Source organism: Luteimonas rhizosphaericola (assembly GCF_029888045.1).
GTDB lineage: Bacteria > Pseudomonadota > Gammaproteobacteria > Xanthomonadales > Xanthomonadaceae > Luteimonas > Luteimonas rhizosphaericola.
Map to the genome: position 1 here is coordinate 499,217 of NZ_JARXRN010000016.1, position 56,857 is coordinate 556,073.

Below are 56,857 nucleotides of genomic sequence, written 5' to 3' on the forward strand. Positions count from 1 at the left end.
GATCCGGGATCCCGCGCTCGCCGGGATCGTGCAACGGGATGGCGCGGACATCCCCACGCTGACGCAGTTGCTGCCACCTGCGGTGCAGCAGTTGCTGGCCGCGCAGCCGTTCCATCACCTGCGGGTGTCTACCACCACGTTGTCGATGCACGCAGCTCCGGACACGCTCGCCCTTCGCGCCTGTGCGCACATCCGGGAGCGCATGGGGTTGGCGAGGCGCTGGCTCGCGGGGCCCGCGGCACCTGAAGGCTTCATCGGTCGCCGCTACCGGCACGCCGCCCTCGAAAGGGGCATCGTTCCCCCGGGATCGCTGCTGTCCGAGCAGTTCCGCGACGGATTCGATCATGAAGACCTCTTCGCGCTGGAGATCCGTGACCACTTGCCTTCGACGCCAGCACGGGCGATGCTCGAGGATGTCCTCGAGGGATTCCTGTCCAACCGGCCGGTCGGCGTGTCGCTCCTGATGCGGGTACGCAACCTGCTGGTGAAACCATTGCGCCTGCGCACGTCCCCGCTGGGGTGCCCCGTATCGTCGCTGCTGTCGAGCGATCGCGACCGGCTCTTCGCCGGACGCTATCCGGTGCTGGGCGAGCGGCACTCGACGGACGGTCGCCGGATCGAAGTGCTGCTCGGCGCGGACGACCACCACCTCGCGTTCCGGTCGAGCGTCGCTGTCGAGCAGACGGATCGCGGGCTGCTGGTCACCCTGGGCACTCGAGTCCGCTGCCGGAATGGCTTCGGACGCGTCTACATGTCGCTCATCGAGCGTGCGCACCGCCGATACATCGCGCCCACGATGCTCGAGATGGCGGTCGCGTTCGCCCTGCGCAGTCGCGAGGCGCTTTCCCCGCACCGTGCCGTCGCCAACGCGTGAGGCGAACCGGGGGCAGCGCGACGCACGCCGCCGCACGCTCCCTTCCAGAGGTCGTCAACCCGTGCGGCGCCGGCGCCTGCGCCGCAGGACCGCGACCACGATCGCCACCAGCGCCAGCACGGGCAGCAGGAACGCGAGCGCGCGGATGGTCCAGGCCACGCCCTGCGACAGGGTTTCGCCCGAGTCGCGCAGGGCGATCAGGATCTCGCTGCGGCTCGCCTGCGCGTCGGTCGGCCGAAACTCCAACGTCAGCAGCTGGGTGTCGATGCGGCGGCGATGCCCGGCAGCCGCCTGTTCCGCCGCTTCCAGCGCGGCCTCGGTCTCTGCCAGCTGCTTGGACAGCGCGATCATGTCCGCGACGGAGAGGTCGCGGCGCGACTGGAACTCCAGCAGCCGCTCGCGCTCCTTGCGCAGGCGTTGCTGCGCCAGGGCCGTGTCGCGGACCACCACGGCGAGGTCTTCCGCACGCGTGCCCCGGCTGCCGAGCTGCGCCGATTCGCTGGCCAGCGCGATCATCGGTTCCACGCCCGCCGGAACGATGCGCACGCCGAGCGTGGCCGATGGCCAATCCCCGCCCTGCTGGCGCACGGTCAGCACCACGCACTCGCCGAACGTACCGTGGATGCAGGCCTGCTGCGCCTCGCGCAAACGCGGCTGGATGCGTTCGGCGGGCAGCGTCACGGTGGCATCGTGCTCGTAGGCGAGGAACGAGGCCTCGCCCTGCGTCGCGACCACGGCGCCCGTATCCGCTGCGGGCGGCGGCGCTGCTGCGCCGTAGGCGACAGCCTCCTCCGATCCGGGGCGGCTGCAGGCCGCAAGCAGCATCGCAACCGCAAGCGCGGTCCCGATCCGCGTTCCCGCACCCGCACGCGGGGAGGCCAGACGCGAACGCTCGTGCAAGCGATCCATGCTCAATAGCTTGCGCCGTCGACCTGGGTGATCTTGAGCGTGGCCAGGTCGACATCGGGCAGGCAGCGCACGTTGACCATGGCCATCGCCTCTCCGGTCCCGGCCTTGCCCTCGCTGAAGGGCGCGATGCCGCAGCGGCTGCAGAAGTAGTGGGCGACGGCCTCGCGGTTGAAGCGGTAGGTGGACAGGTCGGCCTCCGGGGTCGCCAGTCGCAGGGCCGAGCGCGGGAACGCGGCCAGCAATCCGCCGCGACGCCGGCACATCGAACAGTTGCAGTCGAAGACCTCGGTGACCTCGCCTTCGACCTCGAACGCGATGCGGCCGCAATGGCAGCTGCCCTGGTGGATCGTCATGCTCCGGCTCCGCGGATGGAGGATGGGGTCGAGTCTAGCCCGCCCGGGCCGACGGATCCCGCTGCGGCACCGCAGCGGCCAGTCCCAGTCGCGAGCGTTCGAACCACCAGGCCAGGCCCGCGAACAGCAGCCAGGCGAGGAACCAGGGCCAAGCCGGGCCGGCCACGGTCGTTCCCGCTGCGGCGGGTGGTCGGCTGCCGGGTGCGGTCGCGTGGGCCGAAGCCAGCTGACCGGTCGCCTCGCGCAGTTCCGCGCGCCGGAGCGCGGGATCGGCGTCGATCGCGGCCACGTGGAAGGCGCGCGTCGCGTCGCCATGCTGCATGCGGTGCCACCCGGGCACGCGCGGCCAGACCCCGGCGCAGCGCTGCGGCCCGGAGGCCGGATCGACGACCGGCCGGAGGCGCGCGCCATCCGGCGCCGTGATCTGCGCCCCTTCGGGCCAGCCGCAGACCACCGTGCGCTCGCCGACGCGGGCGCCGGGCGCGATCCGCGGGGCCGCGTCCGCGCGCGCGCGCGCCAGGGTCGCCACCGCCGGACTCCAGAGATCGGCATAGAGATCGGGACGTCCGTGGAGCGGCAGCAGGTAGCTGTCGGACACCGTCCACACGCCGATGCGGCCGCGGCCTTCCGCGCGCCACCAACCCGCGGGCGCGTCCGACGGCTGGCCGGTCTCCGCGTGCAGCGCCGCCGCGTCGGTGCCCGCGACCTGCCACGAACGCCGGGACAGCGGCGGCACCGGTCCGGCCGCGAGTTCGAGGTCTGGCGCCGCGTCGCGGCTGCCGCTGCCCAGGCGCGCGCGCAGTGCGGTCTCGTCGGACAGCCGCGGTACCGCCACCGGCCACGGGCGCGCGGCCGTTCCGCCGGCGAGACGGAAGCCTGGCGTTTGCAGGCCGCGCAGCGCGGCCGCCGGCAGCGAGTCGTCGGCGCGCAGCAGCAGGCCGAGGCCGCGCCGCGTCGCCGCCAGCACGCGCGTGCGCCCGGCCTCGCCCAGGCCCGACCACGTCCGGGCATCGACCACCATCAGGTCCTGCCCGTCCAGCGCGGCATCCGTCAGGGACGCGCTGCCCAGCTGCACGCCGCCGCCCAGCGCGATGCGCGCCTGCACCTGCGCGCCGGCATCGGTCAGCCAGCGGCGCAGCGCACGCGTGTCGGGATTGGGCGCGCCGGCGAGCAGCAGGACGCGCGGAGGCGCGGGGGCGTCGATCCAGAGATGGACGGCGGCCTCCGGCACATCCCCGCCATCGGTGGAGCGCCCGGGCGGCATCGCTGTGGCGGATTGCGTGGCGCCGGTCGTGCCCTCGCCGTCCGCCGGGACAAGGCCGCCAGTGGGGGCCGGCACGCCAGCGCGCCCGAGGCCGCGCGTATCGGCAACGGCGGCGTCCGCGTCGTCGATGTCGGCGCCGGTGCGATCGGCATCGGCATCGGCAGCGGACCCGCCATCCGCGCCCGGACCGCGCACGCGCACCACGAATCGCGCCGCGCCCGCCTCCAGCGCCACCGCGTGCAGCGCGAAGGCGCCGTCCGCGTCGGGCGACACCGCGTCGACGCGGCGCCCGGACGGATCGATCAGTTCGACGCGCCCGTCGTCCATGCCTTCGACGCGTCCGCTCACCGTGAATCCCGCGCCCCGCTGCACGACCGCGGGCGCGTCGAGCCGCACCACGCCGCGCGGCAGCGGCGGCGGCTCGAAGGCGATCCGCAGGCCGCGCGCGGCGTCGCGGTCGCGGGGCACCAGCCCCGCCCCGACCACGCGCAGCCGGGTGGTGCCCGGATGCCTGCGCAGCGCGGTGGCGAGGTCGGGCACGCGCGCGATGGTGCCGGAGACATGCGCTTCCGGCAGCGCCAGCACGGTGCCTCTGGCAGCGGGCGGCGGCGTCTGCGTCGCGGACGCGCCTTCGGTCAGGATGGTCAACACCGTCGGCGCGACCGCCTCGCGCGGCGGGAGCAGCACCAGGTACAGGGCCCCCGCAAGCAACGGTTGCAACGCGAGCAACACGGCCAGGCGCCACGCACGCGGCGTACCTGGGTCGCGCCGGTGCGCGCGCACCAGCCGCGCCCATGCCAGCACGACGGCGAGCGCGAGCGTGGCGGCGACGATCATGGGCAGGGTCACGGCGCGCCCTCCCCGCGCCCGAGGGCGTCGAGATAGCGGCGTTCGACCGCGCCGTCTCCGGCGCGGCGGCCGATGCCGCCCGCCGGGCGCGGCATGCCGCTCCACAGCAGCGCGCGCAGCCGCGCGCGGCACGACTCGCAGCCCGGATCCTGGCGCGTTTCCTCGATCCGCGCCAGCCACGCCAGCGGGTCGTCGAGGCGGTCGCGGTGCTCGTCCACCCAGGCCTGCAGGGCGTCGAGTGCCGTGGTCGTGGCGTCGGCATCGGCGTGGTCCAGCGCCTGCCACGCGGCCGCGAGCGGCGCGTCGCCTGCGGTGGCCTGCAGTGGCGGCAGCGCGCCGCTGGCGATGCCCTCGCGCTTGCCGCTCATCCGGCGCGACGGGTCGATCGGCGGCAATTGCGAGCCCACGCGCTGCAGGTAGATGCGGTCGGCCTGCTGCACCTGCTTGATCAGGTCCAGGGCGCGGTAGGCATAGGGCAGGGCCTCGGCCGGCACCGCCTGGCGCAGGTGCAGTTCGGACTGCCACATCTCGCGCAGCGCGGCGCGGAGCGTCTCGCGCGTCTGCGGATCGAGCAGGGTCGCGGCCTCGGGAATGTCATGGGTATGGCCGAAGGTTTCGAGCACGTCGCCGGCATCGCCGAAACCGTCGGACGGCGGCGCGCCGGGACCGGCCGCGTGGTCGTGGTCGTGGTCCTGCGCCGGCGCGGAGGGGGTCCCGCCGGCGCCGGCGCGATCGTCCGCACTGCCGTGATCGTGCCCGTCGGCATGCGCCTCGTCGTGGAGATGATCGTCCGCGCCGCCCGCCGCTTCGGCGTCGGCCTGGTCGCTGGTCGGCAGATCGCTGGTGGGGAGGTCGCTGGTGGGGAGGTCGCTGGTGGGAAGCGTGCGCCCGCCTTCGCTCTCCTCGCCCAGGAACTGGCCGTAGCGCAGGCGCAGCAGGCGCTGGTCGACGCCGATCGCATCCGAGCGGCGCTCGAACTCGTCCGCCGCCAGCCGCGGCCGCTCCTGCAGCAGCGCCTCGGCGTCGATGATGATCTGGCGCTGGCTGCGGAAGTACGCCGGCAGCACCTGGCGCGCGAGGCCGTCCAGCCCGTCCGCGCCCAGCACCGGTTCGGGCGGCCAGCGCAGGATCACGCTGGCGCTGCGGGCCAGCTGCGGCTGCGGCGCACGGTTGTCGAACACTTCCAGCCGCGCGACCAGGTCCTCGCCGCGCTGCAGGCCGAAGTCCGTCGGGCGCAGCCGGGCCTCGAACACGCGCATGCGCCGCTCGCCGCGGCCGGCGAGCACGCGCTCGTGGTCGTGGAAGCGGATGTTCTCGCCTGTGCCTTCGGTGCGCGTGATCCGCAACCGCGCCTGCGCGGCGACGCCGTGGTCGTCGCGCACCTCGAAGCGCAGCGTCGCGGGGGCTGCCGCATCATCGATGAGCGTCAGGCTGCGCCCGGGCGCCAGCACGCGCACGCGCGGCGGCTGGTCGGGGATCGCATCGAGGCGATGCAGCGGCGAGCGGTCCGCGCCGGTCACGCCGTGCGGCACCACGCGGTAGAGCATGGGTCCCTGCAGCCGCTCGCTCGCGCGCCACGACTCCCCGTCGCGCTCCAGCGCGAGGCGACGGCCGTCGTGGAACACGAGTTCGACCGCGTCTGGCTGCGGCGCGTAGCGCAGCATCCAGCGCAACGTGCTGCCGACAGGCGCCCGGGCATCGAGCGAAGGCGCGCGCGTGGCCTCCAGCCCGGTGTAGGCCGGCGGCGTCACCTCGAGCATGGCCTCGATGCGCCGCGGTTCGCCGGGAATCGCCGGCACCGCACCTGGTGCGGACCCGGGCGCCTGCGGACGCGCGGTCGGCCACAGCAGCGCGGCGGCCGCGACCGCGCCGCCGAGCAGCCAGCACGCACCGATCGCGCGCGACGACCACGGCGGACGCAGGTCCGGCATCGCCCGCGCGCCAAGCCGTTCGACCACGCGCGCCCGCTGCAGCCGCTGCAGCGGGCGCAGGCGCGCGGCTTCGGCGAACAGCAGGCCGGCGCTGTCGTCGAGGTCGCGGCGCGTGGCGTCCAGCCGCGATACCAGCCAGGCGCGATCGAAGCGGCGTCCGCGCCAGGCGATGGCTGCCGCGGCGGCCAGCACGGCGATCGCCGCGACCACGGCGGCGTCGGCGAGCCCGCGCACGCGCCAGGCCAGCGCACAGGCCGCGAGGCCGAGGGGCAGTGCGAGCGCGAGCGTGTCGAGGGCGACGCGCACGCGCGCGCGCAGCACCGTCCTCCGCAGCGCCGCGACCGTACTCATGCCACCGCCCGCCTGCGGCGCGACGTCGCCAGCCAGCGCTCGACCAGCGCCAGCAGCGCAATGGCGAGGGCCAGCCAGACGTGCAGTTCGCGCGCCGGAGCGGGCGCCGCCACCGCGCCGGTGTCCGGCGCATAGTCCGGCGCCGCCACGCGCGTCGGCGCGGGCGGCGGCTGCAGCAGGTCGCGCAGTTCCGCGGCGAAGTTGGGCTCGACCAGCGCGGGCATCGCCGCCGGCCGCAGCGGACGCACGAACTGCAGCACGCGACCGTTCCCGAGTGCGGAGGCATTCACCAGTGGCCTGCTTTCGGCATCCCGCCAGACCGCGGCCGCCGCGGACGATGCCGGTGCCGTCGCATCTTGCGGAAGCAGCAGCTGGCCGCCCCGCTCCACCCAGCCGAGCACGTCGGCGGGCACCTCCCCCGCGTGCAGCCAGGCGAGCACCTGCGCGTCCGCAGGCACATCGGTATCCGCCTCGACGGAGACGTCCACCGTGCGGCGCCCGCGCGGCGCTCCGTCCGCACCGGCTTGCGCGGTCGGCGGCTCCTGTCCGGCCGCTTCGTCCGCGTCGGCCGTGACGCCCGCCTCGTCCACCTGCCAGGCCAGCGCGGCGGCCCGCAGGAAGCGCACGTCCCCGCGATGCGCCGCATCGTGCCGGATCGCGAGCACAGGTGGCGCGAGCCGTGCCGTCTCGCGGCGGGGCGAGGGAGCCGCCACGATGCGCCAGTCCACCTCGCGCGCAAGGCGCAGCCGCGCCGCGTCGGCACCGTCCAGCGTGTCGGGCACCACGACCGCCAGCGGCGCGGCAGCCGGCAGCGAGGCATCGAACTCGCGCAGCAGGCTGGCGGTGGCGGACGTGTCCACCGGCGCAGGCAGATCCAGGTCCGGGAAGCCGGTCGCCAGCCAGCGCGCGTCCACGTCGTCGCCCGAACGCTCGCGCGCCTCGCGGATCGCCGCCTCGTCCACGCCGGGCACCACGAGCAGGCGTGGACGCGCATCCTCCACCCCCAGCAGCGCCGGCTGCGCCAGCAGCAGCGCGACCAGCGCGACCAGCAGCAGCCGCACCAGCAGCAGCGGCCATTCGTCGAAGCGCACCCGGCGCCGCGGCCGCGGCTGCGCGCGCAGCCAGCGCAGCGCCGCGAACACGGTCGGCCGCTCCTGCTGGCGGCGCGCCAGGTGCACCAGCAGCGGCAGCGCCAGCGCGGCGAGCGCGGCCAGTGCCGCGGGCAACAGCAGGACCAGGTTCATGCGCCTGGCGCCCCCGGCGCATCGGCGAACAGCGCGCGCAGCGGCTGCAGCGGATCTTCGTCGAGCACGTAGCGCGCGTGGCGGATGCCGGCCTCGTCCAGCCGCGCCGCCAGCGCGCGCTGCGCCTGGCCGAAGCGCGCGAGGAATTCGCTGCGCAGCGCACGCGGATCGGCCGGCAGTTCCTCGCCGGTCTCGGGATCGCGGAAGCGGCGGCCGCCCTCGAAATCGAAGTCGCGCTCGCCCACGGTCAGCAGCTGGATCGCGAGCACCTCGCGTCGCGCACCCGCCAGCCGCGTGGCCAGCGATACGCTGGCGGGGTCCAGGAAATCGCCCAGCATCACCACCAGGTCGTCGGCGGCGATGCGTTCCCACACCGGGCGCAGGCGTGGTTCGCCGGGCACGCCGCCCCGCGCCTCAAGCTGCTGCAGGCCGAGCAGCAGGCGCTCGCGCTGGCGCGAGCCGCCTGCCGCGGGCACCAGCGCGAGCGCGTCATCGCGCAGTCCCAGCAGGCCGACGCGGTCGCCCTGGCGCAGCGCGACCTCGGCGATGCACGCGGCCAGCGTGCGCGCCGCGTCCAGCCGCGACCGGTCCGGCCGCGCCTCGTCTGCCTGCGCCATCGAGGCGCTGGCATCGACCAACAGCCACACCGCGAGCGGGCTGTCGCGCTCGGCTTCGCGCACGAAGAAGCGGTCGCTGCGCGCGTACAGTTTCCAGTCGATGCGCCGCGGCTCGTCGCCGGGCTCGTAGCTGCGGTACTGCGCGAACTCCAGCCCGGCGCCACGGTCGCGGCTGCGGTGCTGGCCGCCGCCACGCAGCGGGCTGGTCCGGCGCGAAGCCACGCGCAGCCCGCGCAACTGCGCGCGCAATGCCGGCGTGACCGGATCCGAGGCCATGGTCGCGGCGCCGGTCAGGCGCCCGGGTACGGCACGTCGCGCAGCAGCGCGGCGACCACGTCGTCCGGCCGCCGGCCTTCTGCCTCGGCGGCGAACGACAGCAGCAGGCGGTGGCGCAGCACCGGCGCGGCCAGCGCGGCGACATCCTCGCGCGTGGCCGCGAGGCGCCCGTGCAGCAGCGCGCGCGCCTTCGACGCGAGCACCAGCGACTGTCCCGCGCGCGGCCCCGCGCCCCACTTCACGTAGTCGCGCACCGCCTGCGGCGCACTCTCGCCAGGGCGCGTGGCGCGCACCAGCCGGGTGATCCACGCCAGCAGCTCGTCGCCGACGTGCACGTCGCGCACCAGCCCCTGCAGCGCCAGCAGCGCCTCGCCGTCCATCACCCGCGGCACCTCGGCGACGTGGCTGGAGGTGGTCTGGGCGATGATCGCGCGTTCTTCCTCCTCGCCGGGATAGTCGAGGGCGATGTGCAGCAGGAAGCGGTCGAGCTGCGCCTCGGGCAGCGGATAGGTGCCCGCCTGCTCGATCGGATTCTGGGTGGCCAGCACGAAGAACGGCGCCGGCAGGGCGTGGGTCACGCCGGCGAAGCTGACGGTGTGTTCCTGCATCGCCTCCAGCAGCGCGGCCTGGGTCTTGGGCGGCGTGCGGTTGAGTTCGTCGGCCAGCAGCAAGTGGGTGAACACCGGTCCCTGCTGGAAGCGGAACTGGCGCCGGCCGGTGCCGTGGTCCTCTTCCAGCAGCTCGGTGCCGAGCAGGTCGCTGGGCATGAGGTCGGGCGTGAACTGCACCCGGCGGAAGGTGAGGTCGAGCACCTGGCCGAGCGTGCGCACCAGCAGCGTCTTGCCCAGCCCCGGCACGCCCTCGAGCAGGCAGTGCCCGCCGGCCAGCAGGCCGATGAGCAGCTGTTCGACCACCGCATGCTGGCCGACGATGGCGGTGGCGATGGCGGCACGCAGCTCGGCCAGATGGGCGACGCGGGACTGGATGTCGGTTTCGGTGAGTGAGGTCATGGACAGTGGTGGTTGTGCAGATGGAAGAAGCCGCAAGTAGCTCGCTTCATGGCTTCGGACGGACGCCGCGCGCTGCCGGCCGGGAATCGCTCTTCACTCGGTCAGGGCATCCTGCCCTGACTCGCGCGCAAGACATCCATGTCTTGCTTGACGCGACCCCCGGCCGGCAGCGCGCGGCTCACCGGGTCTGTTGGCACGACGCTTCGGCTCGCAAGCCTCCCGGCTTCACGATCGATGCCGCAAGAGCGGAATGCACATGGGCATTGCAGTGTAGGTTGCTCCCAGGCTCGGCCAGCCACCGATGCTTGACTTGGCGCCGCAGCGTTTCCGTGCGTGAGCAATCCTCGACCCGGAACTGCTGCGGTCCCACGAGGCCGTGGCGTCGGTGGGAAGCAAGCCAAAAAAAACAAGCGTGAACGAAGCATCGAGGCGGCCGCATCATGGAGCCGCGTCCTGGTGGCCGGGGATCGCGGCAAGCAGGACATGGATGTCCTGCGCGGGCGTCAGGGCAGGGTGAGCACGGAAGCTTGCGTGGCACTGCCACGCGTCCGCGCGAACGCACGGGGCGCTGCGCCGGGCCGGACCGCGCAGCGGCCCTGACCGACCGGCGAGTGATCCCCGGCCGCCAGGACGTGGCGTCCGTCCGGAGCACGGACCAACGCCGCCGTTTCCTGGCCACAGACGTCGGATGCTGCGCATGCCCGGTCGCGATCATGCGGTCAGCGCATACACCACGATGTTCACCGCGAACTTCGTGTTGTCCTCGGCCAGGAAGCGCTTGTTGCGCCAGTCGTAGTCCCATTCGCAGCCGTAGTCCTTGTTGCTGTAGAGCACGCCCAGGCGACCGTCGATCGAGATGCCTTTGAGGTAGTCGTGCACCAGGTCGTCGCCCCAGCCGTTGAGTTCGAAGCTGGTCGCCGGCGGTCCGTCCGGAAAGCGGAAGAAGCTGCTGTAGAGCGGATGGCTGTTCGGGATCTTCGCCAGCGCGCGCGGGCCGAAGATCGAGGCCATCTGCGCCTCGAACGACTTCGCGAACAGGCCGTCGATGTCGTGGTTGCAGTCGTCGACGAACACGAAGCCGCCGTTGCGCACGTAGCGCTCGAAGTTGCGTCGCTCGGCCGGGTTGAACTCCACCAGCTTGTGCCCGGACAGGTAGCAGAACGGCGCCGACAGCATCTTCGGGTCGGCCAGGTCCAGCACGTGCTCCTCCGGGTCCACGCGCATGCCGGTGTAGTCGATCAGCGACGTGACCAGGTTCGACGGCATGCGCGCGTCCACGTCCCAGTCGCCCGAGTCGTAGCGCAGGCGGGTGAACCAGAAGTCGTAGCGTCCCGACTGCGCCCGCAGCGGCGGCAGCGCCAGCAGCGCGGCGCCACCGAGCATCGCGCGCAGGAACTGCGCCCGGTTCACGCCGGCGGCCTCGCGCACCGCCGCGCACGGGCGGCGAGGTCTGCGGACTGGGACGGGGCGGGAGGGCTGGACATGCGGGATGCGGGCGGGGGCCTGCGCCACCCGGCCCTCTCCGCAGGGGAGAGGGCATGGAGCGGTTGCGGAACGGCCGTCAGACCGCGTCCGACAGCGAGGTGAAGGTGAAATCGCGCAGCCGCATCGGCGGGATCATCATCGCGAAGTTCGACTCGTCGCCGCTCACCCGCACCGGCTTGCCGAGCTCGTCGATGTTGTTGAGCATGATCACCGGCGATTCGTTGAAGCGGAAGTTCTTGATCGGGTACCGGATCTGCCCGTTCTCGATATAGAACGTGCCGTCGCGGGTCAGGCCAGTGAGCAGCACGGTCTGCGGATCCACCATGCGGATGTACCAGGTGCGGGTGACCAGGATGCCGCGCTCGGTCTCGCGCACCAGGTCGGCAGTGGACTTGGTGCCGCCGGACATGATCAGGTTGCCCGGCATCGCCACGGCCTCCCTGCCCTGCTGCTGCGCCCAGTAGCGCGAGTACAGCATGTTGGCGACCTTGCCGTCCTGGATCACCGGCATGCGTTTGCGCGGCTGTCCCTCGTCGTCCCACGGCAGCACCGGCACGTCGGCATCGCCCGGGTCGGCCCAGATGTTGACCTGGGGGTCGTAGACCTGCTCGCCGATCTTGTTGCCGCCGCCCTTCTTCGACAGGAAGCTGCGGCCTTCGTCGGCCTGGCGCGCGTCGAAGAAGTACATCATGAACGAGATCAGGCCGGCGGCCGCGTGCGGTTCCAGCACGACGGTGTACTTGCCCGGCTCCAGCGCCCTGGCGTCGACCGACTCGCGCGCCTTGCGGATCGCGATGCCGACGTCGCGCGAGGCGTCCAGCCCGCCGATGTCGGTGACGTTGCGCCCCACCCAGCCCGAGCCGCGGCCGTCCTCGGTGCGCACGGTGCAGGTGTAGTCGGCGCTGGTGGCCGTCTGGTAGGCGAAGTTGCCGTTGCTGTTGGCGATCGCGGTGAACGACTGCCCGTCCTCCAGGAAGCCCGCGGCCACCAGGCCGGCCTCGCGGCAGGGCGCGATCGAATCGGCCGCCACCTGCGCACGCTGTTCCGGGGTGATGGCGGCGGTCGCCGCGCTGAAGGTGCGGGTCGCGGTGTAGGACTGCTTGCCGATCGCCGGCATGAACTCGGGGTTCTCCGGCGCCAGCTTCGCCAGATCCTCGGCGCGGCGCACCACGCGCTCGAGCGAGGCGTCGTCGAAGGCGTTGATGGTCGCGGTGCCCACGCGCTTGCCGAACGCGACGCTCACGCCCAGCTCGACGTCGTCGACGATGCCGCTGGTGGACACGTTGTTCAGCGCGAAGCGGATGTTGCCGCTGGTGCCGCCGCTCAGGGTGGCCGTGCACTCGTCGGCGGTCGACAGCGCGATCACCTTGTCGAGGATCGCCTTGGCTTCGGCTTCGGTATAGATGCTCATGTAGTGGGATCTCCTGTGCCGGTCAGCCGAGCGAACGCGCGGTGTTGATGACGTTGATGCCGTTGAAGCGCGCCGTGCTCGAACCGTGCGACACCGCCGAGACCTGGCCCGGCTGGCCCTTGCCGTCGAAGAACGACCCGCCCAGGCGGTAGTCGCCCTCGTCGCAGATCGCCGAGCACGCGTTCCAGAACTCCGGCGTGCGGATCTGGTAGGCCACGTCCTCGATCATGCCGGTGATCGCGCCGTTCTTGATCTCGTAGAACAGCTGGCCGCCGAACTGGGCGTTGTAGCGCTGCTGGTCGATCGAGAACGAGCCGTCGCCGATGATGTAGATGCCGTTCTCCACGTCCTTGACCATGTCGGCCACCGACAGCTTCTGCTTGCCGGCCGCCAGCGAGACGTTGGCCATGCGCTGGAACTGCACGCTCGACCAGGAATCGGCATAGCAGCAGCCGTCGGATTCGTCCTTGCCGACGATGTGGGCCTGGTCGCGGATGGTCTGGTAGTCGACCAGGATGCCGTCGGTCACCAGGTCCCAGCGCTTGCACTTCACGCCTTCGTCGTCGTAGCCGACCGCGCCGAGGCTGCCCGGCTGGGTCTTGTCGGCGAACAGGGTCACCAGGTCGCTGCCGTACTGGAAGCGCTCCTCGCGCTTGTCCAGGGTGGCGAAGCTGGTGCCGGCGTAGTTGGCCTCGTAGCCGAGCACGCGGTCGAGTTCGAGGGGATGGCCGACCGATTCGTGGATCGTCAGCCAGGTGTGGGAGGGATCGAGCACCAGGTCGTACTTGCCGGGCTTGACCGACGGCGCCTTGAGCTTCTCCTGCGCCTGCTTCGCCGCGGCCACCGCGTCCTCGAGCATGTCGTAGGACTGGCCGTAGTTGACCACGCCGTTGGGCGAGACGAACTTCTGGGTGCGGTCGCCGTCGAGGTATTCGTAGCCCAGGCCCATCGGCGCCGACAGCCCCTCGCGGGTACGGAACTTGCCGCTGGCCTTGTCGATCGCGGTCACCGTCATCGGCGCCCAGATGCGGTGCACGTCCTGGTCGATGTACGAGCCGTCGGTGGAGGCGAAGTACTTCTGCTCGTTGACCAGGAACAGGGTCGAATTGACGAAACTCGCGCCCGCGTTGATCGCCGCGGCGTTGACCGACAGCAGCAGGTCGACCTTGTCCTTGACCGGCACTTCCATCGCATTGCGGCGGATCGGCGTCTTCCACGCCACCTCGCCGTAGCCGGGCGCGGCCGCCAGCTGTACCGGCGCGGTCTGCACCTTGGCGTTGGCCTTGGCGATCGCGGCCGCGCGGCGCGCCGCCTCGGCCACCGACTCGGGGGTCATGCCGCTGGTGGCGGCGAACCCCCAGGCGCCGTCGGCGATCACGCGGATGCCGACGCCCGTGGATTCGGTGTTGACCACGTTCTGAACCTTGTCCTCGCGCGTCATCACGAACTGGCGCAGGTAGCGGCCGATGCGCACGTCGCAGTAACTGGCGCCGGCGGAGCGCGCCGCCTGCAGCGCGGCGTCGGCCAGCTGCTTCTTGACCGGCAGGTCGAGCGTGGTGAGGAGCTGGTCGGCGGCGATCGCCTTGCCCAGCCATGCGGGCAGCGCCAGGCTGCCCATGCCGAGGCCGCCAAGGGCCAGGAAGTCGCGTCGTTGCAAGGTCCTCTCTCCAGTTCGCGTGGGCGCGGCATCGCAGCCGCGGCACAGGCCCGGGCACGGTCAGCGCGACGGCCCGGCGGGTGTTCCGATTCTCGGCGCCGCGCCTGGCGGGCGCAAATGACTTTCGGCAGGGGTCGCGCGCCGCGCATGCGACGGCGGCCTCATCCCAGCGATCGTGCGGTGTTGATCACCGCCTGGCCGTCGAAGCGCGCGGTCGCCGATCCGTGCGAGACCGCCGAGACCTGCCCCGGCTGCCCCTTGCCGTCGAAGAACGAGCCGCCGAGGCGGAAATCGCGCTGGTCGCAGATCGCCGAGCACGCGTTCCAGAATTCCGGAGTGCGGATCTGGTAGGCGCCGTCCTCCACCAGTTCCTGCACTTCGCCGTTGCGGATGGCGTACATCAGCTGGCCGCCGAACTGGGCGTTGTAGCGCTGCTGGTCGATCGAGTACGAGCCGCGGCCGTGGATGTACAGACCGTTCTCCACGTCCTTCACCATCTCCGCGACGGTGAGCGGCGCCGCGCCCGGCGCCAGCGAGACGTTCGGCATGCGCTGGAACTGCACGCTGGACCAGGAATCGGCGTAGCAGCAGCCGTCCGAGGCGCGCTTGCCGAGGATGTGCGCCTGGTCGCGGATGCACTGGAAGTCCACCAGCACGCCGTCCTTCACCAGATCCCAGCGCCCGCACTTCACGCCCTCGTCGTCGTAGCCCACCGCGCCCAGGCTGCCGGGTTCGGTCTTGTCCGCGTACAGGTTCACCCGCTCGCTGCCCCAACGGAAGCTGCCGCGCTTGTCGAGCGTGGCGAAGCTGGTGCCGGCGTAATTGGCCTCGTAGCCGAGCACGCGGTCGAGTTCGAGCGGGTGGCCGACGTTCTCGTGGATGGTGAGGAACAGGTTGCTCGGGTCCAGCACCAGGTCGTACTTGCCGGGTTTGACCGACGGCGCCTCGAGCTTCTCCTGCGCCTGCTTCGCCGCGGCGACCGCATCGGCGCGCATGTCGTAGCGGCGGCCGTAGGCGACCACCCCGCCGGGCAGTTCGAAGCGCTGCGCCGGGTCGGGATCGAGGTACTCGTAGCCCATGCCCATCGGCGCCGACAGCCCGTCGCGGGTACGGAACCTGCCGCTGGCCGGGTCGGTCGCGGTGACCGTGAACGGCGCCCAGATCCGGTGCACGTCCTGATCGATGTAGGAGCCGTCGGTGGACGCGAAGTACTTCTGCTCGTTGATCAGGAACATGCGCGAGGCCGCGAAGCGGGCGCCGGCGCCGAGCGCGGCGGCATTGACCGAGAGCAGCAGGTCGAGCTTGTCGCGGATCGGCACCGCCATGCCATTGGTCTCGATCGGCGTGCGCCACGAGACTTCGCCGACGCCCGGTGCGGGCGCCAGCCGCACCGGCTGCGTCTGCACGCGCGCATTGGCGCGTGCGATCGCGACCGCCTGGCGCGCGGCCGCGGCCACCGCATCCTCGTCCAGGTGGCTGGTGGCGGCGAAGCCCCAGGCGTCGTCGACGATCACGCGGATGCCGACGCCGATCGACTCCTCGTTGGCCACGTTCTCCACCCGGTCCTCGCGGGTGAGCAGCGACTGGCGCAGGTAGCGCCCGATGCGCACGTCGCAATGGCTCGCGCCGGCGCCGGTCGCGGACTGCAGCGCCGCGTCGGCGAGGCGCCGGTTGCGCGCGCGATCGGCGGGCTCGAGCAGCTGTTCCGCGGCGATCGCGCGCCCCAGTGGCGGCAGCAGCAGGCCGGCGGCACCCATTCCACCCAGGGCGAGGAAATCACGTCGCTGCATCGGAATCGCTCCTCGTGCGCGCGTCCGGACGATGGACGGCCGCGTGCGGTCCAGCATAGCGCGCGATTTCGCCGCGGCCGCCCGCGCCAGGCATGACCGAAGGCACGTTCCCGGGCATGCAGTGGCGGTGCACGCGCATGCGATGGGCCGTGCGCGCCGCGGCGAGGCTGTCGACGCAGGGCGCGCCCGAGACGGAACGGGATGCGCGCCGCCGTGTCGGAGCACATGGCATGGCGCGACGCTCACGCGCGCGGCGGCAGCGCCATCTGCTCCGGCACGGGCGCCACATCCGCGCATGCCTCACCGCGTCGTCCGATCGCATCACCCTGCGCTTGCAGGAATGCCGCCACCGCCGCCTGCCCGAGCGCGTGCAGGCGCGCGACGAAGGCGGGATCGACGTGCAGCCGGGTCGCGGCCGGCAGCGTGGCCAGGTCCACGTCGTCGGCCACCACGTGCACCCGGCACTGGGGTGGATCGCCCTCGCCCGCGATCCGCCGCTGCAGGCGGTTGAGATGCCCGATCATGCGCAGTTCGCCGAGCAGGCTGGCGTTGAAGGTGATTTCGCTGATCCGGTCCATGATCTCGACGCTGCGACGCGGCACGCCGTCGCGATGGGCGGGATTGATGCGCACCACCACGATGTCGCAGTCGCCACCGGCATCGAGCAGGGGGTGCAGCGAGGGATTGCCGCTGTAGCCGCCATCCCAGTACGCCTCGCCGTCGATCTCGATCGCCTGGAACAGGAATGGCAGGCAGGCCGAGGCCAGCAGCGCCTCGATTCCCAGCGCTTCGCCGCTGAATACGCGCGGCTCGCCGCTGCGCACCGCGGTCGCGGTCGCGAACACGCGGATCGGGCCGTCCCGCAAGGCATCGGGATCCACGTGCCGGACCAGCACCTCGCGCAGCGGATTGAGGTTGAACGGGTTGTAATCGTAGGGACTGAGCGTGCGCAGGAAGCGGCTGGCCCATTCGTAGCCGGGCATCGACGCCGGATCGAACAGCGCGCCGGACGGCAGCGCGGGGAGCAGCGGCAGCCGCGCCGCGCCGGCAGCGCCGATGTCCTGCCAGAAGCGCTGCAATGCGCCGAGCGCACCGGCGCGCCCGCCCTGCGCCCAGCCGGTGGCGAGCACCGCCGCGTTCAGGGCGCCCGCGCTGGTGCCGGAAATCGACTCGATCGCGAGATCGTCCCGCTGCAGCAGGCCTTCCAGCACGCCCCAGGTGAACGCCCCGTGCGAACCGCCGCCCTGCAGCGCGAGCCGGATCGGACGCGCGGCCGGCGCGGCGGCGAGCGCACGCGGTCCGGACGGCGGCGAACTCGGCCATCCGCGCGGCGGCGCAGGCAGAGGCACGATCGCGGCGCGCGCCGCGTCGGGACCCGGCGCCGCATGGGAAGACGGCCGGCTTGCGCCTGTCGGGGCGGGCAGCGATGGCAGATCCGCGGCGACGTCGCTGCAGGCGGCGTCCTCCCCCTCCGCTGTTACCGGCGCGGTGCGCCACCGCTGCGCCAGGCGACGCGTCCACGCGCGCCACCGCCGGGTCCATCGATCGAACAGGGACATCGTTTTCGCTCCTGTCCCTCCCACCAGGCCAGCTTACCGGTTCGCCACGTCCGTGCGATGACGACACTCCGTCACGCCGCCCTGTTACGCTCGCCTGGCGCCCGGCCCGGCGCGCGGCGCGACGGCGCCGGACCCGCGGAACCGGCCGCGATCCGCCCGGGTGCCGTGTCCACCCGCGTTCGAAGTGGAGTTGCACATGCCGCTGCCCGACGAGTTCCCGGTCCCGCGCCTGCCGCGCGTTCGCGGCGTCCGCACTGCCGACGCACCCGGCGATGGCACGCCGGCCGCGACGCGTGCCGCACCCTGCGCCCGGGATGTCCCTCGACCGGACGCGCGCCGCACAGAGCCGGGGGCCGCGGCATGAAACCGGGCGACGGCGATCTGATGGCCGACGGCGGGGTGCCGGCCGTGGACGGCATCCGTGTCGGCATCGGCGGCTGGACCTACGCCCCGTGGCGTGACAACTTCTACCCGCGCGGCCTGGTGCAGCGTCGCGAACTCGAGTTCGCCTCGCGCCAGCTCTCGGCGATCGAGATCAACGGCACCTACTACGGGACGCAGTCGCCGGCCACCTACGCGAAATGGCGCGAGCAGACGCCGCCGGGCTTCATGTTCTCGGCCAAGGCGCCCAAGCGCATCACGCAGTCGCGCGCGCTGGCGAAGACCGGCGCCCAGGTGGAGGATTTCATCGGCGGGATCGTCGCCCTCGGCGACCGGCTGGGGCCGCTGGTCTGGCAATTCGATGCCGGCACGCGGATCGAGCGCGACGCCTTCACCGCCTTCCTGGACCTGTTGCCGCGTGAAGCGTCGGGACAGCGGCTGCGCCACGTGCTGGACGTGCGCGATCCGGCGTTCGTCGATGCGGACCTGGTGGCGCTGGCGCGCGCGCACGGCATGGCGCTGGTGTATACCGATTCGGAGAGCCACCCCAACATCGCCGACCCGACCGCGGATTTCGTCTACGCGCGGCTGATGCGCGCACGGACCGACATCGCCACCGGCTACCCGGCGTCCGAACTCCGGACATGGGCCGCGCGTGCGCGCACCTGGGCCGCCGGCGGCCTGCCCGACGACCTGCCGCGGCTGGCCGATGCGCCACCCGCGCGCGCGGCGCGCGACGTGTTCGTGTTCTTCATCGCCGCCGCCAAGGAGCGCAACCCGGCCGCGGCGATGGCGCTGCTGCGCCTGCTCGGCGCGCGCGGCGACTGAAACGTGACGCGGGACGGGTGCCGATCTGCGATCGGGCACGGCCCCGCTTCCGGCACTGGAATCCGTCGCGCGCTTGCGCCACCCTCGGGCGGACGCGCGTTGCGCCCTCGCCCCATTCGCTCCCGGGAGATCCGCATGACCAGCCGCCGCGATTTCATCGCCACCGCCAGCCTCGCCGCCACCGGCTTCGCCCTCGCTCCGCTCGCGGCCTGCAGCCAGGAACGCCCGCAGGGACAGGCGCCCGTGCCGCGCGAGAAGCCCACCGGCGCCATCGCGGATGTCGCTCCCGCCGGCGGCGCGCTGCTGATGCGCGCGATTCCTTCCACCGGTGAACGGATCGCCGCCATCGGCGTGGGCACCTCGGGCAGCTACGAGGTGCCGCTTGATTCGCCGGAGTTCGCCGCGCTGAAGGACGTGCTGAAGGTGTTCTTCGAGGGCGGCGGCAGCGTGATCGACACCTCGCCCAACTATTCCAACGCCGAGGACGTGGTCGGCGCCCTGCTCGCCGACGGCGGCTGGCGCGAGCGCTGCTTCCTGGCCACCAAGCTCGCCGCCGACAGCCGCGCCGCGCTGGAGGCCCAGTGGGCCGATTCGCTGCGCCGGCTGCGGACCGACAGGGTCGAGCTGCTGCAGGTGCACAACCTGCGCAACATGGGCGAGGCGATGCCCTACGCGCGCGAACTCAAGGCCCAGGGCGTGGCGAAGTACATCGGCATCACCCACTACCTGGAGAGCGGCCACGCCGACACGGTGCGCCTGATGCGCGCGGAAAAGCCGGATTTCGTGCAGATCAACTATTCGGTCAATGCGCCGCAGGCCGCGCAGACGGTGTTCCCGGTGGCGCAGGAGCTCGGGATCGCGGTGATGGTCAACCGCGCCTTCGACGACGGCAAGCTGTTCGCGGCGACCCGCGGCAAGGACCTGCCGGGCTGGGCCGCCGAGGTCGGCGTGACCTCGTGGGCGCAGATGTTCCTGAAGTTCGTGCTCAGCCATCCGGCGGTGACGGTGGTGATCCCGGCGACCGGCAAGCCCGAGCGCCAGGCGGACAACCTGAAGGGCGGTACCGGCCCGCTGCTGGACGAGGCGCAGAAGGCCGAACTCGCGGCGATGTTCGCCTGATCGCGCGGCCATGCGCGAGCGGATCTCCGACCTGTTCAACCTCCGGCGCGGCGAGCTCGCGCCGGTGTGCATCGCCGCCCTGTTCTTCTTCTGCATCCTCACCGCACTGATGATGCTGCGCCCGGCGCGCGACGCGCTGGGCATGGAGCGCGGCATCGACAGCGTGCGCTGGCTGTTCATCGGCACCGCGGTGGTCACGCTGGCGGTGAACCCGGTGTTCGGCTGGCTGGTGGCGAGGCTGCGGCGGCTGCAGTTCATCTCCGCGACGTATGCGTTCTTCGCCCTGAGCCTGGTCGGGTTCTGGTCGCTGCTGGTGTTCGCGCCCGGCGCGGTGGGCGCGCGCAGCGGCCAGGTGTTCTACGTCTGGTTCAGCGTGTTCAACCTGTTCGTGACCATGGTGTTCTGGGCCCTGCTGGCGGACCGATTCTCCAGCGACCAGGGCAAGCGGCTGTTCGCGCTGATCGCGGTGGGCGGCACGCTGGGCGCGATCTTCGGCCCGTGGCTGGCCTCGCGCCTGGCCGAACCGCTCGGCACCCCGGCGCTGCTGCTGGTGGCGGCGGGATGCCTCGGCATCGCGATCGCGCTGGCCTGGTGGCTGGTCTGGACCCGGCCCGATCGCGACGCGTCCGCCGCCGCGACGCCCGCGCCCGCGGCCGAGGAGGCGCTGCGCATCGGCGGCAGCCCCTGGGCCGGCCTGCGCGCGGTGTTCGCCTCGCCCTACCTGCTCGGCATCGCCGGCTACGTGCTCGCGATGACGGTGGTGGCGACCTTCATCTACTTCACCCGGCTGCAGATGGTGGCGCTGGCGGAGAGCGACCTCGATGCGCGCACCGGCCTGCTCGGCAACATCGACATGTGGACCCAGATCGCGGTGCTGCTGCTGCAGCTCACGCTGACCGGGCAGATCATCCGCCGCTTCGGCCTGGGTGTCGCGCTGGCGGCGCTGCCGGTGGCGACCGCGCTGGGCTTCGTCGGGCTGGCGGTCTACGGCTCGTTCGCGATGCTGATCGCCCTGGAGGCGATGAGCAAGGCGGTGCAGCGCGGCCTGACCCGGCCCGCGCGCGAGGCGCTGTTCACCGTGGTCAGCCGCGAGGACAAGTACAAGGCCAAGGCCTTCATCGACACCTTCGTGTACCGCGCCGGCGACGTGGTCGGCGCCCAGACCGAGGGGCTGCTCGGGCGCCTGGGCCTGGCGCTCGGCGGCCTGGTCACCGTCGTGGTGCCGCTGGCGCTGTTCTGGGCGATGCTCGGGCTGTGGCTGGGACGCGCGCAGCAGCGGCGCGCGCAGCAGGCGGGAGCGATGTCGGCGGCGCCCGGCGCGGACCGCGGAGCCTGACGACGGCCTTCCCCGTCCACCCGGGCGCGAGGGTCCGGCGCCATCGTCCAGCGCGCACTCAGTTCCCGGTCGCCGCCCGGTACACGAGCCTGCCTCCGCGCAGCGTGTAGCGGACATCGGCGAATGCGTCGACGCCGTTCGCGGGGTCCCCGTGCAGCACCACCAGGTCGGCATCGAGCCCGTCCGCGATCCGGCCCTTGCGCTGCGCGTGTCCGAAATACGCCGCGGGCGCGGTGGTCAGGCTCTCGAGGATCCGGCGCCAGTCCATTCCCGCCTCGTGCATCAGTCGGAGCTCTTCGCTGGTGTCGTAGGCATCGACATAGCCCGCGTCGGTTCCGAACAGCACCGTACCGCCAGCCGCGGCGAACGCGGCCACCTGCTGTTTCGTGGTGCCGATCGCCTGCGCCAGGATCGGCTCGGGCACGTTCTCCTTGCGCATCTCGACCTCGAACAGCGCCAGCGTCGGCACCAGCGCCATGTCGTCCCCGACCATGCGCCGCACCAGCGCCTCCGGCCACGGCCCGGCCTGTGGCGCGGTGTGCGCGAGCACGTCGGCGCCGCTGTCGATCGCGACCGCCAGGCCGTCGGCATTGGTGGGATGCACGAACACGCGCCTGCCCGCGGCATGCGCCACCTCGACCACCGCGCGGGCCACGTCGAGGTCCATCGGCAGTACGCCGACCTCGCCGCCGACGATGGCGCCGCCGAACAGCTTCAGCCCGTCGGCACCCTGGTCCAGCTGCCGCCGCGCCCGTGCCGCGGCGTCCTCCGGGTTCGCCACTTCCGCCAGCCGCGCGTTCCAGCCGCCCAGTTCGTCGGGCACGTAGACCGGCTTGCCGTCCTTGGGGAAGAACGGCATGTCGACGGTCAGGATGTGGGGGCCCTCCACCTCGCCGGCGGCGATCCGCTTGCGCAAGGCGATCGCATTGCCCGGTGGCGAGGCGATATCGAAGATCGTGGTGAAGCCCCAGCGCAGGTATGCGGACGACAGGCGCTCCGACAGCACGTCGCCGGGGTGCGCGCTGGCCCGGTCGAGCGGCGGCGCCATCAGGTGCACGTGGCTGTTCCAGAAACCGGCGACGAGGGTGCCGCCGGCGGCATCGAGGATCTCGGCGTCCGCGGGGATGGCGATGGCGGCGGTCTTGCCGACCGCCACGATGCGGCCGTCGCGCACCAGCACGGTGCCGTGCTCGATGGGCTCGGCATCGGGCGTCGCGACGATCCGCGCGTTGGTCACCGCCAGTTCGGCCGCGTGCGCGGGCTGCATGCCCGCGAGCACGAGGCCCACGAGGAAGACGACACGGAGGACCTCACGCATGGCGATGCACCTGGTGGCCGGATGGTCCGATGTTAGGCGCCATCGCACGAGGTGCGCCCCTCCCGGAAGTCCCGGGCTGCAGCGATCCGCACCCACCTGGCCCCTCAGGGCCCGCCCAGCGTCGCGATCGCGCGCACCGGAAAGGTGCCGACGCCGGCAAACCGCGGCGGCAGCGCGGTGAAGCGGAAACCCTCGCGCGGCAGCGCGGCGAGGTTGCACAGGTGTTCCACGATCGGGATGTCTGCGCCGAGCAGGATCGTGTGCACCGGCCGCGCCTTGCCGCGGGTGTCGTCGATGTTCATCGAGTCGATGCCGACCAGGGCCACGCCGCAGTCGCGCAGCCAGGTGGCGGCCGCTTCGGTGAGGAACGGGTGGTGGTCGGCGTAGGCGGGCGATTCCCAGTGGACGTCCCAGCCGGTGCGCACCAGCACCGCACGGCCGCGCAGTTCCACCCCGCGCAGGTGTTCGGCATCGATCGCCCGCAGACGGCGGTGGTCGGCGTCGATCACCACCGCGTCGAGGTCGGCGAACGCGGAGGCCGGCATCTGCGCCAGGTCGGCGCCGTCTGCGTAGCGGTGGAACGGACAGTCCACGTAGGTGCCGGTGTTGGCGACCATGTCGATGCGCGCGATCTGGAACTCGGTGCCTTCTGCGTAGTGCGCGCGCGAGGCTTCGCGGCCGAGGTAGTCGCAGATGCGGGCAGCCGGCAGGCCGGGATAGGTCACCGTGCCGTCGCGCACCACGTGGCTCAGCTCGACGATCCCGCGCAGGTGGGGCTCGGGCGTGGCGATGCGCTTGTGCGCCTCGGCGAGGATCGCCTTGCGCGTGATCCGCACCGGGCCGGCCATCAGCAGCCGCAGGTCGCGCACGATGTACCCGGCCAGTGCGGCATCGTCGATGTCGTCGCCGTCGATGTCGAGCCGGAACCCCTGCCCCTGCAGGCCGCCGCCGTTGGTGAATTCGACCGTGAAGTCGAACTCCACGCGCCGGTCGTTCACCGCGTCCTCGCCTGGCTGAAGGCCACGCTGCCTAGGATCAGCGCGCCGGCCAGCATCATGGTCAGGGTGACCGGCTCGTCCAGCAGCCACCACGCCCAGCCGACACCGAACAGCGGCACCAGGTAGGTCACGGTGGACGCGCGGCTGGCGCCGATGCGGCCGATCAGCCGGTAGTACATGACGAACGCGATGCCGGTGCACAGCACGCCCAGCATCGCCGCCGAGAGCCAGGACGCGACCGGAACCGGCTGCGCCGGCCAGGTGGCGATCGCCAGCGGCGCGATGAGCAGCGCCGCCGAGCCCAGCGTGGCCGAGGCCACGGCCGCCGGCGGCAGGCCGGTGAGGTGCCGGCGCACGAGATTGATGCCCAGCCCGTAGAGCAGCGATGCCCCGGCGCCGGCCATCGCGGCCGACCCCACGCTCATGCCCGCGACCTTGCCGCTGGCCAGCACCACCACCCCGGCGAAGCCGGCCACCAGCGCCACCGAGCGGCGCGTGCCGATGCGTTCGCCGAAGAACAGGAAGCCCACCAGCGCGGTGAACAGCACGGTCATCGCGTTCGCGATCGCGCCGATGCCGGCCGGCGCCCGCTGCGCCGCCCAGGCGAACAGCAGGAACGGCACCGCGGAATTGATCGCGCCGATCAGCGCCAGCCTGGGCCACAGCCGCGCGGGAAACTGCGCCCGCGCGCGCCAGAGGAACGGCAGCAGCACCAGCGCCCCGAGCCCCAGCCGCACCTCCACCAGGGGCGCCGGGCCGAAGTCGTTCGCGGCCACGCGCATGAACAGGAACGAGGCGCCCCAGATGGCGCCCAGCAGGCACAGTTCCAGCGGGGTCAGCCAGCCGGCCTGCGCGTGGGGTGTCGGAACGGCGGCGACATTCTGGCAGGACATGGGGCGCGACTCGTCGGGGGGAGAAAGCGGAATTCTCCCGGTTGCACACCGCCGCACAAGCGCATACTTTGCGGCCAAGCCACAAATCTGGTTCATGGCTCGCATGGCGTTCCGCTCCGACTGGCTCCCCGCGCTGGCCGCGTTCGAATCCGCGGCGCGCCACCAGAATTTCGCCCATGCGGCCGAGGAACTGCACCTGACCGCGAGCGCGGTCAGCCACCACGTGCGCAAGCTCGAGGCGCGCCTGGGCGTGGCCCTGTTCCAGCGCCATGCGCGCGGCGTGTCGCTCACGGCCGAGGGCCGCCACCTGGCCGACGTGGCCGGCGGCGCGATCCACGACATCGACGGCGCGATGCAGGATCTGCGCCGCCGCCGCGACGACGCCCACGTGGTCCGCCTGACCACGCTGCACTCGTTCGCCTACACCTGGCTGATCCCGCGGCTGCCCGCCTTCGTCGCCGCGCATCCGGACATCCGCCTGCGGGTGGACACGGAGATCTCGCTGACGCGTTTCGACGATGTCGGCCCGGACCTCGGCGTGCGACACGGCCCGGGCCGCTGGCCGGGCCTGAGCGCGCTGCCGCTGATGGAGGAGTCGCTGTTTCCGGTGGCCGCGCCGTCGCTGCCGGGGCTGGCCCAGGTGCGCGCTCCGGCGGACATCCAGCGCCTGCCGCTGGTGGCCGACCTCTCGCACCAGGGCTGGCACGACTGGTTCCGCGCCAACGGCGTCCACGGCGCGCGCGTCGACGAGCGGTTCGTGTTCAGCGACAGCACCGACATGCTGCGTGCCGCCGCGTTCGGGCTCGGTGCGGCGCTCGCGCGCGAGCGCGTGGTGGCGCCCTGGCTGTCGAGCGGCCAGCTGCGCCGCCTGCCGGGCGAGGCGATGGCCGGCCGCTACGCCTACCACATCGTCTATCCCTCCCACCGCAGGCCGCGCGCCGCGGTGCGGCGCGTGATCGACTGGCTGGTGGCGCAGCCGGTGGCATAGCCCGCGGCCGCAAACGTCCGCCACGCCTGCGGCGGGCCATGCCGGAGACATCGGTCGCCCGCCATCACGGGCCGTGACGGCCGCCGCGGCAACGGGCATCCTGTCGCGCCCACCCGCCCCCGACCGCGATGACGCCCGCCACCAAGGCCCACTGGCAGATCCACCTGTGCGTGCTGCTGTGGGGCTTCACCGCCATCCTCGGCAAGCTGATCACCCTGCCCGCGCTGCCGCTGGTGTGGTGGCGCATGGGGCTGGTGGTGCTGGCGCTGCTGCTGGTGCCACGGGTGTGGCGCGGGCTGCGTGCCCTGCCCCCGCGGCTGTGGCTGGCCTACGCCGGCGTCGGCGTGCTGGTGGCGCTGCACTGGCTGACGTTCTACGGCGCGATCAAGCTCGCCAACGCATCGGTCGCGGCCACCTGCATGGCGTTCGCCACCGTGTTCACCGCGCTGATCGAGCCGAAGCTGGCGCGGCGACGGTTTTCCCGCCGCGACCTCGCGCTCGGCATCCTCGTGCTGCCGGGAGTGGCGCTGGTGGTCGGCGGCGTATCGGCCGACATGCGCGCCGGAATCGTGGCCGGGGCGCTGTCGGCGCTGTTCGTGGCGGTGTTCGGTTCCCTCAACAAGCGCCTGGTCGACCGCGCCGATCCGCTCACCGTCACCGCGCTGGAGCTCGGTGCCGGCACCCTGGCGCTGACCGCGCTGGCGCCGCTGATGCCGTTCGTGTTCCCGGCCTTCGCCGGCCCCCTGCTGGTGCTGCCCTCGGCCGGCGACGCGCTGTGGCTGCTGCTGCTCGCCGGCGCGTGCACCCTGTTCCCCTTCGCGCTGTCGCTGGTGGCGCTGCGGCACATGAGCGCGTTCTCGGCGCAGATGGCGGTGAACCTGGAACCGGTGTACGCGATCGTGCTGGCCATGCTGCTGCTGGCCGAGCAGCGCGAGCTCACGCCGATGTTCTATGCGGGCGTGGCGATCATCCTGGCGGTGGTGTCCGCCCATCCGCTGCTCAACCCGCAGCGGCGCATCGACCACCCGGAAGTGCTGGGAACGTCCGAGGCCAAGGGCATCGTCGAATGAGGCCGCGGCCTCCCGCCCGCCATCGCCCCCACGGCACGCTGTGACAAACCGCCCCGTGCCGCGTATCACCCCGGCATGACAGGCACGCGCACCCCCGGACAGGCGATGGACCACGCGACACCGACCGCAGGCGAGGCCCACGCCGAATTCGACGCGCTGCTGCAGCGCCACCGCGGCATCGTGCTGAAGGTGGCCAACAGCTACGCCTCCAGCCGGGAGGACCGCGCCGACCTGGCGCAGGAGATCGCCGCCCAGCTGTGGCGCGCCTGGCCCGGCTTCGACCCGGCGCGCAGCTTCTCCACGTGGATGTACCGGATCGCGCTGAACGCCGGCATCTCGTTCCTGCGCGAGGAAAGCAGGCGCATGCGCCATGCGGCGCCGCTCGACGCGCAGCTGCACGAGGTGGCCGACGAACGCGCCGCGGATCCCGAGACCGACGAGCGCCTGCGCCTGCTGTGGCGGTTCATGGACACCCTGGGCGCGCTCGACCGCGCCCTGCTGGTGCTCTACCTGGAGCAGCGCAGCACGCGCGAGATCGCCGAGGTGCTGGGCCTGGGCGAGAGCAACGTGACCACCAAGATCAGCCGCCTCAAGCAGCGCATCCGCGACTACGCGGCGGCGTGACCGCACGCGATGGAGACCACCATGGAACTCGACGACCTCAAGCTGGCCTGGCAGACGCTCGGCTCGCAACTCGAACGCCAGCAGCAGGTGCAATGGGAACTGCTCCGGGCGCACCGGCTGGATCGGGCCCGCGCCCAGCTGCGGCCGCTGCTGTGGGTCCAGGCGCTGCAGTGCCTGCTCGGCATCGGCCTGGTCGTGCTGGGCGTCGCATGCTGGACGCGCAATCCCGACGTTCCCGGGCTGCTCGCTGGCGGGCTGCTGGTGCACGGCTTCGGCCTGGTCACGGCGGTGATGGCGGCGCTGACGATCGCGCTGGCGACGCAGGTCGATTACGCCGCGCCGGTGCTTCGCATCCAGCGCCAGATGGCGCGCCTGCTGCGGCTGTTCGAACTCAATGCCCGCGTGTGCGGGGCGCCGTGGTGGATCATGTGGCTGCCGGTGGTGGTGGCGTTCGCGGGCCTGTCCCCCGGCGCTCCCGGCGTCGGCACGCCGGCGTGGATCGGCATCAGCCTGGCCGTCGGCATCGCGGGGCTGCTGGGCACGTGGGCGTGGTCGGCCTGGTCGGTCTGGCGCCTGCGTGGCGGGCCCGACACGACGCAGGGCGTCCGCTGCGCCGCGGACGGCGGCGACGGCATCCGCCGCGCGCAGCGGATCCTCGACGAAGTGGCGCGGTTCGAACGCGACTGACGACATGCGACGCGGGTATGCTCGACGCTGGCTTCATCCCGCTCACTGAATGACACGAGTCCTGTCCGCCCTCCGGCGCCGGTGCGCACCGCCTGCCATGGTGCTGCTGGCCCTATGCGCCTGCGGCGCGCCCGCGCCGCCGCCTGCGGCGCAGCCATCCGGGGAGGCTGCGAACCCGCAGGACGTCCGCGTCGTGCACTGCATGCCCACCGCGCTGGTGTCGCTGCCGCTGCCGCTGGACGAGGGCTTCGCGCTCATGCATGAGCATCCTCCGGCGACGCCCTCCGTCGTCGGCTGCGTGTTCGGCCTGTTCGGCGCGGGTCCGCTGAAATCGCCCGCGGCCTTCGACCGCGCCTACGGACGGGTGTTCGCACACCACGAGGAGGACGGCACCCTGGTCCTCGACTCGCTGCCGCGCGAGCGCGTGCAGCTGTTCCGGCTCGGGTCTGTGGGCGACGCGCACACCTGGCTGCTGCGTGTGGACAGCGGCTTCGATCTCGACGATCGCCATCACGATGTGCTGTTCAGCACCTCGCGGGCCAGCGGCGCGCTGGTCGACCAGCTGCTGGTCGGCGGCCGCGGCATCTACTACCGCCGCGACTACGACATCGCCGCGCCCGACCGCTTCGCGATCCGCGAGGACACCGGCCGCGGCGCGGACGCGGGTCCCGGCTACCGCGCGCGCTACCGCGTCGGCAGCGACGGGCGGTTCACGCTGGAGGCGGGCGAGGTGTCGCCGTCGCCCCCGATGGCCTCATCGCCGTGACCGGACGCGGCGGGCCCGCGGGCGGACGCGCCCTGCCGCGAGCGCGGCCGCGGCACGATCAGCGCAGGCTGTAGCCCGACACGCGCCAGACGCGGTCCTCGTCGAGCCGGAACGAGACCAGCTCGCGCACCGGCTGCGCCTGGTTGGCGAACTTGGTCGCCGAGCGCACGTTGATGTACAGGCCTTCGGGGACCTGCTGGCCGGCGCGGAACAGCGAGCGGCTGACCTGCGGGTTGGCGCGCGTGGAGGCGGCGCCCAGGCGGTTGCGGTCGATCGTGACCTGCTTGATGAATTCGTCGCGGGTGACGGCCTGCTTCATCATCGCGGAGGCGCCGTCCCAGACTTCGCCGATGCGGTTGGCGTCCACCAGCTGCATCACCTGCAGCGCGGCCTGGCCCATCTCCGCATCCTGCTTGGCGAGCGCGGCGCGCTGCTCGGGCGTGAGCTGCTCCATCTCCGGCTGCGGCGCCTGGGCCTGCGCCGGCTGCGCGGCCGGACGCGGCTGGGGCTGCGGCGCCGGCTGTTGCGCGAACGCGGCCGAACACAGGGCCAGGGCGGCGAGGGTCGAACACAGGCGCAGTCTGTTCATGGTCGGCGGGTCTCGATGCGTCGGGGCGGTCGAGTGTAACCGCCCGTCCGGCGACATGCAGTGACCCTCGGGAATGCCTGCGGACCGGGCGGTCCGCTACCCTGTCGGTCACGTCGCGCCCGGCGCGTGCGTCCTGAACGGACCTTGCACACCTTCGGATACCGGAGCCCCATGAGCCTGCCGCTGCTGTCGCTCTCGCTGCTGGGACTCGCCCTGCTCGCCTGGGCGATCCTCGTGTTCAACCGCCTGGTCCGCCTGCGCAACCAGGTGAGGACCGCCTGGGCCGACATCGACGTGCAGCTGATGCGGCGACACGACCTGGTGCCCTCGCTGGTGTCGTCGGTGCAGGCCTATGCCGGCCACGAGCGCGCGGTGCTCGAGGCGGTCACCACCCTGCGCGCGCAGGCGCTGTCGGAAGCCAGCCGGCCGCGCCTGGCCGGCGTGGAGGACGCGCTGGAGCAGGCGCTCGGCCGCCTGGTCGCGCTGCAGGAGGCCTACCCCGAGCTCAAGGCGAGCGACAACTTCCTGCAGCTGCAGCGCGACCTGGTGGACGTGGAGGAACACCTGCAGTACGCGCGCCGCTTCTACAACGGCGCGGTGCGCGACTACAACGACGCCACCCAGCGCGTGCCCGACCTGCTGGTCGCGCGCCTGGCCGGCTTCGCCGCCGAGGACTTCTTCGAAGCCGGCGACGCCCAGCGCGCCGCCGTGCGCGTGGAGCTGCCATGACCATCGCCCGCCTGCGCCTTCCCGTCCTGCTGTGCGCGTGGCTGCTGGCGGTCGCCCTGCCGCTGGCCGCGCAGGAACGCATCGAGTCCTACGACATCGACGTCGCGGTTCGGTCCGACGCCAGCCTGGAGGTGACCGAGCGCATCCGCGTGCGGGCCGAGGGCCAGCAGATCCGCAGAGGGATCTACCGCGAGTTCCCCACCCGCTACCGCGACCGCGCCGGCAACCGCGTCGTGGTCGGGTTCGAGGTGCTCGAGGTGCTGCGCGACGGGCGCCCGGAGCCGTGGTTCACCGAGACCGGCCGCAACGGCGTAGTGGTGAATACCGGCAACGACGACCTGCTGCCCGTGCCCGCCAGCGTCACCTACACGCTGCGCTATCGCACCACGCGCCAGCTCGGCTTCTTCGAAGACCACGACGAGCTGTACTGGAACGCGATCGGCACCGGCTGGCGCTTCCCCATCGAGCGCGGCAGCGTGCAGGCCACCCTGCCCGAACCGGTGCCGGTGGCGCAGCTCGCGGCCGAGGGCTACACCGGACCGCAGGGCGCGCGCGGGCAGGCGTTCACCGCCACCACGCCCGCGCCGGGCCAGGCGCGCTGGCAGCTCGAAGCGCCGCTGGCGCCGGGCGAAGGCCTGACGATCGTGCTCTCCTTCCCCAAGGGCGTGGTCGCCGCGCCGACGGCGGCGCAGCGGCTGCGCTGGCTGCTGCTCGACAACCGCGCGCTGCTGGTCGCGCTGTTCGGACTGGTGGTGCTGCTGGCGTGGTGCGTGCTGCGCTGGCGCAAGGTGGGGCGCGATCCGCCCGCCGGCACGGTGATCGCGCGCTACACGCCGCCCGACGGCATCTCCCCGGCGGGGCTGCGCTACATCCGCAACATGGGCTACGACACCCGCTGCTTCACCGCCGACGTGCTGGGGCTGGCGGTCAGGCGCTCGCTGGTGATCGAGCGCGACAAGGGCCTGCTGAAGGATCACTGGCGGCTGGAGCGGGCCGCGGGCCATGCGTCCCGCGACGCATCCGGGACCGAGCAGGCCACGCTCCTGGGCGCGCTGTTCAAGCAGGGCACCACGCTCGAGCTCGACAAGGACAGCGCCAGCGTGCTGCAGTCCGCGATCTCGTCCCACACCGCCGCACTCGCCCGGCGCTTCAAGGGCACGATGTTCAACCATCACGGCGGCAGTTCGTTGATCGCGCTGCTGATCGCGCTGGTGTTCTCCGGTGCCGCATTCGCGATCGGCGCCGCAACCGGCGCGGGGTTGCTGTTCCTCGTCCCGATCGGGCTGATGATCGTCACCGTGGTGGTGTTCGCCTTCCTGGTGCGGGCGCCGACGCGCGCCGGCCGCCAGGTGCTGGACCACATCGAAGGGCTGCGCCGCTACCTGGGCGTGGCCGAGCAGCCCGACCTGCAGCGCCTGCGCGCGCCGGACGAGGCCGAGCCCGCGCTCGACGCGCGGCGCTTCGAGGCGCTGCTGCCGTACGCCGTGGCGCTGGACGTGGAAGAGGCCTGGACGCGCCGGTTCACGCTCGCGGTAGGCGCGGCCGCCGCCGCCGCGGCGACATCGGCCATGACCTGGTACCACGGCAGCAACGGCACCGGTTCGATCGGCGACATCGGCGGCTTCACCAAGGCGATCGGCAGCAGCCTGACCTCGCAGATCGCCTCCTCGTCCACGCCGCCGGGCAGTGCTTCGGGCGGCGGTGGCGGCGGGTTCTCGGGCGGGGGTGGCGGCGGCGGGGGTGGCGGGGGGCGTTGAGCGCGTCGCTCAGTCGCGGTCGAGCGTGTTCGCGCCCGGGCCGAACTCCGCCATGCGGTCCCCCGGGTTGCGCAGCGGGCACTGCTTGAGCGACAGGCAGCCGCAGCCGATGCAGCCGTCGAGGTCGTCGCGCAGGTGGGTCAGGCGTGCGATGCGCGCATCGAGTTCGGCACGCCAGCGGGCCGACAGCCGGCTCCAGTCCGCGGCGGTCGGCGTGCGCCCGTCCGGCAGAGAAGACAGCGCCTCGCGGATCGAGGCCAGCGGCAGCCCGGTCCGCTGCGCCACCCGGATCACCGCGATCCGCCGCAGCACGTCGCGCGCATAGCGTCGCTGGTTGCCGGCGGTGCGGCCGCTGCGGATCAGCCCCCGCGCCTCGTAGAAATGCAGCGTCGACACCGGCACGCCGCTGCGCGCGGCGACCTCGCCGACCGTCATCTCGCGCCCCGGCGTTTCCGTGCCGCGACCCGATGTCCCAGCGCCCATGCGATCCGCCCTTGACCTCGACCTTACTTGACGTTTTAGCCTGATCCGGACCGCGACTCAACCCGGATGCCGCATGCAGCCCGCCCGACGCTTCGACACCGACCCCTCCGGCATGCGCGCCATGGCGTTCCCGCGCCCCGGCGCCGCCCCGACCGCCCGCACGCTGCCGATCCCGGTGCCCGGCCCAGGCCAGCTGCTGGTGCGGCTGCACGCGGCCGGCGTCGGCCGCTGGGACCTGCTGGAGCGCGATGGCGCGTTCGCGCGCGGGCCATCGCAGGCGCCGCCGTTTCCGCATGTGGGCGGATCGGAAGGCGCGGGCGTGGTGGTGGCCTCCGGACCCGGCGTCACCGGGTTCCGTGAAGGCGACCGCGTGTACGGACTGGTCGCCGCGCGTGCGCCCAGGCGGGGCTGCTATGCGGAGTTCACCCTGTTCGACGCCGACCTGTGCTGGCCCGCACCGCCGCGCCTGTCGATGGACCAGGCCGCGGTGCTGGCGGTGGACGGCGCGCTCGCGTGGCAGGGACTGCACGAGGCGCTGCAGGCCCGCCGTGGTGATGCGCTGGTAGTGTTCGGCGCCAGCGGTGGCGCCGGGCATTTCGTACTGCAGTTCGCCGCCAACCTCGGGCTGCGCACGTGTGCGGTCGCCTCCGGCGCCGACGGCGTCCAGCTCGCGCTGCGCATGGGTGCTGATGCGGCGACCGATGGCCGCCAGCGCGGATTCGACCACGACGTGGCGCGCTTCGCCGACGGGCGCGCCGTGCTCGCCCTCCTGACCGCCGGCGGCGACGCCGCGACGCGACTGCTCGCAGCGCTGCCGGCCGGCAGCCGCGTCGCCTGGCCGCGCGGCGTCGAGATCGACCTGCCGCAGCGCGCAGGCCTGTCCGCGTCGGCGTTCGGTCCGCGCTACCGGGGCGACGCGATGCACGCGTTCCACGCCGCGGTCGAACGCGGGCCGCTGGTGCCGCACGTCTCGCGCAGGTTTCCGCTGGAACGGCTGCCGCAGGCACTCGACGCGGTCGGGGCGCATCACCTCGGACGCATCGCCGTGCTGACCGCATGAGACCGGACGCCGCGGCGCAGCCGGCGCGCGCGACGGATCGGCGACAATGCCGCCCTCCCCGTCCCCGCCAGGCCTTCATGTTCCGCTGGTTCGAATCCCGCCTCGACCCCTTCCCGCAGGACCCGCCGGCGCAGCCGCCGCGGACGCTGTACGCGTTCTGCCGCCATTACACCCGCGGCGCCGAACCCTGGCTGCTGCTGATGGCGCTGACCACCGGCGGGATCGCGGCGGCCGAACTGCTGCTGTACGCCTACGTCGGCTCGCTGGTCGACCGCCTCGGCGCCACCACGCCGGCCACGTTCCTGGGCGAGGAAGGCGCGCGCCTGCTGTGGATGGGCCTGCTGGTGCTGTTCGCGCTGCCGCTGATGGTGGTGCTGAACTCGCTGGTGCAGCACCAGACCCTGCTCGGCAACTTCCCGATGCGGATCCGCTGGAACGTGCACCGTTACCTGCTGCGGCAGTCGATGGGCTACTTCCAGGACGAATTCGCCGGGCGCATCGCCACCAAGCTGATGCAGACCTCGCTGGCGGTGCGCGAGACGGTGATCAAGCTGCTCGACATCGGCGTGTACATCGTCGTGTTCTTCGCCGGCACGCTGGCGGTGGCCGGCAGCGCGGACTGGCGCATGATGCTGCCGTTCGTGGGCTGGATGGTCGCCTACGGCCTGCTGATGCGCCACTTCGTGCCGCGCATGGAGCGCATCTCGCGCGCCCAGGCCGACGCGCGCTCGGCGATGACCGGCCGCATCGTCGACAGCTACACCAACATCGCCACGGTCAAGCTGTTCTCGCACTCGCGCCGCGAACAGGCCTACGCGCGCGAGGCCATGGACGGCTTCCTGGCCACCGTGCACCCGCAGATGCGGCTGGCCACCCGCGTCTACAGCCTGCTGTACGCGATGAACATGGCGCTGCTGTTCGCGGTGGTCGCGCTGGGGCTGTGGCTGTGGCACGGCGGCGCGGTGTCGGCCGGCGCGATCGCGGTGGCGGTGGCGCTGGTGCTGCGCATCCTCGGCATGTCGCAGTGGATCATGTGGGAACTGTCGGCACTGTTCGAGAACATCGGCACCGTGCACGACGGCATCGGCTCGATTTCGCTGCCGCCCACGGTGGACGACGCGCCCGGGGCGCCGGCGCTGGCGCGCGTGCGTGGCGAGATCCGCTTCGAGGGCGTCGGGTTCCACTACGGCAAGGCCGGCGGGGTGATCGACCACCTCGACCTGCACGTGCGCCCCGGCGAGAAGATCGGCGTGGTCGGGCGCTCGGGCGCGGGCAAGTCGACCCTGGTCAACCTGCTGCTGCGCTTCCACGACCGCGAACAGGGCCGCATCCTGGTCGACGGCCAGGACATCGCCGACGTGCAGCAGGACAGCCTGCGGGCGCAGGTCGGCGTGGTCACCCAGGACACCTCGCTGCTGCACCGCTCGGTGCGCGACAACATCCTGTACGGCCGCCCCGATGCGAGCGAGGCGGAGATGGTCGAGGCCGCGCGCCAGGCGCGCGCGCACGAGTTCATCCTCGAACTGGCCGACAGCCAGGGGCGGCGCGGCTACGACGCGCACGTCGGCGAACGCGGGGTCAAGCTGTCCGGCGGACAGCGCCAGCGCATCGCGATCGCGCGGGTGCTGCTGAAGAACGCGCCGATCCTGGTGCTCGACGAGGCCACCTCGGCGCTGGACTCGGAAGTCGAGGCCGCGATCCAGGAGAACCTGTACCGGCTGATGGAAGGCAAGACGGTGATCGCGATCGCGCACCGGCTCTCCACCATCGCCGCGATGGATCGCCTGATCGTGATGGAGCGCGGCGCGATCGTGGAACAGGGCACGCACGAGGCACTGGTGGCCTCGGGCGGGATCTATGCCCAGCTGTGGGCGCGGCAGTCGGGCGGCTTCCTCGCCTGCGCGGAGGACGAGCCGGCGGCCGCCGGCTGAGCCTCAGGGCCCGCCCGCACCACCGCGCGCGGCGCTGGCGCGTTCGCGCTGTTCCTGTTCCTCGCGCGTGTCCGCATCGCTCCCGCGCAGGCCGGCCTGTTCGGGCGTCTCGGCCGCGAGCAGGGCGTCGAACTCGGACAGCGGGCTTTCCGCCGGGCAGGTGCTGTCGGGGAATTCGTAGCGCTTGCGCAGCTCCAGGCCGCAGGCATTGAGGCCTTCGAGGTCGGTGCCCGGCGACTTGCAGCGGGCGTCGAACGCGCGCGCGAACGCGTCGCGCCGGACCACGAAGTCCTCGCCGCACTTGCGCATCAGGCGCAGTCGGTCGAGGTCGTCCTGGGCCGGGTTGATGCCGTCCAGGCCGTAGAGCGTCAGCTCGTTGGCGGCCAGCAGGCGCAGGTTGCGGTTGGGCACGGCCATCATCATGTCGGCCACCGCGGTGGCGGCGCCGTTGCGCTCGAGGTAGTCGCGCACGCGGTCGTACACCACGCGCAGCTCGCGGTTGAGCTCGGCGCGCGTGGTCGCGGTCGAGCTCATGCGGATGATGCGGTGGATGCCCACCCGCCCGCTCACCATGCGCACGTCGCCGGCCGCCAGCACGAACACGCATGCGCTGTGGCAGACCGCGCCCTCGCGGACCCAGACGGTCCAGCGCGACTCGGCGATGCGGTCGCCGGCGCGGATCGCGTCCTCGACCATGCCGCCGCTGGAATCCAGATCCAGCACGCGCTTGGCGATGCCGTGCTCATCGGCCAGGTGGGTCACGCGCTGCATCACCTGGACGAAGCCGGCGTCGATCTTGCCGACGTAGCGCAGGCGCAGCACGCCGCGCTCGGCACAGGGTTCGAGCGCGGCCGCCAGCGCCTCGCGGTCCAGCGCCGCCAGCGGCTCGCCGTCGCCCTGGCGGGCGTAATCGAGCTCGCAGCTCAACGACACCGTGCCCGGCGGGAGTTCCAGCGGGGACCAGTCCACGTCGATCGGCTCGCCTGGCACCGGATCCGGCTCCGGCTCGGACTCCGGCACGGGTTCCTCGGCCACCTGCACCGGGGCGGTGCTGACCGCGCCGCCCTCCTCCGGGCTGTCCACCTGCACGGTGGTGGGCGTCTCGGCGGCCTGCTGCGCGCGGCAGCCGGCCACCAGCAGCAGGCTCACGAGGCAGACGGCAGCGAACAGCTTGCGCATGGCATGGGTTCCGGACACCGGAGCATCCGATCACCATCGGCCGGTGCCCCTCGGGGCGGGTGCTCCAGTGTAGGACGGCGCCGTTTTGCGAGTCGAACGCGCGATGAACCGGCCGCCCCGGGCGCGACGCCTGTCCGTCAGCCCTGCGCCATCGCCACCAGCCTGGCGATCGTGTTCATGTTGCGCGTGGTGCCTTCGCGCGCCACCGGAAGCACCATCCGCGACCGCCGCATCGTCTCCGCGTCGATGTAGTCGATGTAGATCTCGCGGGTGCCCGGCGCCAGGCGCTCGACCGTTAGGTGACGCACGCCGTCGAGCGCGTCCCCGGCCGGCGGCGCATCCAGGAACATCGCGAGCACGCGGTTGGCTGGAGAGTTGGGGAACGGGTTGTCCTCCAGGACCGCCTGTAGCTGGTCCGGGCTGCGCACCAGCACGCCGACCGTCTGCCCCACATGGGCGGTCAGCGCGGCTTCCAGCCGCGACTTCACCTCGCGCTCTCCACCGGCGCCGCGGAGTACGACATTGCCGCTGGCGATGAGGGTGCGCACGTCGGTGAAGCCGGCGCGCTCGCACAACGCCTTCAGCTCCGCCATCGGCAGCTTGCCGGTACCGCCGACGTTCACCGCCCGCAGCAGCACGATCCAGGTCTGCATCCCGCGACTCCCGGCTACGAAGGAGGTCGGCATCATCGCACCGGGAAGCCGCGCAGCGGAGCATGCGCTTCCGCTCCGCCGCCCCCGGCCGGGATCCGCTTCGGGAGGGACCGGCGCATCCTCGGGGAGGGGTCCCCGTGCTGCGGCAGCGGGCCCGCGGGGCCGGCTGGGCAGAGTCGGTTCCAGGTCGGCGCGCCCTCCCTGCAGCACCGGTGCCGGCCGGGAGTCAGCCCAGAACCGACCCCTGACACGGTGTCGAATCGGCTCCTGCCGACTCGTCGTGGGATCGTAAGCCGCGTGCCGCTGCCCATGCCCCCCGGCCAGGCCCCGGTGCGCACCCGACCCGACGGCGCCCGCCGTCCATTGCCGACAGGAGATCCACATGCCCTACATCGACGGATTCGTGATCGCGGTGCCCACCGCCAACCGGCAGAAGTTCATCGACCATGCCCGCACGTTCGATCCGGTCTTCATGGAGTACGGCGCGACCCGCGTCATCGAAGGCTGGGGCGACGACGTGCCCGACGGCAAGGTCACCGACTTCCGCCGCTCGGTGCAGGCCACGCCCGAGGAAACCGTGGTGTTCTCGTGGATCGAATGGCCCGACAAGGCCACCCGCGACGCCGGCATGAAGAAGATGATGGAGGATCCGCGCATGGACCCGTCCACCAATCCGATGCCCTTCGACGGCAAGCGCATGATCTTCGGCGGCTTCGAGAGCGTGGTCGAACTGGAACGCTGACCGCGCCCGGTCCTGCGCGCCAGCGCGCATGCGCCCGGATGCGCGCCGTGCCACCATGGCGGCCCTGGAACCCGGGTGGGAGACGCGCATGCGCAGGACCGGAGGCTGCCGCTGCGGCGCCGTCCGCTACACGCTGGAGGCCGAGCCGCTCGCGACCCGCCTGTGCTGGTGTCGCGACTGCCAGTACTGGTCGTGCGGCAATGCGGCGGTGAACATCGTCGTGCCGCGCGCGGCGGTGGCATGCGAGGGCACGTTGCGGCACTGGGACAGCCGCGCCGACAGCGGCCGCCACATGCGGCGATCGTTCTGCGGCGAGTGCGGAACCCAGGTCTTCAGCGAGTCGCTGGAGAACCTGGAGGCGATGGTGATCCGGGTCGGCACGCTGGACGATCCTGCCGGCGTGCGGCCGACGGCGGTGATCTGGACCGCATCCGCGCCGCCCTGGGCGCGGATCGACCCGGCGCTGCAGGCGTTCCCGGGCCAGCCGACCTGATGCTGCGTCGCTGGAGGCCGGTGCCGCCGCGTGCCGCATGCGTGTACCGTCGCGCCGCGCCCCCCGCGCAGCACCCGCGATGACCACGCGCCGCGCCGCAGTCGCGACTGCGCCAAGGGCCGCAGCGACGGGACGCACCGGCCCTGGCCTGATCATCTACGCCTTCTTCGGCGTGCACATGGCGATGTTCGGATTCTCCGGCTTCGCCATGGCCTACGGCAGCGACCGTCCCGACCTGCTGTTCCTCTACCTGCACGGCGGGCTCGCCATCACCGTGTACCTGGTCTTCTACCACGTGATCTTCGGCCGCGACCAGGTGCGCTGGATGCTGATCAACGCGGCCCTCGGCGTCCTCGGCATCTATGCCCAGGTCGGCTGGATCCTGGAACGCTTCGGACGCCGCATCGGCGACTATCCGTGGCAGGTGCACGTGGTGCCGTTCCTGTACTACGTGCTCTACACCTTCCTGCTGCGCCAGCTGCTGATCGACCTGACCCGCAGCCGCGACCGACCGACGCGGCGCGCCACCGTCGATGCGATCTACGTGGTGCTCTCGCTGCTGGTCTACGGCCTGCTGCTCGCGCGCACGCGGGGTGGCGCGTGAGGCGCGGCGCGCGCGGCGGCGGTTGGCGACGCGTTGCCGCGGCCACGGGCGCATGGCTGCTGGCGGCCGTGCTCGCGGGCTGCGCGACGCGTCCGGCGGCGCCACCGGGGCCACCCCCGGCGGATGTGCGCGCGGACATCGCGCGCCGCATCCCGGCGCGGATCGCGGACCGCACCGGCTGGGCGGGCGACATTCAGGTGGCATTCGCCGCGCAGCGCATCGTGCCCAATGCCGAGAACATCTGCGCGGTGCTGGCGGTCATCGAGCAGGAGTCGGGCTACGTGGCCGACCCGGTCGTGGCCAACCTGCCCCGCGTGGCGCGTCAGGAGATCGCTCGTCGCGCATCGGCGCTGCACGTGCCGCGACTGCTGGTGGACACGGCGCTGCGTCTGCCGTCGACCGATGGCCGCAGCTACGGCGAACGGCTCGCGGCCGTGCGTACCGAGCGCGAACTCAGCGAACTGTACGAGGAGATGATCGGCCGCGTGCCCATGGGCCGGCGCCTGTTCGCCGGCCGCAACCCGGTGCAGACCGGCGGCGCGATGCAGGTGGGCATCGCGTTCGCGGAGGCGAATGCCGACGGCTATCCCTATCCCATACCGGGCTCGATCCGCGAGGAAGTCTTCAGCCGCCGCGGCGGACTCTACTTCGGCATCGCCCACCTGCTCGGCTACGACACGCCGTACACGCGCAAGGTGCACCGCTTCGCCGACTACAACGCCGGCTGGTACGCCAGCCGCAACGCCGCCTTCCAGGCGGCCGTGTCGGAAGCCACCGGCATCCCGCTCGCGCTCGACGGCGACCTGCTGGTGCCCGGCGCGCCGCTCGATCGCCCGGGCAGCACCGAACGCGCGGTGCGGACGCTTTCCCCGCAGCTGGGCATGGACGACCACGCGATCCGGCGCGCACTCGAACGCGGCGACCGGCTCGACTTTGGCGACGGCGACCTGGCCATCCGCGTCTTCGCGCTCGCCGAGGCCGCGGCCGGGCGCCCGCTGCCGCGCGCGCGCATCCCCGACATCCGCCTCGACAGCCCCAAGATCACCCGCGAGCTCACCACGGCCTGGTTCGCCGAGCGCGTAGATGCGCGCTACCGCGACTGCCTCGCCCGCTGAGCGGAGTGGCGGGCGTGGCACCTGCCGGGCCGACGGCATCGCCATGCAGGCATGTGCCCGCCACTGCACCTCGCGGCGGAACCCACCGCGCCGCTCCGTTCGCACGCGGCGCGCGATCGCTCAGCGCGATTCCACGGCCTTGCGCCGGTAGTAGTCCTGCAGCACGAAGAAGGCCTTCTTCTTCGCGCCGGTCTCGGACACCAGCCCCTTGCGGTTGAACCCGTCCTGGATGCCGGCCAGCGGCCGCCGGGGCGAGCGGAAGTCGGCGAGGATCCACGGCGACGTGCCGACGAAGCCGTCGATCCGCTCGAGCATCGCCAGGGTCCTGCGATACAGGTCTTCCTGGTGTTCCTCGGTCCAGATCTCGCCGGCCTCGCCGTGGCGGCCTTGGCGCGCATCGGCGCCGAACTCGCTCACGAACACCGGCTTGTCGTAGGGAATCTCCCAGCGCACGCGATCGATCTTCTCCGGGCGGCCGTCGTACCAGCCGATGTACTGGTTGAAGCTGACCAGGTCGACCAGTTCGGCGAGTGGATCCTCGACCACCGCCACTTCCGGATCGTCCTCGCGGTAGTGCTTCTCCATCGCGGCGCTCAACAAACGGGTGTCGTCCAGCCCGCGCGCGGTCGCGGCCAGGCGCGACAGGAAGCGGTTGCGCGGCTCCGACACCGGCGTCTCGTTGGCGAGCGACCACACGATCACCGCGGCGCGGCTGCGGTCGCGCTGGATCATTGCCGCGAGCTGGGCCTCCGCGTTGCGGTAGGTGTCCTCGTTGTCCCAGTCGATGGTCCAGTAGACCGGGATCTCCGACCACACCATGAGGCCCATCTCGTCGGCCAGCCGCACCATCTCCTCGTTGTGCGGATAGTGCGCCAGGCGCACGAAATTGCAGCCCAGTTCCTTCGCCCACTCCAGCAGGCGCCTGGCCTGGGCGGCGTCGCGCACGCGGCCACCGCCGTCGGCCGCGAACTCCTCGTGGATGGAAATGCCGCGCAGGAAGACCGGCTGGCCGTTGAGCAGCAGCTCCCGCCCGCGCGTGCCCACCGTCCGAAGGCCGATGCGATCGCTGAGCCGGTCCGATCCGCTGGCGATCTGGACCGTGTAGAGGCGCGGCCGTTCCGGCGTCCACAGCTCCGCGTCCGGCGCGCGGAACCGGAAGCTCGCCAATCCGTCCGCATCCGCGACGGCGCTCTCCCGGATTCCCAGTTCCGGCACCGCCAGGGTGACCCGCTCGCCGCCGCGCGCCCCATCGAGCTGCACGCTGGCCGACACCGCGCGGTCCTCTAGCGACGCCAGCGCCATGCGGTAATCGCGCACGAACACCGCCGGAACCACCAGCAGCGACACCGGGCGGGTGATGCCGCCGTAGTTCCACCAGTCCGTGTTGAGGGTGGGGACGCCTTCGGCGCGGCGCCGGTTGTCGACCTTGAGCACCAGCGAGTTGCCGCGTTCGCGCAGGTGCCCGGACAGTTCGAAATGGAACGGCGTGAAGCCGCCTTCGTGGACGCCGAGCTTGCGGCCGTTGAGGTAGACGTCGGCGCGGTAGTTCACCGCCCCGAAATGCAGGAACACCCGGTCGCCGGGCCCGCGCGCGGGGGCGTCGAACGTCCGGCGGTACCAGACGCTGCCCTCGTAGTAGTAGAGCCGCGGGTCCTGGGTATTCCAGTCCGCGGGCACCTGCAGCGACATCGCCCGGTCGAAGTCGTACTCGACCAGGTCCCCCGGGTCGCGCATCTTCGAATCGGTGAAGTAGGCGCCGGCGGGCGGCTCGGCGCGCTGGTCGAAGGGCTGGTAGCGGTAGTCGTAGTACCCGTTCTCGTAGGGATCGACGATCGCCTTCCACGGGCCATCGAGCCGGATCGCGTCCCGGGCGTAGGCTTGCAGCAGCGGCCCGGGCGTCGCCGCCTGCGCGCACCAGGCGCAGGCCAGCAGCACGCCCAGCCACCACGGTCTCCGGTTCCCCACGCGTCACCTCCCACATGGCGTGTCCGGCACCGAGGATAGCGGGATCGGTGGGAGGGCGCCGGCACCTGCCTGGCCCCCGCTAGACGACCGCCGTCTTCCAGCGCCCGCGCGAGAACAGCCACAGGGTGAACAGGCCCACCGAGGTCTCGGACACGAACACGCCCCAGAACACGCCCGAGTGTCCCCAGCCGAGCGAGACCGCGAGCGCCCAGCTCAGCGGGATCTGGATCAGCCAGAAGAACACCACGTTGATCCGGGTCGGGGTGACCGTGTCGCCGGCGCCGTTGAAGGCCTGCACCGCCACCATCCACCAGCCGTAGACGAAGCACGAGTACGACAGGATCCGCAGCCACTCGCCGCCGACCTCGATCACCCGCGCATCGCTGGTGAACACACCGATCAGCGCGTCGTGGAACAGGAAGAACACGATCGACACCACCACGGTGTAGACCATGTTGTACCAGCCGGTGCGCCACACCGCCGCCTCGGCGCGGCCGGGCTGGCCCGCCCCCAGGTTCTGCCCCACCAGCGTGGCTGCTGCATTCGACATGCCCCAGGCCGGCATCAGCGCGAACATCAGGATCCGCAGCGCGATCGTCGCCCCAGCCACCGCCTCGCTGCCGAGTCCGGCGAGGATGCGCATCAGGAAGATCCACGAGGTCATGCCGACGATCATCTGGCCGATGCCGCCGAGCGAGGTGCGCACGATGTTCCAGGCCACCGCCGCGCGCAGGCCGAGGTGCGCGAAGGTCACCCGGATGTGGCGGCCGCCGCGGAACAGGATCCACAGCTGCATCGCCACGCCCGCGCCGCGTCCGATGTTGGTGGCAATGGCCGCGCCCTCCAGCCCCAGCGCGGGGATCGGACCCAGGCCGAAGATCAGGATCGGGTCGAGCACGATGTTGAGCGCGTTCGCCACCCACAGCACCCGCATCGCGATCGCCGCGTCGCCGGCGCCGCGGAAGATCGCGTTGATCACGAACAGCAGCATGATCACGGCGTTGCCGCCCAGCATCCACTGCATGTAGCGGTAGCCGTGCTCGATCACCCAGGCGTCGGCGCCCATCAGCCGCAGCAGGTCCTGCGCCCAGACGATGCCGGCCACCGCGAACGGCACCGACGCCAGCAGCGCGATCCAGAGCGCCTGCGCGGCCGATACCGAGGCCTCCTCGCCGCCGCCCTCGCCCACCCGGCGCGCGACCACCGCGGTCACCGCCATCGCCAGGCCCATCGCCACCGAATACAGCAGGAACAGGTAGGTTTCGGTCAGCCCCACGGTCGCGACCGCGGAGGCGCCCAGGCGCGCGACGAAAAAGATGTCGACCACGGCGAAGGTCGATTCCAGCACCAGCTCGAGCACCATCGGCACCGCCAGCAGGAACACCGCGCGCCGCAGCGGGATGCGGGTGTAGTCGGCGCCGGTGCCGCGGATCGCCTCGCGCAGCGCGGCCCAGGCGGAACGCGGCGCTTCCGCGCCGGCGTCGGGCGCGGGCAGCTCGGCGGTGGTCGTCGGGTCTCGGCTCATGCGGTCATCGCCTCTCGGACGCGGTCGGGATGGTAGCAGCGGCAGGACACCGGCTGTCGTCGGCGATGCGACGAAGCACAGGCGCCGTTCTCGACACGGTGGCCGCAGCCCGTCGCGCGGAACGCGACGCCGGCGCGCCACGATGCGCTGGCGATGTCGAGAACGCGCCCGTCCGTGCGTCGTCCACTCGATCGCGGCGCACGGCGCGCCGCACTATCGACCGGAGCCCGCCATGAAGATCACCGTCGAACGCCTCGTGCACACCGACCCCGCCACCGCCTGGACGCTGTACAACAGCCCCGATCACATCGTCCGTTGGAACGCCGCCAGCGACGACTGGCACTCGCCGCGCAGCGAGGTCGACCTGTGCGAGGGTGGCCGCTTCACCACCCGCATGGAGGCGAAGGACGGCAGCATGGGCTTCGACTTCGAGGGCACCTACACCCGCGTGCAGCCGCACACGCTGATCGAATACCGCATGGACGACGGCCGCGAGGTGTCCGTGCAGTTCGAACCGGCCGCAGGCGGCGTACTCGTCCGCACCGTCTTCGACGCCGAATCCGAGCATCCGGCCGAGGTGCAGCGCGACGGCTGGCAGTCCATCCTCGACAATTTCGCGCGCTACGCCGAGGCGCAGGCCGGTACGCCCTGATGCCATGATCGCCCGCGCGGCGGCTCACCCTGCCGCGCGCCGGACCCGCTTGGGGGACAGCCTCCTGACGCGCGCCTCGCGCTGGCGCGCGAACATCGCCCACAGGGCGCGCGCCGCCATCCGCCACCGAAAAGCGTCCGCCCCGTCAACCGGGCATCGGCAGCTTCAATCCCTGTTCGCGCGCGCAGGCCTGCGCGATGTCGTAGCCCGCGTCCGCATGCCGCATCACCCCGGTGCCGGGATCGTTCCACAGCACCCGCGCGATGCGCCGGTCGGCCTCGGGCGTGCCGTCGCACACGATCACCACGCCGCTGTGCTGGCTGTAGCCCATGCCGACGCCGCCACCGTGGTGCAGCGAGACCCAGGTCGCGCCGCCGGCGACGTTGAGCATGGCGTTGAGCAGCGGCCAGTCGCTGACGGCGTCGCTGCCGTCGCGCATCGCTTCGGTTTCGCGGTTGGGTGAGGCGACGCTGCCCGAATCCAGATGGTCGCGGCCGATCACCACCGGCGCCTTCAGCTCGCCGCTGCGCACCATTTCGTTGAAGGCCAGGCCCAGCTTGTGCCGCAGGCCCAGCCCCACCCAGCAGATGCGCGCGGGCAGGCCCTGGAAGGCGATGCGCTCGCGCGCCATGTCGAGCCAGCGATGCAGGTGCGCGTCGTCCGGGATCAGTTCCTTGACCTTGGCGTCGGTGCGGTAGATGTCCTCGGGATCGCCGCTCAGCGCCACCCATCGGAACGGACCGATGCCGCGGCAGAACAGCGGGCGCACGTAGGCGGGGACGAAGCCGGGGAAGTCGAAGGCGTTCGCGCAGCCTTCGTCCTTGGCCATCTGGCGGATGTTGTTGCCGTAATCGACCGTGGGGATGCCGCGCGCGTGGAACGCGAGCATCGCTTCGACGTGGGTGCGCATGGACCGCTTGGCGGCATCGCGCACCCTGTCCGGGTGGGCTGTCTGCTCCGCCAGCCACTGTTCCACCGTCCAGCCGATCGGCAGGTAGCCGTGCACGGGATCGTGCGCGCTGGTCTGGTCGGTCACGCAATCCGGGCGCACGCCACGCTCGACCAGCTGCGGCAGGACCTCAGCGGCATTGCCCAGCAGCGCGATCGACCTCGCTTCGCCGGCCTGCGTGTAGCGGTCGACGCGCGCCAACGCGTCGTCGAGGTCGGCGGCCTGCTCGTCGACGTAACGCGTCTTCAGGCGGAAATCGATGCTGCTCTGGCGACACTCGACGGTGAGCGAACAGGCGCCGGCCAGGGACGCCGCCAGCGGCTGCGCGCCGCCCATGCCGCCCAGGCCCGCGGTCAGGATCCACCGTCCCTCGAGGCTGCCGCCGTAGTGCTGGCGACCCATCTCGACGAACGTCTCGTAGGTGCCCTGCACGATGCCCTGCGAGCCGATGTAGATCCAGCTGCCGGCCGTCATCTGGCCGTACATCATCAGGCCCTTGCGGTCGAGCTCGTGGAAGTGCTCCCACGTCGCCCAGTGCGGCACCAGGTTGGAATTCGCGATCAGCACCCGCGGCGCGTCGGCATGGGTGGGGAACACGCCCACAGGCTTGCCCGACTGCATCAGCAGGGTCTCGTCGTCGCCGAGGGTCCTGAGCGTGTCGAGGATCGCGTCGAAGCAGGCCCAGTCGCGCGCGGCGCGGCCGATGCCGCCGTAGACCACGAGGTCCTGCGGGCGCTCGGCCACGTCCGGGTCGAGGTTGTTCTGCAGCATCCGGTACGGCGCTTCGGTGAGCCAGCTGCGGCAGCTGAGCGCGTCACCGCGAGGCGCGCGGATGGTGCGGGAGGCGTCGTGGCGCGGATCGGTCATGGGCGGGCGGCACCGGGCATGGATGACCGGAAAGTGTGCGCCGCCCGCGACCAACCCGCCACCCGGCGCCGCGACCGGGCGCGAACACTGCCCGCGACGACGGGGAAAACCGATGGTCATGGATGCAGCGGTGTTCCCGAGACCGCCCACGGCGCGACGGCGTGTGGGCATCCGGCACCCCGGATGCGGCCTGCGGCCTTATCCGGGCTACGGCGGACATCAAAGGGTGAGCACGTGGCCCGGGTAAGCGCAGCGCACCCGGGGCGCCGCGGCACATAACGCAATCCCTGCATCCGCCACCCCGGATGCGGCCTTCGGCCTTATCCGGGCTACGGCGGACATCAAAGGGTGAGCACGTAGCCCGGGTAAGCGCAGCGCACCCGGTGCCTCTCGGGCCACGGCGCCTCGGGGCCACGGCACCAAGGCATCCCGCCCGCCCGACGCGGCCTTCAGCCTTGTCCGGGCGGCAGCGCCGGGACGCGCATCAGCGGATCGAAGGATCCAGCCGGCGGAGCGCGTCGCGCACGTCCGCGGAGCCGGTACTTTCGATGTCCGAGCGGGTGTACACCCGGCCGGACGCGCTCACGCATTCCTGGTCGGCGCTCTTGCTGCGGTTGCGCGTGGCGACGATGCGCGAGCCGGTTTCGCGGATGCAGAACCGGTCGTCGGGATCGCCCTTCTTCACTGCGGCGCGGCCGGCTTCCTCGGGCTCTTCGTCCTGCGCCAGCACGGCGGGCGCGGCCACGAGGCACGCCGAGGCCGCGAGCAGCGCGGCAAGCAGGCGGGGGCGGGGGCGAGGGCGGTGGGGACGGATCATGGGGCACCTGTGGAACATCCGGCCGAAGCGGCCACCCGCCAAGATACGCCCCGCATCCGGCGATTCAATGCAACCGTGCGGATCGATTCAGACCGCTGTCAGCGTCGACGCCTTCGTGCGGCGCCCATTCCAGCACGTACGCGCGGCCGACCAGCGGCTGCCAGCCGCGGACCACGCCACGGGCCACTCGGGTGCGCATCCCTGCCCGTTCACGCCATCGCATCCCCGCCACCGCGAGGCGCCCACGCCGCACCCGCATGCGGACGCGAGTGCCGTGGTCCGCGTCTTTCCCACTCGGGGCCATCGCCCGCTGTAGCTCGACGTGTTCCGAGCGCGGCGCGCCTGAAGCGTTGCGACACCGTACCTGTCATCTCCATCCGTATCATGACCGCATGATCCGATCGCATCGTGTCGCTGCGCTGATCGCGCTGCTGTGGCTGGTCGCCTGCGCCACGCCGCCTTCCCCGACGGGCGTGTCGCCCGCCCCGGACGCCGCCGCAGCCGGTGCGCCGCACAGCGTGCTGCTGGTCTCGCTGGACGGCGTGCATCCCGACTACCTCGGCCGCGGCGACACGCCGCACCTGGACCGGCTCGCGCGGGACGGCGTGCGTGCGGAATGGATGCGGCCGTCGTATCCGGCGCTGACGTTTCCCAACCACTACACGATCGTGACCGGGCTGCGCCCCGACCGGCACGGCATCATCCACAACACGATGGCGGACGACGACCTCGGCCATTTCCGCCTTGCCGACCGTGACGCGGTCGGCGACGGGCGCTGGTGGGGCGGCGAGCCGCTCTGGGTGACCGCGGAGAACGCGGGGCTGGCCACGGCCACGCTGTCGTGGCCCGGCAGCGAAGCCCCGGTGCGCGGCGTGCGTCCGTCGCGCTGGCATGCATTCGACTACGCGCGTCCGGTCGACACCCGGGTCGACATGGTCGTCGGCTGGCTGGGCGCGCCGGCATCGCGACGCCCCCGGTTCGCGACCCTGTACTTCGAGCATCCGGACAAGGCCGGCCACGAGCACGGCCCGGATTCGCCGGAACTGCGCGCGGCGATGCGCATGGTCGATGCCGCCATCGGCCGTCTGGTCGACGGCCTCGCAGCCGCGGGCGTCCGGGACCAGGTGGATCTGGTGATCGTCTCCGACCACGGCATGGCCGAGGTCCGCGATGGCCACGTGGTGGCGGTCGAGGACATGGTCGCTCCCGACATCGCGTCCATGGCCACCTCCGGCCAGGTGGTGGGCTTCCGACCGGCCGCCGGCCGCACCGCCGAAGCGGAGGCGGCGCTGCTCGGCCGTCACCCGCGCTACGCGTGCTGGCGGCGCGACGAGTTGCCCGCGCGCTGGCACTACGGCAGCCATCCCCGGGTACCGCCGATCGTGTGCCAGATGGACGTGGGCTGGGATGCCCTGCCGCGCAAGGACATCGCGCGCCGTCCCGCCGGCACCCGCGGCTCGCACGGCTTCGATCCGGCCACGCCGCAGATGCGCGCGATCTTCATCGCCCAGGGGCCGTCGTTCCGTCGCGGCGCCGCGCTGCCGGCGTTCGACAATGTCGATGTCTATCCGCTGCTGGCGCGCCTGCTGGACGTACCACCGGCAGCGAACGACGGCGATCCGCAGACCCTGCTGCCGGCACTGCGCGACGCGGCGCCCGGCGTCCGGGCCGACCTGGGCGACGCGGCGCAGTGATGTCCGAAAACGGCCAGTCTGGCGCCTGGTGCGGCGCTAGACTGCATCCATGTCGAACGTCGCCCTGCCCGATCCCGCGATCTGCGAACAGGCGCGCCTGAGCCGCGACCCGCGCTTCGACGGGCTGTTCTTCACGGCGGTGTCCAGCACCGGCATCTACTGCCGGCCCACCTGCCCTGCGCCGGCGCCGAAGCCGCGCAACGTGCGCTACTACGCCAACGCCGCCGCGGCGGAAGCCGCGGGCTTCCGGCCCTGCCTGCGCTGCCGGCCGGAACTCTCGCCGGCCGATGGCGCCTGGCGCCGCGGCGACGAGACCGTGGCCCGCGCGCTCAAGCTGATCGACCAGGGCCTGCTTGCCGAACAGCCGCTGTCAGCGCTGGCCGAACGCGTGCACGTGGGCGAACGCCAGCTGCGGCGGCTGTTCGTCGACCGCCTGGGCGCGGCGCCGATCGGTGTCCACGGCACCCGGCGCCTGCTGTTCGCCAAGCAACTGCTCACCGAGACGTCGCTGCCGGTCACCGAGATCGCGTTGGCGGCCGGTTTCGGCAGCCTGCGCCGGTTCAACGACGCCTTCCGCGCGGCCTACCGCATGGCGCCGCGCGAACTGCGGCGGCGCCCGCGCGAGGCCGGCGGCGGAGTGCTCGCGTTGCGCCTGGGCTACCGGCCGCCCTACGATCTCGGCGCGATGCTCGAATTCCTGCGCGGGCGCGCGCTGCCGGGCGTGGAGCGCGTCGACGCGGACGCCTACCTGCGCGTGTTCGGCGATGCCGATGCGCCGGGCTGGTTGCGCGTCTCCGCGTGGCGCGGCCCAGGGGACGTCGCGCGCGACGAACCGTTGCATGCGCTGAAGCTGGAAGTGCACGGCTGCCCGCCATCGCGCCTGCTGCCGCTGGTCGAACGCGTGCGCCGGATGTTCGACCTCGATGCCGATCCGGTCGCGATCAACGCCGCGCTCGCCCGCGACGCGCGCCTGCGCCCGCTGGTGCGACGCCGGCCCGGGCTGCGGCTGCCCAGCGGCTGGGACGGGTTCGAGATCGCCGCGCGTGCGGTCATCGGCCAGCAGGTCAGCGTCGCGGCCGCGCGCACGCTCACCGCGCGCCTGGCCCAGCGCTTCGGCACGCCGCTGCCCGATCCGTTCGCCGCGCAGGGCCTGAGCCACCTGTTCCCGACCGCGCACGCGCTGGCCGACGCCGACCTGTCGGGCCTCGGCCTGACCACCGCGCGCGCGGCCACCCTGCGCGCGCTCGCACACGCGCTGGTCGAGGGGCAAGTCGACTTCAACGCCGAACGCACGCTGGACGAATTCGTCGCGCGCTGGACCGCGCTGCCGGGCATCGGCGAGTGGACTGCGCAGTACATCGCGATGCGTGCGCTCGGCCATCCCGATGCGTGCCCCGATGGCGACCTGGTGCTGCAGCGGCAACTCGCCCCGACCCCGGGCGCGGCGGACGCCGCCGGCGGACGGCTGTCCGCGCGCGAGGTTCGCGCGCGCGCCGAGCAGTGGCGGCCCTGGCGCGCCTACGGCGTGATCCAGCTGTGGCGCGACGCCACGCTGCAGGCGTCCGCAGTCGCACGCACCCCATCCCCCCGAGTCGCGCGCGCACCGCGCAGGAGGCCCGTATGCACGTCCTGACCACCTTCGTCGACAGCCCCGTCGGCCCCCTGTTCGTCGCCGCGGACGAGACCGGCCTGCGCGCGATCGAGTTCCGCGACAACCGCCATCCGGTGCGCCGCGACGCCGACTGGCAGCCGGGCGACAGCGGAATGCTGCGCCTCGCACGCACCCAGCTGGAGGAATATTTCGCCGGAACGCGCCGCCACTTCGACCTGCCGCTGTCGCCGCGCGGCACCGGGTTCCAGCGCGCGGTGTGGACCACGCTGGCCTCGATTCCGTACGGCGAGACCATCAGCTACGCGCAGCTGGCCTCGCGGGTGGGCCGACCGACCGCGTCGCGCGCGGTGGGCGCGGCGAACGGCCGCAACCCGCTGCCGATCGTGCTGCCCTGCCACCGCGTCATCGGCGCCGACGGCGCGCTGACCGGATTCGGCGGCGGCCTGCCGACCAAGCGGTACCTGCTCGCACTGGAAGGCGCCCTGCCACGCGAGTCCGCGCTGTTCGGTTGCGTGGGCTGAGTGCATCGCGCGGCACGGCGACTGTCGCGCGCAGCCGGTTCGCGACCCTCTCCACGTGCACCGCGCTTCGCACGCGCAATCGCCTGGACGGCACCGCGCCTGCGGCACGGGACCAGGGGCCGCGCGTCCGGCATGCGCCGCAGGCAGGCAGGATGAATCGTGCGGCGCTCCCCTGGCTCAGCGACCGCCGACCCCGCGGCCCCGCGCCTGACGACGCCTGCCGCGGGAAAGCGCGTTCACGCCAGCAGCCGGTCGCGCAGGACGCTGGCGTATCGCGCCGCGATGAGGTCGCGGTCGGGATGCTGGCCATCGGCCACCACGCGGCGGCCGGCCACGCGCACCTCGCGCAGCGCCGCGCAGTTGCCGCTGAAGATCCAGCGGTCGGCCACATCGTCCACGGTGGCTCCGGCCAGCAGCGGCGACCGGTCGTCGAGCACGATGGCATCGCCGTCGGCGTCGTCGAACGCGGTGGCGCGCGCCGCGCTGTCGAGCGCGCCGCGCAACAGGGTCGCGCCCACGCTCGTGCACGACGGACCCACGGCGACATTGCGGCGGCCGCTGGCCAGCCGCTGTCCGTATTCCAGCCAGCGCAGCTCCTCGACCGGCGATACCGACACGTGCGAATCGGAGCCGATCCCCCAGGCGCCGCCCGCGTCGAGATAGTCGCGCAGCCGGAACAGCCCGTCACCGAGGTTGGCCTCGGTGGTCGGGCAGATCGCGACCGTCGCCCCGCTGCGTGCGATGCCCGCGACCTCGCCGTCGTCGAGATGGGTGGCGTGCACCAGCGTCCAGCGATCGTCCACCGGCGCGTTGCCCAGCAGCCACTCCACCGGTCGCGCGCCGCGTACGGCGAGGCAGTCCTGCACCTCGGCCCGCTGTTCGGCGATGTGGACGTGGATCCGCGTGCCAGGCGGCAGCGCGTCGAGCACCGCGCGCATCGCATCGGCCGGCACCGCGCGCAGGCTGTGCAACGCGCAGCCCACGCGCAGGAGGTCGTCCTGGCGGGCATGCAGGGCTTCGAACAGGCGCAGGTAGGCGTCGACGTCGTGGCCGAAGCGCTGCTGTCGCGGTCCGAGCGCGCGGCCGTCGAAGCCGCCGGCCATGTACAGCACCGGCAGCAGGGTCAGGCGGATGCCGGCCTCTCGCGCGGCCGCGACCAGCGCATCGGACATCGCCGTCGGGGTCGCGTAGGGCCGCCCGTCCGGCGCATGGTGCAGGTAGTGGAACTCGCACACCGTGGTGTAGCCGGCTTCGAGCATCTCCACGTACAGCTGCGCGGCCACCGCATGCAGCGTGTCCGGATCGAACCGGCCCGCCATGCGGTACATCGTCTCGCGCCAGGTCCAGAACGAATCGGCGGGATCGGTCTGGCGCTCGGCCAGCCCCGCCATCGCGCGCTGGAACGCGTGCGAATGCAGATTGGCGATGCCGGGCAGGCGCCAGCCGGTGGCGACGGCTTCGATCGGGAATGCGGATCCGGGCATCGGCGGCGCAGTGCGGCGGGAGTGCGTTAGGCTAACCCGCTGGCGCCACCGTTCACAGGCCGCTCCGATGTTCGAAACCCTCGCCGTCGCCGGCGTGCTCCTGCTCGCGGCGTCCGTGGTCGTGCTGAAGGCACGCGAACGCCTGCGCACGCCGCCGGCCAGGCGCAGCCGCGGGCGCAACGGCGATGGCGGCGGCATGGATCGCGAACCGGGCGGCGGTGGTGAGGGCGGCGACGGGGGCGGCGGTGACTGAGGCCTGGGATGGCGTGCTGGTGGGCGCGCACCTGGCCACGCTCGACGGCGGCGCCGGCTATGGCGCGATCGAGGACGGTGCGCTCGGCTGGCGCGACGGCCGCTTCACCTTCGTCGGCCCGCGTGCCGCGCTGCCCGACGCGCCCGAACGCCTCGCGGATGCGGTGATCGACGCCGGCGGCGGCTGGGTCACGCCCGGCCTGGTGGACTGCCACACGCACCTGGTGTTCGCCGGCCATCGCGCGGCCGAGTTCGAACAGCGTCTGCTGGGCGCCAGCTACGAGCAGATCGCGCGCAGCGGCGGCGGCATCCTGTCCACGGTGCGCGCCACGCGCGCCGCGGACGAGGACACGCTGTTCGCGCAGTCCCTGCCGCGCGCACGGGCGCTGCTCGGCGACGGCGTCACCACGCTGGAGATCAAGTCCGGCTACGGCCTGGACCTGGACGACGAGCGCCGCATGCTGCGGGTCGCGCGCCGCATCGGGCAGTCGCTGGGCGTGGGCGTGCGGACCACGTTCCTCGGCGCGCACGCGCTGCCGCCCGAGTACGCCAATCGCGCGGACGAGTACGTGAGCCGGGTGTGCGAATGGCTCGCGGAGTTGCACGGCGAGGGGCTGGTGGATGCGGTCGACGCGTTCGCCGAACGCATCGGCTTCGGCATCGCGCAGACCCGGCGCGTGTTCGAGGCGGCGCGCGCGCTCGGGCTGCCGGTGAAGCTGCATGCCGACCAGCTCAGCGATGGCGGGGGCGCCGCCCTGGTCGCCGAGTTCGGCGGCCTGTCGGCCGACCATGTCGAGCACACCTCCGACGCCGGCGTGCGTGCGATGGCACGCGCCGGGACCGTGGCCGTGCTGCTGCCGGGCGCGTTCCACGTGCTGCGCGAAACGCAGCTGCCGCCGCTGGACGCGTTCCGCGCGCACCGGGTGCCGATGGCGGTCGCCACCGACTGCAATCCGGGTACCTCGCCGCTGCTGTCGCTGCGCCAGGCGATGCAGCTGGCGTGCACGCATTTCCGCCTGACGCCCGAAGAAGCGCTGCGCGGCACCACCGTGCATGCCGCGCGCGCGCTGGGGCTGGACGACCGCGGCGCGCTGCGCACCGGGCTGCGCGCGGATTTCGTGCACTGGAACATCGACCACCCCGCCGAGCTGTGCTACTGGCTCGGCGGCCCGCTCGCCCGCGCGGTCCACGCCGGCGGCCACCGCCTTTGCTGATCCGGAGAACCCGCATGCCGCTTCGCGCCACCCTCGCCCTCGCGCTCGCGACCACGCTCGCCGCTGCCGCCGCCCATGCCGACGACGGCGCCAGTCCGCAGGCGCGCGCGCTCGCGCGCGACGCGATCATCGTCGACACCCACATCGACGCGCCCGGCATCCTCGCCGGCAGCTGGGCCGACCTCGGCGTGGCCGCGCCGGACCGGGAGTTCGACTACCCGCGCGCGCGCGAAGGCGGGCTGGATGTCGCCTTCATGTCGATCTACACCTCCGCGCGCGAGGACAGCGAAGGCCGCGCGCGGCAGTCGGCCCACGCGCAGATCGATTCGGTCGAGGCCCTGGTCCATCGCCATCCGGACCGGTTCGCGATCCTCACCTCGCCGCGCGACGTCGACCGCCTGCGCGAAGGCGGCCGCGTGCTGCTGCCGCTGGGCATGGAGAACGGCGCCCCGCTGGAAGACGACCTCGCCCAGGTGCAGGCGTTCTTCGACCGCGGCGTGCGCTACATCACCCTCGCCCACAGCGCCGCCAACCGCATCAGCGATTCGTCCTACGGCGTCGAGCGCAAGTGGAACGGCCTCAGCCCGTTCGGGCGCGAGGTGGTCGCGGAAATGAACCGCCTCGGCATCATGGTCGATGTCTCGCACGTGTCCGACGACGCCGCCGCGCAGGCGATCGAGCTGAGCACGGTGCCGGTGATCGCCAGCCACTCGGCGTTCCGACACTTCACCCCGGGGTTCGAGCGCAACATCAGCGACGAACTCGCCAAGGCCATCGCCCGACGCGGCGGCGTGGTCCAGATTCCCTTCGGCACGCCGTTCGTGAACGCGCAGGCCGCCGCCGACATCCAGGCCCAGTTCCGCGCCCGCGCCGAGCTCGACCGCCGCAATGCCGAACTCGCGGCGGCGGGCCGGCCGCTGGAGGACGTGCGCGCGTTCGAAGCCGCCTGGGAGCGCGACCACCCCACCCCGTCCACGCCCCTGTCGTCGGTGCTCGACCAGATCGACTATGGGGTGAAGCTGCTGGGCATCGACCACGTCGGCATCGGCTCGGACTTCGACGGCGTCGACGGCGCGCTGGCGGACGGGCTGCGGTCGGTCGCGGATTTCCCGAACCTGGTCGCCGGGCTGCAGTCGCGGGGTTACGACGAGGACGCCATCCGCAAGATCCTCGGCGGCAACCTGCTGCGGGTCTGGCGCGAGGTGGAGGCCGGCGCCACCGGCGGTCGCTGACCGGCCGCTGCCTGGCGCGAGCCACATACCTGCCGGCATGAAAAAAGCCCCGCGGTGCGGGGCTTTTTTCTGCGCGGGAAGCAGGCTCAGTCGGCCTTGGTCGCCTTCTTCACGGCCTTCTTGGCGGGCGCCTTGGTAGCGGTTTTCGCCGCCTTGGCCACCGGCGCCGCGGCGCTGCCGCTCGCCTTGGCCACGGCCTTGGGACGCGCATTGCCGTAGCTGGAGGTGTAGCGCTTGCCCTTGGCGGTCTTGCGGTCGCCCTTGCCCATCATCGTGCTCCTGGATCTTCGAATTCGCTGGATATGTGTCGGCCCGCGGGCCGCCGCGCCACGGGCGCGAGGCCGCGAAGTCTATCACGCGGCCGAATGCCCGGCCGGAGCGCGATCAGTGCGCGCAGGTGGCGTCGTGGACGTGGCCGTGGTTGAGCCGCAGGTTGACCAGGTGTCCCAGGCCGACCAGGGTACCGCCCAGCGTCATGGCCACCGCATGCGGCACCACCGAATGGTGTAGCGGCGTGTAGAGCACCGCGACCCACAGCACCGCCAGGCCAGGCAGCAACAGGCCGAGCGCGCGCAGCGCCCGGTGACGCCGGTAGCCCCACAGCAGGCTGAAGGCGCCGAGCAGGCTGGCGAACAGCACGAAACCGAACTCCAGCCCGTCGCTCAGCCACATCGCCAGGCCGAGCGAGGGCAGCGCCGCGATCAGCAGCGGCAGCAACGCGCAATGCGCGGCGCAGGCGAGCGAGCCTGCGGCGCCGAAGCGGTCGAGCCAGCGTTGGCGTTGGCGAGGGGTCATGACGTCCGGGAGGTTGACACAGGCGGCGTGAGGAAGTCGTAATACTATAACATCACGCCACCACCGGATCCATCGCTGCCCATGCCTGTCGCCCTTCCCCCCGTCCGTCGCCTGTCCGCCGCCCTCCTGATCGCCCTCGCCGCGGCCCCCGTGGCCGCCCAGGACGATCCGCGCCACAACGAAATCAAGGACCTGGACGAACTCGTTGTGCGCGCCACGCCCCTGCCCCGCACCGCCGAGGACCTGACCCGTCCGGTCGAGGTGCTGGCCGGCAGCCGCCTGGACGAGGCCAAGGCCGCCACCTTGGGCGACACCGTCAACCGCCTGCCCGGCGTGCAGTCGTCCTACTTCGGCCCCGGCGTCGGTCGGCCCATCATCCGCGGCCTGGACGGCGCGCGCGTGCAGGTGCTGAGCGACGGGCTGGCCTCGGGCGACGTCTCGACCGTGAGCGTGGACCACGCGGTGTCGATCGAGCCGTTCCTCGCCAACCAGATCGAGGTGCTCAAGGGCCCGTCCACCCTGCTCTACGGCAGCGGCGCGATCGGCGGCGCGGTCAACGTGGTCGACGGCCGGATCCCGGAACGCGCCACCGGGGCGCCGCTGGAAGGCCGGGCCGAACTGCGCGCCGGCAGTGGCAACGACGAGCGCACCGGCATGTTGCGGCTCGACGGCACCTCCGCGTCGGGCAACCTCGTGTTCCACCTCGATGCCCTGCACCGCGAGACCGGCGACTACGACATTCCCGGCTACGCCGAGAGTGCCGCGCTGCGGGAGGAAGAGCACGGCGACCACGACCACGAGGAGGAGGACGGTCACGAGGAAGAGCTCGCGCACGGCACCCTGCCCGGCAGCGCGGTGCGCACCGACAGCGGCGCGCTCGGCGTGTCCTGGGTGGGCGAGCGCGGCTTCGTCGGCGTCGGCGCGAGCCTCTTCAACAGCCGCTACGGCGTGCCCGGCCACTCGCACGCCCACGAGGAGGATGAGCACGGCCACGAGGACGAAGAGGACGATCACGACCACGGGGACGAGCACGGCCACGACGAGGAGCACGGCGACGGCGTGTCCATCGTCATGGACCAGCGCCGTTACGAGGTCCGCGGCGGGCTCGACCGCCTCGGCGCGTTCGACACCCTGCGGGTGAAGCTGGCCCGCACCGAGTACACCCACACCGAGTACGAAGGCCGCGACATCGGCACGGTGTTCGACAACGACAGCACCGAACTGCGCGCCGAACTCACGTACCGCGACTGGGCCGGCTGGGATGGCGCGTTCGGGCTGCAGGCGTGGGAGCGCAAGTTCGAGGCGATCGGCGAGGAGGCATTCGTGCCGGCGTCGGACTCGCGCGACGTCGGCCT

At 72.4% G+C, this 56,857-nt stretch carries 51 protein-coding genes (2 of these 51 cut by a window edge); 25 read left to right on the forward strand and 26 right to left on the reverse strand.

The genetic code is table 11. From position 1 onward, the window contains the following. Positions 1–874, forward strand: the 3' portion of a protein-coding gene (locus QFW80_RS03560; RefSeq protein WP_280599811.1) for a DUF2867 domain-containing protein. It extends 536 nt beyond the left edge of the window; only the last 874 of its 1,410 coding nucleotides appear in the window; the start codon falls outside the window, past its left edge; the stop codon is at positions 872–874. Between the two features lie 54 nt (positions 875–928). Here the strand turns inward: QFW80_RS03560 and QFW80_RS03565 are convergent, their stop codons facing one another. The 12 genes from QFW80_RS03565 to QFW80_RS03620 form a co-directional block, all read right to left on the reverse strand. Continuing rightward, positions 929–1,609, reverse strand: coding sequence for a DUF4349 domain-containing protein (locus QFW80_RS03565; protein ID WP_280599813.1), 681 nt, complete (start codon positions 1,607–1,609; stop codon positions 929–931). A 176-nt stretch (positions 1,610–1,785) separates the two neighbouring features. After that, positions 1,786–2,136, reverse strand: coding sequence for a GFA family protein (locus QFW80_RS03570; protein WP_280599815.1), 351 nt, complete (start codon positions 2,134–2,136; stop codon positions 1,786–1,788). Positions 2,137–2,170: 34 nt separating this feature from the next. Then, positions 2,171–4,249, reverse strand: a complete 2,079-nt coding sequence (locus QFW80_RS03575) for a hypothetical protein (RefSeq protein ID WP_280599817.1) — start codon at positions 4,247–4,249, stop codon at positions 2,171–2,173. After that, the gene (locus QFW80_RS03580) at positions 4,246–6,531 is read right to left on the reverse strand and encodes a hypothetical protein (protein WP_280599818.1); all 2,286 of its coding nucleotides are present in this window, start codon (positions 6,529–6,531) and stop codon (positions 4,246–4,248) included. The genes QFW80_RS03575 and QFW80_RS03580 overlap by 4 nt, the downstream gene beginning before the upstream one ends. Continuing rightward, a complete protein-coding gene (locus tag QFW80_RS03585) occupies positions 6,528–7,775 on the reverse strand; it encodes a BatA domain-containing protein (RefSeq protein ID WP_280599819.1) in 1,248 nt (415 codons plus the stop codon). Before QFW80_RS03585 ends, QFW80_RS03580 begins: the two co-directional genes overlap by 4 nt. Next, complete coding sequence (locus tag QFW80_RS03590) at positions 7,772–8,668, reverse strand: DUF58 domain-containing protein (RefSeq protein WP_280599821.1); 897 nt, start codon at positions 8,666–8,668, stop codon at positions 7,772–7,774. The genes QFW80_RS03585 and QFW80_RS03590 overlap by 4 nt, the downstream gene beginning before the upstream one ends. Positions 8,669–8,682: 14 nt before the next feature. Continuing rightward, positions 8,683–9,678 (reverse strand): AAA family ATPase, encoded by a 996-nt coding sequence (locus tag QFW80_RS03595; protein ID WP_280599823.1) that lies wholly within the window; start codon positions 9,676–9,678, stop codon positions 8,683–8,685. 711 nt (positions 9,679–10,389) lie between these two features. Next, a complete protein-coding gene (locus QFW80_RS03600; protein WP_280599951.1) occupies positions 10,390–11,061 on the reverse strand; it encodes a DUF4159 domain-containing protein in 672 nt (223 codons plus the stop codon). Positions 11,062–11,239: 178 nt separating this feature from the next. After that, positions 11,240–12,574 (reverse strand): TldD/PmbA family protein, encoded by a 1,335-nt coding sequence (locus QFW80_RS03605; RefSeq protein WP_280599825.1) that lies wholly within the window; start codon positions 12,572–12,574, stop codon positions 11,240–11,242. 22 nt (positions 12,575–12,596) lie between these two features. After that, positions 12,597–14,231 carry a TldD/PmbA family protein gene (locus QFW80_RS03610; protein WP_280599827.1) on the reverse strand — a complete coding sequence of 545 codons (1,635 nt, stop codon included), beginning with the start codon at positions 14,229–14,231 and terminating at the stop codon, positions 12,597–12,599. 161 nt (positions 14,232–14,392) lie between these two features. Beyond that, positions 14,393–16,021: a TldD/PmbA family protein gene (locus tag QFW80_RS03615; protein ID WP_280599829.1), complete on the reverse strand. Its 1,629-nt coding sequence runs from the start codon at positions 16,019–16,021 to the stop codon at positions 14,393–14,395. Positions 16,022–16,263: 242 nt separating this feature from the next. Continuing rightward, entirely contained in the window at positions 16,264–17,370 is a 1,107-nt protein-coding gene (locus tag QFW80_RS03620; protein ID WP_280599830.1) for a patatin-like phospholipase family protein, read from the reverse strand. Positions 17,371–17,940: 570 nt separating this feature from the next. On the opposite strand from QFW80_RS03620, the gene QFW80_RS03625 reads away from it, so the two are divergent. From QFW80_RS03625 to QFW80_RS03635, 3 genes are all read left to right on the forward strand, one after another. Beyond that, the gene (locus QFW80_RS03625; protein ID WP_280599832.1) at positions 17,941–18,789 is read left to right on the forward strand and encodes a DUF72 domain-containing protein; all 849 of its coding nucleotides are present in this window, start codon (positions 17,941–17,943) and stop codon (positions 18,787–18,789) included. A gap of 135 nt (positions 18,790–18,924) precedes the next feature. Continuing rightward, entirely contained in the window at positions 18,925–19,908 is a 984-nt protein-coding gene (locus QFW80_RS03630) for an aldo/keto reductase (protein ID WP_280599834.1), read from the forward strand. 10 nt (positions 19,909–19,918) lie between these two features. Further along, complete coding sequence (locus QFW80_RS03635) at positions 19,919–21,244, forward strand: NTP/NDP exchange transporter (protein WP_280599836.1); 1,326 nt, start codon at positions 19,919–19,921, stop codon at positions 21,242–21,244. Positions 21,245–21,302: 58 nt separating this feature from the next. Here the strand turns inward: QFW80_RS03635 and QFW80_RS03640 are convergent, their stop codons facing one another. From QFW80_RS03640 to QFW80_RS03650, 3 genes are all read right to left on the reverse strand, one after another. Next, on the reverse strand, positions 21,303–22,562 hold the full coding sequence (locus QFW80_RS03640) for an amidohydrolase family protein (RefSeq protein ID WP_280599838.1): 1,260 nt from the start codon (positions 22,560–22,562) through the stop codon (positions 21,303–21,305). A 104-nt stretch (positions 22,563–22,666) separates the two neighbouring features. After that, complete coding sequence (locus QFW80_RS03645) at positions 22,667–23,560, reverse strand: cyclase family protein (protein ID WP_280599839.1); 894 nt, start codon at positions 23,558–23,560, stop codon at positions 22,667–22,669. Continuing rightward, positions 23,557–24,453: a DMT family transporter gene (locus QFW80_RS03650; protein ID WP_280599841.1), complete on the reverse strand. Its 897-nt coding sequence runs from the start codon at positions 24,451–24,453 to the stop codon at positions 23,557–23,559. Before QFW80_RS03650 ends, QFW80_RS03645 begins: the two co-directional genes overlap by 4 nt. A 103-nt stretch (positions 24,454–24,556) precedes the next feature. Here QFW80_RS03650 and QFW80_RS03655 point away from each other — a divergent pair, with 103 nt between their 5' ends. From QFW80_RS03655 to QFW80_RS03675, 5 genes are all read left to right on the forward strand, one after another. Next, complete coding sequence (locus tag QFW80_RS03655; protein ID WP_280599843.1) at positions 24,557–25,441, forward strand: LysR substrate-binding domain-containing protein; 885 nt, start codon at positions 24,557–24,559, stop codon at positions 25,439–25,441. Between the two features lie 128 nt (positions 25,442–25,569). Continuing rightward, entirely contained in the window at positions 25,570–26,511 is a 942-nt protein-coding gene (locus QFW80_RS03660) for a DMT family transporter (RefSeq protein WP_280599846.1), read from the forward strand. Between the two features lie 105 nt (positions 26,512–26,616). Then, a complete protein-coding gene (locus tag QFW80_RS03665) occupies positions 26,617–27,135 on the forward strand; it encodes an RNA polymerase sigma factor (RefSeq protein WP_280599953.1) in 519 nt (172 codons plus the stop codon). A gap of 21 nt (positions 27,136–27,156) precedes the next feature. Continuing rightward, positions 27,157–27,822, forward strand: a complete 666-nt coding sequence (locus QFW80_RS03670) for a hypothetical protein (protein ID WP_280599848.1) — start codon at positions 27,157–27,159, stop codon at positions 27,820–27,822. A gap of 202 nt (positions 27,823–28,024) precedes the next feature. Continuing rightward, complete coding sequence (locus QFW80_RS03675; RefSeq protein ID WP_280599850.1) at positions 28,025–28,588, forward strand: hypothetical protein; 564 nt, start codon at positions 28,025–28,027, stop codon at positions 28,586–28,588. A 58-nt stretch (positions 28,589–28,646) separates the two neighbouring features. Here the strand turns inward: QFW80_RS03675 and QFW80_RS03680 are convergent, their stop codons facing one another. Further along, positions 28,647–29,177, reverse strand: a complete 531-nt coding sequence (locus tag QFW80_RS03680) for a DUF4019 domain-containing protein (RefSeq protein WP_280599852.1) — start codon at positions 29,175–29,177, stop codon at positions 28,647–28,649. Positions 29,178–29,348: 171 nt separating this feature from the next. Here QFW80_RS03680 and QFW80_RS03685 point away from each other — a divergent pair, with 171 nt between their 5' ends. Together QFW80_RS03685 and QFW80_RS03690 are read left to right on the forward strand one after the other, a co-directional pair. Further along, the gene (locus QFW80_RS03685; protein WP_280599853.1) at positions 29,349–29,906 is read left to right on the forward strand and encodes a LemA family protein; all 558 of its coding nucleotides are present in this window, start codon (positions 29,349–29,351) and stop codon (positions 29,904–29,906) included. After that, on the forward strand, positions 29,903–31,663 hold the full coding sequence (locus QFW80_RS03690) for a DUF2207 domain-containing protein (RefSeq protein ID WP_280599855.1): 1,761 nt from the start codon (positions 29,903–29,905) through the stop codon (positions 31,661–31,663). The genes QFW80_RS03685 and QFW80_RS03690 overlap by 4 nt, the downstream gene beginning before the upstream one ends. Before the next feature lie 9 nt (positions 31,664–31,672). Here QFW80_RS03690 and soxR read toward each other — a convergent pair whose 3' ends face one another. Next, positions 31,673–32,146, reverse strand: a complete 474-nt coding sequence (gene soxR / locus QFW80_RS03695; RefSeq protein WP_280599857.1) for a redox-sensitive transcriptional activator SoxR — start codon at positions 32,144–32,146, stop codon at positions 31,673–31,675. A 73-nt stretch (positions 32,147–32,219) separates the two neighbouring features. Here soxR and QFW80_RS03700 point away from each other — a divergent pair, with 73 nt between their 5' ends. Then, positions 32,220–33,206: a quinone oxidoreductase family protein gene (locus tag QFW80_RS03700; protein WP_280599858.1), complete on the forward strand. Its 987-nt coding sequence runs from the start codon at positions 32,220–32,222 to the stop codon at positions 33,204–33,206. Between the two features lie 77 nt (positions 33,207–33,283). Further along, on the forward strand, positions 33,284–35,137 hold the full coding sequence (locus QFW80_RS03705) for an ABC transporter ATP-binding protein (protein ID WP_280599859.1): 1,854 nt from the start codon (positions 33,284–33,286) through the stop codon (positions 35,135–35,137). 3 nt (positions 35,138–35,140) lie between these two features. On the opposite strand, the gene QFW80_RS03710 is transcribed toward QFW80_RS03705, so the two are convergent. Together QFW80_RS03710 and QFW80_RS03715 are read right to left on the reverse strand one after the other, a co-directional pair. Continuing rightward, positions 35,141–36,316 (reverse strand): hypothetical protein, encoded by a 1,176-nt coding sequence (locus tag QFW80_RS03710; RefSeq protein ID WP_280599860.1) that lies wholly within the window; start codon positions 36,314–36,316, stop codon positions 35,141–35,143. 137 nt (positions 36,317–36,453) lie between these two features. Then, positions 36,454–36,969, reverse strand: a complete 516-nt coding sequence (locus QFW80_RS03715; RefSeq protein ID WP_280599861.1) for a DUF1697 domain-containing protein — start codon at positions 36,967–36,969, stop codon at positions 36,454–36,456. Between the two features lie 382 nt (positions 36,970–37,351). Here QFW80_RS03715 and QFW80_RS03720 point away from each other — a divergent pair, with 382 nt between their 5' ends. The 4 genes from QFW80_RS03720 (at position 37,352) to QFW80_RS03735 (ending at position 39,923) form a co-directional block, all read left to right on the forward strand. Further along, a complete protein-coding gene (locus QFW80_RS03720; protein ID WP_280599862.1) occupies positions 37,352–37,711 on the forward strand; it encodes a DUF1428 domain-containing protein in 360 nt (119 codons plus the stop codon). An 88-nt stretch (positions 37,712–37,799) separates the two neighbouring features. Continuing rightward, positions 37,800–38,204 (forward strand): GFA family protein, encoded by a 405-nt coding sequence (locus QFW80_RS03725; RefSeq protein WP_280599863.1) that lies wholly within the window; start codon positions 37,800–37,802, stop codon positions 38,202–38,204. A 79-nt stretch (positions 38,205–38,283) separates the two neighbouring features. Further along, complete coding sequence (locus tag QFW80_RS03730; protein WP_280599864.1) at positions 38,284–38,808, forward strand: hypothetical protein; 525 nt, start codon at positions 38,284–38,286, stop codon at positions 38,806–38,808. 56 nt (positions 38,809–38,864) lie between these two features. After that, entirely contained in the window at positions 38,865–39,923 is a 1,059-nt protein-coding gene (locus QFW80_RS03735) for a DUF1615 domain-containing protein (RefSeq protein ID WP_280599954.1), read from the forward strand. Positions 39,924–40,043: 120 nt separating this feature from the next. Here QFW80_RS03735 and QFW80_RS03740 read toward each other — a convergent pair whose 3' ends face one another. Beyond that, positions 40,044–41,888 (reverse strand): glycoside hydrolase family 2 protein, encoded by a 1,845-nt coding sequence (locus QFW80_RS03740; protein ID WP_280599866.1) that lies wholly within the window; start codon positions 41,886–41,888, stop codon positions 40,044–40,046. Between the two features lie 79 nt (positions 41,889–41,967). Next, complete coding sequence (locus tag QFW80_RS03745; protein WP_280599868.1) at positions 41,968–43,413, reverse strand: MATE family efflux transporter; 1,446 nt, start codon at positions 43,411–43,413, stop codon at positions 41,968–41,970. 232 nt (positions 43,414–43,645) lie between these two features. On the opposite strand from QFW80_RS03745, the gene QFW80_RS03750 reads away from it, so the two are divergent. After that, positions 43,646–44,065, forward strand: a complete 420-nt coding sequence (locus QFW80_RS03750) for an SRPBCC family protein (protein WP_280599870.1) — start codon at positions 43,646–43,648, stop codon at positions 44,063–44,065. Positions 44,066–44,210: 145 nt separating this feature from the next. Here QFW80_RS03750 and hutU read toward each other — a convergent pair whose 3' ends face one another. Beyond that, the gene (gene hutU, locus QFW80_RS03755) at positions 44,211–45,881 is read right to left on the reverse strand and encodes a urocanate hydratase (RefSeq protein ID WP_280599872.1); all 1,671 of its coding nucleotides are present in this window, start codon (positions 45,879–45,881) and stop codon (positions 44,211–44,213) included. A 484-nt stretch (positions 45,882–46,365) separates the two neighbouring features. Then, the gene (locus tag QFW80_RS03760) at positions 46,366–46,698 is read right to left on the reverse strand and encodes a hypothetical protein (RefSeq protein WP_280599874.1); all 333 of its coding nucleotides are present in this window, start codon (positions 46,696–46,698) and stop codon (positions 46,366–46,368) included. Positions 46,699–47,090: 392 nt separating this feature from the next. On the opposite strand from QFW80_RS03760, the gene QFW80_RS03765 reads away from it, so the two are divergent. From QFW80_RS03765 to QFW80_RS03775, 3 genes are read left to right on the forward strand one after another with little or no spacing between them, the layout of a single operon-like run. Then, positions 47,091–48,392 carry an alkaline phosphatase family protein gene (locus QFW80_RS03765; RefSeq protein ID WP_280599876.1) on the forward strand — a complete coding sequence of 434 codons (1,302 nt, stop codon included), beginning with the start codon at positions 47,091–47,093 and terminating at the stop codon, positions 48,390–48,392. A gap of 49 nt (positions 48,393–48,441) precedes the next feature. Then, complete coding sequence (locus tag QFW80_RS03770) at positions 48,442–50,025, forward strand: AlkA N-terminal domain-containing protein (RefSeq protein WP_280599877.1); 1,584 nt, start codon at positions 48,442–48,444, stop codon at positions 50,023–50,025. Continuing rightward, positions 50,013–50,525 carry a methylated-DNA--[protein]-cysteine S-methyltransferase gene (locus QFW80_RS03775; protein ID WP_280599878.1) on the forward strand — a complete coding sequence of 171 codons (513 nt, stop codon included), beginning with the start codon at positions 50,013–50,015 and terminating at the stop codon, positions 50,523–50,525. The genes QFW80_RS03770 and QFW80_RS03775 overlap by 13 nt, the downstream gene beginning before the upstream one ends. Before the next feature lie 236 nt (positions 50,526–50,761). Here the strand turns inward: QFW80_RS03775 and QFW80_RS03780 are convergent, their stop codons facing one another. Further along, a complete protein-coding gene (locus QFW80_RS03780; RefSeq protein ID WP_425603495.1) occupies positions 50,762–52,078 on the reverse strand; it encodes a formimidoylglutamate deiminase in 1,317 nt (438 codons plus the stop codon). Between QFW80_RS03780 and QFW80_RS03785 the strand changes: the two genes are divergently transcribed. Genes QFW80_RS03785 through QFW80_RS03795 form a run of 3 tightly spaced genes read left to right on the forward strand, consistent with a single transcriptional unit; the run spans position 52,077 to position 54,707 of the window. Continuing rightward, positions 52,077–52,262, forward strand: a complete 186-nt coding sequence (locus QFW80_RS03785) for a hypothetical protein (protein ID WP_280599957.1) — start codon at positions 52,077–52,079, stop codon at positions 52,260–52,262. The two genes, QFW80_RS03780 and QFW80_RS03785, sit on opposite strands and share 2 nt — an antisense overlap. Then, the gene (gene hutI, locus QFW80_RS03790) at positions 52,255–53,475 is read left to right on the forward strand and encodes an imidazolonepropionase (protein WP_280599880.1); all 1,221 of its coding nucleotides are present in this window, start codon (positions 52,255–52,257) and stop codon (positions 53,473–53,475) included. Before QFW80_RS03785 ends, hutI begins: the two co-directional genes overlap by 8 nt. A 14-nt stretch (positions 53,476–53,489) precedes the next feature. Further along, the gene (locus QFW80_RS03795) at positions 53,490–54,707 is read left to right on the forward strand and encodes a dipeptidase (RefSeq protein ID WP_280599881.1); all 1,218 of its coding nucleotides are present in this window, start codon (positions 53,490–53,492) and stop codon (positions 54,705–54,707) included. Positions 54,708–54,793: 86 nt separating this feature from the next. Here the strand turns inward: QFW80_RS03795 and QFW80_RS03800 are convergent, their stop codons facing one another. Both QFW80_RS03800 and QFW80_RS03805 read right to left on the reverse strand, forming a co-directional pair. After that, positions 54,794–54,976 (reverse strand): 30S ribosomal protein THX, encoded by a 183-nt coding sequence (locus QFW80_RS03800; RefSeq protein ID WP_280599883.1) that lies wholly within the window; start codon positions 54,974–54,976, stop codon positions 54,794–54,796. A gap of 115 nt (positions 54,977–55,091) precedes the next feature. Next, positions 55,092–55,502 (reverse strand): MerC domain-containing protein, encoded by a 411-nt coding sequence (locus QFW80_RS03805; RefSeq protein WP_280599885.1) that lies wholly within the window; start codon positions 55,500–55,502, stop codon positions 55,092–55,094. Between the two features lie 81 nt (positions 55,503–55,583). Here QFW80_RS03805 and QFW80_RS03810 point away from each other — a divergent pair, with 81 nt between their 5' ends. Continuing rightward, positions 55,584–56,857, forward strand: the 5' portion of a protein-coding gene (locus tag QFW80_RS03810) for a TonB-dependent receptor (protein WP_280599887.1). 952 nt of this gene lie beyond the right edge of the window; only the first 1,274 of its 2,226 coding nucleotides appear in the window; it begins with the start codon at positions 55,584–55,586; its stop codon lies beyond the right edge, outside the window.

Coding starts and splice junctions, on each gene's coding strand:
- QFW80_RS03585 (WP_280599819.1), bottom strand. CDS start 7,775: ATGAACCTGGTCCTGCTGTTGCCCGCGGCACTGGCCGCGCTCGCCGCG.
- QFW80_RS03600 (WP_280599951.1), bottom strand. CDS start 11,061: ATGCTCGGTGGCGCCGCGCTGCTGGCGCTGCCGCCGCTGCGGGCGCAG.
- soxR (WP_280599857.1), bottom strand. CDS start 32,146: ATGGGCGCTGGGACATCGGGTCGCGGCACGGAAACGCCGGGGCGCGAG.
- QFW80_RS03680 (WP_280599852.1), bottom strand. CDS start 29,177: ATGAACAGACTGCGCCTGTGTTCGACCCTCGCCGCCCTGGCCCTGTGT.
- QFW80_RS03630 (WP_280599834.1), top strand. CDS start 18,925: ATGACCAGCCGCCGCGATTTCATCGCCACCGCCAGCCTCGCCGCCACC.
- QFW80_RS03670 (WP_280599848.1), top strand. CDS start 27,157: ATGGAACTCGACGACCTCAAGCTGGCCTGGCAGACGCTCGGCTCGCAA.
- QFW80_RS03730 (WP_280599864.1), top strand. CDS start 38,284: ATGACCACGCGCCGCGCCGCAGTCGCGACTGCGCCAAGGGCCGCAGCG.
- QFW80_RS03625 (WP_280599832.1), top strand. CDS start 17,941: ATGAAACCGGGCGACGGCGATCTGATGGCCGACGGCGGGGTGCCGGCC.
- QFW80_RS03710 (WP_280599860.1), bottom strand. CDS start 36,316: ATGCGCAAGCTGTTCGCTGCCGTCTGCCTCGTGAGCCTGCTGCTGGTG.
- QFW80_RS03700 (WP_280599858.1), top strand. CDS start 32,220: ATGCAGCCCGCCCGACGCTTCGACACCGACCCCTCCGGCATGCGCGCC.
- QFW80_RS03745 (WP_280599868.1), bottom strand. CDS start 43,413: ATGAGCCGAGACCCGACGACCACCGCCGAGCTGCCCGCGCCCGACGCC.
- QFW80_RS03715 (WP_280599861.1), bottom strand. CDS start 36,969: ATGCAGACCTGGATCGTGCTGCTGCGGGCGGTGAACGTCGGCGGTACC.
- QFW80_RS03655 (WP_280599843.1), top strand. CDS start 24,557: ATGGCGTTCCGCTCCGACTGGCTCCCCGCGCTGGCCGCGTTCGAATCC.
- hutU (WP_280599872.1), bottom strand. CDS start 45,881: ATGACCGATCCGCGCCACGACGCCTCCCGCACCATCCGCGCGCCTCGC.
- QFW80_RS03795 (WP_280599881.1), top strand. CDS start 53,490: ATGCCGCTTCGCGCCACCCTCGCCCTCGCGCTCGCGACCACGCTCGCC.
- QFW80_RS03570 (WP_280599815.1), bottom strand. CDS start 2,136: ATGACGATCCACCAGGGCAGCTGCCATTGCGGCCGCATCGCGTTCGAG.
- QFW80_RS03775 (WP_280599878.1), top strand. CDS start 50,013: ATGCACGTCCTGACCACCTTCGTCGACAGCCCCGTCGGCCCCCTGTTC.
- QFW80_RS03595 (WP_280599823.1), bottom strand. CDS start 9,678: ATGACCTCACTCACCGAAACCGACATCCAGTCCCGCGTCGCCCATCTG.
- QFW80_RS03770 (WP_280599877.1), top strand. CDS start 48,442: ATGTCGAACGTCGCCCTGCCCGATCCCGCGATCTGCGAACAGGCGCGC.
- QFW80_RS03650 (WP_280599841.1), bottom strand. CDS start 24,453: ATGTCCTGCCAGAATGTCGCCGCCGTTCCGACACCCCACGCGCAGGCC.
- QFW80_RS03800 (WP_280599883.1), bottom strand. CDS start 54,976: ATGGGCAAGGGCGACCGCAAGACCGCCAAGGGCAAGCGCTACACCTCC.
- QFW80_RS03640 (WP_280599838.1), bottom strand. CDS start 22,562: ATGCGTGAGGTCCTCCGTGTCGTCTTCCTCGTGGGCCTCGTGCTCGCG.
- QFW80_RS03750 (WP_280599870.1), top strand. CDS start 43,646: ATGAAGATCACCGTCGAACGCCTCGTGCACACCGACCCCGCCACCGCC.
- QFW80_RS03690 (WP_280599855.1), top strand. CDS start 29,903: ATGACCATCGCCCGCCTGCGCCTTCCCGTCCTGCTGTGCGCGTGGCTG.
- QFW80_RS03580 (WP_280599818.1), bottom strand. CDS start 6,531: ATGAGTACGGTCGCGGCGCTGCGGAGGACGGTGCTGCGCGCGCGCGTG.
- QFW80_RS03720 (WP_280599862.1), top strand. CDS start 37,352: ATGCCCTACATCGACGGATTCGTGATCGCGGTGCCCACCGCCAACCGG.
- QFW80_RS03760 (WP_280599874.1), bottom strand. CDS start 46,698: ATGATCCGTCCCCACCGCCCTCGCCCCCGCCCCCGCCTGCTTGCCGCG.
- QFW80_RS03615 (WP_280599829.1), bottom strand. CDS start 16,021: ATGCAGCGACGTGATTTCCTCGCCCTGGGTGGAATGGGTGCCGCCGGC.
- QFW80_RS03605 (WP_280599825.1), bottom strand. CDS start 12,574: ATGAGCATCTATACCGAAGCCGAAGCCAAGGCGATCCTCGACAAGGTG.
- QFW80_RS03590 (WP_280599821.1), bottom strand. CDS start 8,668: ATGGCCTCGGATCCGGTCACGCCGGCATTGCGCGCGCAGTTGCGCGGG.
- QFW80_RS03765 (WP_280599876.1), top strand. CDS start 47,091: ATGATCCGATCGCATCGTGTCGCTGCGCTGATCGCGCTGCTGTGGCTG.
- QFW80_RS03665 (WP_280599953.1), top strand. CDS start 26,617: ATGGACCACGCGACACCGACCGCAGGCGAGGCCCACGCCGAATTCGAC.
- QFW80_RS03660 (WP_280599846.1), top strand. CDS start 25,570: ATGACGCCCGCCACCAAGGCCCACTGGCAGATCCACCTGTGCGTGCTG.
- QFW80_RS03785 (WP_280599957.1), top strand. CDS start 52,077: ATGTTCGAAACCCTCGCCGTCGCCGGCGTGCTCCTGCTCGCGGCGTCC.
- QFW80_RS03675 (WP_280599850.1), top strand. CDS start 28,025: ATGCCCACCGCGCTGGTGTCGCTGCCGCTGCCGCTGGACGAGGGCTTC.
- QFW80_RS03705 (WP_280599859.1), top strand. CDS start 33,284: ATGTTCCGCTGGTTCGAATCCCGCCTCGACCCCTTCCCGCAGGACCCG.
- QFW80_RS03635 (WP_280599836.1), top strand. CDS start 19,919: ATGCGCGAGCGGATCTCCGACCTGTTCAACCTCCGGCGCGGCGAGCTC.
- QFW80_RS03685 (WP_280599853.1), top strand. CDS start 29,349: ATGAGCCTGCCGCTGCTGTCGCTCTCGCTGCTGGGACTCGCCCTGCTC.
- QFW80_RS03805 (WP_280599885.1), bottom strand. CDS start 55,502: ATGACCCCTCGCCAACGCCAACGCTGGCTCGACCGCTTCGGCGCCGCA.
- QFW80_RS03725 (WP_280599863.1), top strand. CDS start 37,800: ATGCGCAGGACCGGAGGCTGCCGCTGCGGCGCCGTCCGCTACACGCTG.